This window comes from Vibrio sp. 1159, from assembly GCF_033340395.1.
Classification (GTDB): domain Bacteria; phylum Pseudomonadota; class Gammaproteobacteria; order Enterobacterales; family Vibrionaceae; genus Vibrio; species Vibrio alginolyticus.
Map to the genome: position 1 here is coordinate 1 of NZ_JAWOWL010000042.1, position 46,511 is coordinate 46,511.

Sequence of the window (46,511 nt, forward strand, 5' to 3'; positions counted from 1 at the left end):
TGTTTCCGAAGAAACTATTTGGATTATCATCAACGAGTGCCCACACAGATTGATAGGTCTATATTGTTAAAGAGCTTGCTTCGTAAGCTTTGCTATCGAAGCGGAGGCGTATTCTAAGGAATTAATTTTCAGTGTCAAACACTTTTTTAAATTAATTTTTAGAAGTTTTCTTTCGCCTTCTTGCCAACCGCTTTTGCGTTTCCGCTTTGCCCTGACAACGGAGGCGCATTATAGGGAGATGATTTTTCTTAGCAACCCCTTTTCAGAAAAAATTCAAAAAAAAGCGTCGAATGATTAAATCTCACTCAAACGCTTATTTTTAGCACTCAGTTGTTAACTTCAAGTAGCAAATAGGCAATCAATATGTGTCTATCCAAGACTCTTCAAAGCCTGTGATATCGAGACTCAGTGATTGCGCCGCTTCGATTTGCTCGATAGCCTCTAGTTCTTTATTTACACTGCTCATCGTTAATGTGTTGTTGTCTAGCTCAAACACTTGGCGTTGCGTGGTGTAATAGAACTTAAGCGTAGTGAGCGCTTTTACATCGTCATTGCTCGCGGCTGCTTTAATGCTTTTTAGTTTACGAAAGATTTTGTTGTGCAGTTGCTTGAGTTTCCAAACGTACAGCACTTCTTCCATGTATGGTCGAGTTTTAATTTGATTCAATAAAGAGAGGGAAGTTGCAACTGCGAGAACGACACCAATCAAATTCCAATGGAAATTGCCCGTTGATTGTTCTGGTACGACTTCAGTGTTGCCAAACAAAACAATCAACAAGGTACTAAAGGCAAGAGAGGAGATGGCGAGCAACGCAACAAAACCGCCAATCACAAGGTTTACTTTCTTTTTATAAATGTCTTTATTTATCTGTTTGATTTCCATATACCACTCCTAACAGGGTTGCCTCCTATTCTAGCCAGCACACCCAGCTCCACAATCGAAGCTTTGTAAGTAAGTTCACATTTGCTATTAAACTCGCATCCCTTCCCTGCTTGGGTATATACTTCCGCGCATTCACTCTTCCTATATAGAGGCTAAATTCATGCGCTCTTTTGTTTTACGAGCTCGCGCGGCGCCAACCACCAGCAAAGCACTGTTAGAAGGTGTTGGTAATGAAGCGCATACAGAGATTCTTGCTCATACCATGATGAACACTATGTTCGTTGCTCAATCGCACCGCGAAGATGTGGTTGTGCACTTGGTTTTAGAAAGCACAAAAGATTTCTCACGTACCATTACCATTCGCTCCAACGACATAACCAACATTGGCGGCTTCCATGAGTCAACTTTGATTGCAGCGGTGGCTCGCGCTTTAGACGCTTCGGTTGGTATGGGTAAAGAGCAGCTTCGTGAAGTCGAACCTGGTATCACCGTTCGTACAGTCAGCTTTGAACGCCTAGTGCAAGAACTGGCAGAAGATCACCAACTATATATGTTGGATAAAAAAGGTGAATTTGTTCGTGATGCAGAAATCGGTGGAAACCCATGTTTCTTGCTAACTGACCATATTCCGATGCCGAAGAAGTCTTTTAACAGCTTGAAGCGCCTTGGCACAGAGAAGATCAGCTTAGGTCCTAAGATGCTTTTCGCTTCTCAGTGTGTGGTATTGATCCACAATGAGTTGGACATTCGCGAATTTTAATTCTCGGGAGTTAATCACTCTATAAAAGAAAGAGGACTCCATTGAGTCCTCTTTTTGTTTCTATAGGAATGCTAAGTTTACTTACCACCAATGCTCAAGCGTGCAAACCGAACGTCTGGCGAGAAGAAAGTGCGGCTATCGTTAATTAACTGAGTATCACCCACAGCCTCAACTTCTTGCAGCATCTTGTAGAAGTTACCCGCTACAGTGATACCACGCACTGGTTGAACGCGCTCACCATCACGGCACAAGAAGCCACTCGCACCAAATGAGAAATCACCACTCACTGCATCCGCACCAGAATGGACACCTTGAAGTTCGACTAACTCTAGGTACTCACCCGCTTTTACTTCTGATGCACTGCTGTTACCTGTCGCAATCACTTTGTGATTTGCTGATACATCTAAGCTTGATTTTGCACCGCGAGCCGCACTTGCTGTCGAGACTGCGCCCAAGTAACTTGCAGTCTGGCTGTTGTGTAACAAGGTTTTCAACTCACCATTAGCAATCATCACATTGTCTTGAGTAGCAAAGCCTTCACTATCAAAACTTGCGATTGCCATACCATTTGGCATGTAAGCCGTATCAGTAAAGGTAATCAAATCACTCGCAACACGTTGACCAAGCTTATCACCCAGTGGCGTAATACCTTTCATCGCGCTTACGCCAGAGAAAGCACTGCCGAAAGCACCGAATAAACTTGCTAGCGCATTGATGTGGAAGATAGCAGGGTAGTTACCCGTCGCAACCGGTGCGCCTTCAAGAAGATCGCGAGCAAGGTTGTAGCCACCTTCGATACAGTAAGCTGGATTCAACTCATCAAAACGGCGACCCAGTGACATTCTACCCGCCATTGACTGTTTGCCGTCTTTTTCAAACAAGGTATACGCGTAACAAGTGAACGAGCGCTCGAAGTGTTGACACAATGTGCCTTGAGTATTGGCAATGATCAGTTGTGTTTCGCCATCGCTGTAACCATTGTAAGGTGCGCTAGAGGCGTGAGGCAGAGCTACTACACCTTGCTCAAGTGCGAGAGACAGTTCGATTTTTTCGTCAACAGAAGTTGTATCTTCTTGCGCAATCTCAGCAACATCAGTCGCGATTTGGCTGTTCACGCAGCTAATAGTCTGATGTTCATCTTGCTTGGAAAAACGAGCGCTTTGCAGTGCGTTGGTCAGCATCAAATCTAAGCTTGGTTGCTCTAAAGACTCAGAATAGCTTGTTGCAACGCGCGCATCTTTCACAACACGAACACCCAGAACTTGGCTTGAGCTTACTTTGTACTCATCCAGCTTTCCTTGGTTCGCTTTCAAAGAAAAGCTGCTGTTACGATTTACAATGACGTCCGCTTCTGCACCTTGGCGTTTTGCTTCTGATAGGACGTAATCAACCGCATTAAGAAGTTGTTGTTCTTGGCTCATTAGTTACCGCCTCCTACCAGAATGTTATCGACTTTCAGCGTTGGCTGACCGACTGTTGTTGGCACTGAACCACTCACGGAACCACACATGCCCGGCGCAAGCGCCATGTCTTTGCCGACCATGCTGATTTCTTTCAACACTTTTGGACCCGTGCTGATCAGCGTTGCTGTTTTTAGAGGCTTAGTGATTTTGCCATTTTCAATGAGATAAGCTTCACGAACAGCAAAGTTAAACTCACCCGTACCCGGTTGAACCGAGCCACCGCCCATCTTCTTCGCATAGATACCACGCTCGATGCCTGCCAGCATGTCATCAAGTGAATGCTCGCCTTCTTCGATAAAGGTGTTACGCATACGCGAGGTTGGTGCAAACTTGTAGTTTTGACGACGACCAGAACCCGTAGGTTCGTAACCTGTCTTCATGCCACCCATTTTATCGACCATAAAGCTGGTTAGCTTACCGTCTTTGATCAATTGAGTGCGCTGAGTCTTCATGCCTTCGTCATCAACATGAATCGAGCCCCATTCGTTGGTCATGGTGCCATCATCGACTGCATTCACTGCGGTATGAGCAACCATTTCGCCCATCTTGTCGTGGAATACGGACGCTTTCTTAGCAACCGAAGTGGTTTCGAGTAAGTGACCACAAGCTTCGTGGAAGATTACGCCGCCAAAGCCGTTACCAATCACTACTGGCATTTCACCCGATGGACAAGCATCGGCGCCAAGTTTCACCAACGCTTGCTGCGCGATAGTTTGACCTAGCTCTTTCGCATCAAGCTGTTCACTGAACTCCCAACCAGCAAGAGCGCCAGGACCTTCCATACCAGAAGACTGCTCATTACCTTTTTGAGCGACAGTATTACCAGCAACTCGGATGTAGTGACGAGTATCGTCAACGTGTAGACCTTCTGAATTGAAGATAGACACTTGCTGTTCGCGCTGAAGCACGCTGCCAATAAACTGGCTGATATGCTCACTCTCAGCACGTGCGGCTTGGTCAACTTTCAATAGAAACGCGATTTTTGAATCTAGGTTAGCATCCTTACTTAGTGGCATGCGGCAACCATGTTGGATTGGGTAGCGGTTCAAATTCAAAGAACCCGCTGACGCGATTTGCTCACGCTTGTCTTTTGCAGCAAGCAGCGAGGTTACGCGCTTTAGTTCGGCTTCATCTGTGCTGTTGGTGTAACCGTAAAGCACCTTATGACCGAAAAAAAGACGAATACCGATACCAAAATCGATACCCGAGTTAACCTTATCCACTTCACCAGATGCGATCTGGACAGTGTTGGTTTGGTGATGTTCAACGAATAGTTCAGCGAAATCAGCCCCCAAAAAGAGCGCATGATCGATCACTGACTTCGCTGTTACAGAATTAAGCATGAAGTCTCCTTGCTCGATGATCGTCTTAGCCTTCCTAATTAACTGTGAAAAAGTTCAACAAAGTTAAATTGGCAACACGTTAAATTTTAACAGTTTTTTAACCTTGTTTTGTGCTAATCCTTGCTTAACGAGACCACGATTATTTATTAAATATTCCAGGTTCTGCTCATTCACCAGAGCGTTGCACTAGTAAATTCCACCCAGCAAACCATTTAGGTGCTTACTTTACCACTCACCTCGCATAATTGAATACTCATTATAATTACGCTCAAAAAACGTATCCCTTCCGCAATGGTCCTGCTATCATCCGAACGAAATAGTCGGGGGGCCACACGACAAGTGTTGGCTGAGATCGAAATTCGAGACCCGTTGAACCTGATTCAGTTAGCACTGACGTAGGGAACTATGCACACTTTGCCTTTCGTCGCCCCTCTTAGGTAAGCGATAGCGATCGAAAAATCGATCTATCTGCAACGGTCAAAGTCAGTTCCTATACGTCTTGTAGTAGGAGCGACCATGACGCAGCAATCACAACCTCATTCACATCACACGCCAGCCTTGCCTACCCCTATCGTATTGACCATCGCGGGCTCAGACAGTGGTGGCGGTGCAGGTATTCAAGCCGACATCAAAGCGATGTCCGCAACCGGCAGTTTTGCTTGCTCGGTAATCACGGCGATTACTTCGCAAAATACCCAAGGCGTTTCTGCGATTTTCCCCATTCCTCTCGACCATGTAGAGAGCCAACTTGATGCAGTATTTACCGACCTCAACATCGTTGCAGTCAAAGTGGGCATGCTGGCCGATTCCAACATCATCAAAGTCGTTGCAGACAAAATTAAGCAATACCAGCCAAAACACCTCGTGATTGACCCTGTAATGGTGGCCACTAGCGGTGATCTATTACTGGAACAGTCGGCAATCAGCACTTTAAAAGAAGAATTGATTCCGCTCGCAGACATCATTACCCCTAACCTACCCGAAGGCGCAGCATTGACGGGTAAGCCAATGCCTCAATCAGAATCTGAAATGAACGATATGATTACCGACCTTCGTGCGCTTGGCGCCAAAGCTATTCTGCTCAAAGGCGGTCACCTTGAAGAAAATGAAAACAGCAACGATCTGCTTATCATGCAAGACAGTGCCGAGTTAATCAGCGCTAAACGCTTTCCAACCAAAAACACTCATGGCACAGGCTGCACGCTGTCTTCTGCTATCGCGTCTTATCTTGGCCAAGGCAACAACCTACACAAAGCGGTGCACCTGGGTAAGCAGTACATCAGCCAAGCTATCGCACACGCTGATGAATTGGATGTAGGTAAAGGCCATGGCCCTGTGAACCACTTTTTTGCGGGTCATACTTATGTTCGCTAACGCGATTGGCATTCAGCTTTCCGATGCTAGTCTGCGATACAAAGATAGCCAAACACCGACTTTAGCAGGAATGAACATGACCATTCCCGTCGGTAAATGGACGGTATTACTCGGACGAAGTGGCTGCGGGAAAACCACAATATTGCGTTACTTAGCTGGCCTGCTGGATGACCAAGTTGACTGGCATGGCGAACTCATCACAACGGATGGCGCTGCACTGCATGACCGTATCGCTTACATGGCTCAGCAGGATTTATTGCTACCGTGGTTGAATGTGTTAGACAACGTCTGCCTCAGTTCTCGATTTTCTCAAGAGCAAGCACCAGAGAAAAATAGACAACGTGCACTGATTTTACTAAGCCAAGTGGGACTCGCCGATTACGCGGATGCTAAGCCAGCTCAGCTCTCTGGCGGCATGAGACAACGTGTTGCCCTTGCTCGCACTCTGATGCAAGACAAGCCTCTGGTTCTGATGGATGAGCCTTTCTCTGCGTTGGACGCGGTTACTCGCCATAAGTTGCAGACCTTGTCTGCCGAATTACTGAAAGATAAGACCGTTGTTCTTATTACCCACGACCCACAAGAAGCGGTGCGATTAGCTCACCAACTCTATGTACTGCAAGGTACGCCTGCGCAAGCTCAGCACTTGGTTGTTCCGGATTCCAAGCCACCACGAGTTCTCGATGGAGAGTGCGCCGCGCTTCAACAAGCGATTTTGGATCAATTGGAGAAAGGCTATGAGTGATATGACTCAGTACAACTCCGTTTCGGCACGCGTTAGTAAAAAAGAACGCGTGACCCATCCGGCTCTACGCTTAGTTATCAGCACAACGGTGATCTTGGGATTGTGGCAGATGGTTGTTGTGGTATTCGACATGCCAAGCTTCATCTTACCTTCACCAATTGAAGTGCTGGATAGATTAGTCACTCGTTACGATGTTCTGCTCAAACATACTTGGGTTACCGCGCAAGAGATTTTACTTGGCTTGGCGCTTGGATTATCAATGGGTTTGCTGTTCGCATTGCAAATGCTGATGTTCGAGCCGCTGAAGCGTTGGTTACTGCCAATTCTGATTGCTAGCCAAGCGATCCCTGTATTCGCTATCGCGCCAGTGCTCATGCTTTGGCTGGGTTACGGCATTGCATCGAAAGTAGTCATGGCGGCGATCATCATCTTTTTCCCCGTCACGACATGTTGCTATGACGGCTTGCGCAATACGCCAACAGGTTACCTCGACCTTGCCAAGACCATGGGCGCGTCTAAATGGCAGCTACTTCGTCATATTCAATTGCCAGCCGCCCTACCAACTTTAGCCTCAGGTATTCGTGTTGCCGTCGTTATTGCGCCAATTGGAGCAGTGGTCGGTGAGTGGGTAGGTTCAAGTGAAGGCTTGGGTTATCTGATGCTCCAAGCTAACGCTCGCATGATCATTGATGAGATGTTTGCGGCGCTGTTTATCCTCGCCGTGCTGTCTATCGCACTCTACTTCATCACCGATAAATTATTGAAAAAAGCCATCCCTTGGGAAAGCAAGTAATTGCCGAAAATAACCAAAGGAAATTGGGAAAGAAAAGGAAGAACCCCGTGAATAAAAACAAACTTATGAGCGCTGCTGCTCTTGCTCTACTCGCTTCAGTGGTATCAACCAACGTCCTTGCCGCTGAAAAAGAGATGACACTGATGTTGGATTGGTTCGTCAATCCAAACCATGGTCCTATCGTGATTGCCAAAGAGCGCGGTTACTTCAAAGAACAAGGTTTGAAGGTCAACATTCAAGAGCCAGCAGATCCAAGTACACCACCTAAGTTGGTCGCTGCTGGCAAGGTCGACATGGCGATTTCATACCAACCGAGCCTAACTATCGATGTCGCAGCTGGTTTGCCACTAATCCGCTCTGCGACTTTGATTGCTACGCCACTCAACACTCTGATGGTGTTGGATAACGGTAAGAATGAAAACCTTGGCGACTTGAAAGGCAAGAAGATCGGTATTGCGATCGCAGGCAACGAAGAAGCGACAATCGGCACCATGCTAACTCAAGAGAACGTGAAGTTTTCTGACGTACAAATCATCAACGTAGGTTGGGCGCTGTCTTCGTCTCTTGCGTCTGGAAAGGTGGATGCGATTTGGGGCGGTCTACGTAACTTCGAAACCAACCAACTGGCACTAGAAGGTTATAAAGCTAAGGCCTTCTTCCCTGAAGAACACGGAGTACCAGCGTATGACGAGTTAGTCTTCGTAGCCAATGCAAAAACCTACGACAAAGAAGCCATCAAGGCATTCAACAAAGCACTAGAGCAAGCGACTACTTACATCGTCAACCATCCGAAAGAGTCCTGGAAAGAGTTTGTCGCTTACTCACCAGACACCCTCAACAACGAGCTTAACCAACGCGCTTGGAATGACACGCTAACTCGGTTCGCTCTTCGTCCATCTGCAGTAGATCTGAAACGCTACGATGATTATGCGCGGTTCATGTATTCACAAAAAATCATCGAAACACTGCCAAAAGCGAAAGATTACGTACCGAGCTTTGACTAATTCTACTGACCTTAGGATCTAAGCCTAGGGTCTTTTGATAACGAGATACCCATAATGAAATACCAAGATTTGATCGACGCTTGCCACCAAGATTGGCAAGAATACACTGAGCATGCTTTCGTGCAGCAATTGGCGCAAGGCACTCTGGCTCAGCCTTGTTTTCTACATTACCTAAAGCAGGATTTTCTGTTCCTAAAACAGTACGCACGAGCTTACGCATTAGCGATCTACAAAGCACGTACTTTGGATGACATGCGCCGTGCCCTACCAAGCGTACATGCATTGCTAGATTCTGAAATCGCCCATCACGTGACTTACTGTGAGCAATGGGGACTGACGGAATCCGACTTAGAAAATGAGCCAGAAGACTTCGGCACGGTAGCTTATACCCGTTACGTATTAGATGCTGGCATGACTGGCGATCTTGTTGATCTTTACGCAGCACTTGCTCCTTGCTCTATCGGTTATGCCGTTATCGGTAAGATGCTGATTGAAGATGAAAAGACAGTAATCGAAGGCAACCCATACGCAAGTTGGATCAAACTCTACGGTGGTGAAGAGTTCCAATCTGGTGTCGCAAAAGGTACAGAACACTTTAACCAGTTATTGGCGGAAATCGACATCAATAGCCAGCGTGGCCAAAACCTGATTCAGGTATTCAAAACCGCAACGCGTATGGAAGTGGCATTCTGGCAACAAGGTCTGAACGCTCAGTAAGATTAATCGGAGAGTCTCATGTTAATTGAACAAATCACCCAAGCATTAACCGCAGTACGCCAGCAAAAGCCATTAGTCGTCAACATCACTAACTACGTGGTGATGAATAACTCAGCAAACGCACTATTGGCCATCGGAGCTTCTCCAATCATGGCGCACTCCAAACAAGAGATGGCAGAGATGATGTCGTTCGCTGGCGCACTGGTTATCAACATCGGTACCCTAGACAGCGTTTGGACACCGCGCATGAGCTATGCCGTAGAGCAAGCCAATGCCAACGGTAAAATCGTTGTACTCGACCCTGTCGGTTGCGGAGCAAGCTCACTACGTACCGAGACATCACGTGAGATCGCACGCCTTGCCGACAAGTTGATCATTCGTGGTAACGCCTCAGAAATCATCGGTCTCGCTGGCGAACAAGCACAAAGCAAAGGCGTCGATGCGTTAGACAGCAGCGACGCAGCACTTGGCGCAGCGAACTTCTTAGTCTCAGAGTATGGTGCAAGCGTGGTAATTTCTGGCGAGACTGATTACATCGTCACGAAAGGGCAAACCGTGCAGCTAAACAACGGTCACGAGATGATGCCATACGTAACAGGAATGGGCTGTACGCTCACGGCACTAACGGGCGCTTTTGCTGCCGTTGGTGATGACACTGGTCTCGCAGCAGCAGCGGTACTAGGTGTTGTTGGCGAGATTGCAGCGGAACAAGCTCGTGGTCCAGGCAGTCTGCAAATGAACCTGTTGGATGAGCTTTACCAACTGGATGAAGAAACACTGGCAAAACGCCTAAAACTCCAAGTGAGTTAAGCTTTCTCTAACAAATACCGGCCTCTCACTCCCTGTAGATGAGAGGCCCAAAGGAAACAAAATGAACGCCTATCGTTTATATTTGGTCACCGATGACCAACAAGATTTAGCCACACTAAAGCGTGTTGTGAGAAAAGCCGTGGAAGGTGGCGTGACCATGGTACAAGTCCGCGAAAAACACGGCGATGTGCGTGCGTTTATCGAACGTGCTCAAGCCGTGAAAGACATCCTTAAAGATACCAATGTGCCTTTGATCATCAATGACCGCGTTGATGTTGCACTGGCAGTTGATGCCGATGGGGTTCACCTCGGGCATTCAGACATGCCCGCAACTATCGCTCGTGAGTTGATTGGACCAAACAAAATCCTCGGCTTATCCATCGAAAATGAAGAGCAGCTTGCAGAAGCGGACTCTCTTCCGATTGATTACATCGGCTTGAGCGCAATCTTCGCGACGCCGACCAAAACCAACACCAAGAAGTTCTGGGGTATTGATGGCTTGAAGATGGCGTTAGAGACGACTTCACTGCCGATTGTTGCCATTGGCGGCATTAACGAAAGTAACATTCCGCAACTCAGCGCCACTGGTGTTCATGGCTTAGCTTTGGTTTCAGCGATTTGCCACGCAGAAGATCCAAAAGCCGCATCGGAATATTTATTAGGGTTGATGAGCTAACCTTGCTCACGCCTGAACAAAGCGCTTATGGATGAGCGCGTTTGCCTTTCAGTACTTTCAACAACCTCTCCTTTCACAACGAAGAGCTGCAATGTCACTTTCACGCTCGAATTGACAGAGCGTTGATAAGTTTTTCACGCCAGATAACGTAAGATAAGCCCCTTATTTTCACGTGGTTGAATAACCCTCAATAAAAACAAAACGCTCTCAATGAAAACCAAAAAATATGGATTGATGATGCTCGCCTTGTTTGTTCTTGGCATCATCCCAATGTCGCTGTTTGGCTCTTATCACAATCTCACTTCACAGGTGCCGGAAAGTCTGGGTATTACTTTTACTTTGCTCACAGATTCTGCTGGTAGCAAAAGCTTTTTAATTACGTTAACACTGCTACTGCTTTCTTTATTTCGCTTTAAACCAAGTCGCATTGAGTGGATACAAAAACTCTCAATGTTAGGGTTGTTACTGGTGATTGGTTTTGCCAGCAAAACGGGGCTAAAACTGATGACAGAAAGCCCGCGTCCCTACACGGAATTGCTCGCAGCAGAACAATTGATTGAGCACCCAGACGCGTTTTATCAGTTGGATACAAAGCAGCAAGCCAACGTAATTAACCAGATTTCTGAACACGTCAGTGATTGGCGAACACGCCATTGGCAAGGCGAGAAAGACTATTCTTTCCCATCCGGCCATACGATTTTCGTTTCGATTTGTTTGGCTTTCTTTGGCGGGTTGTTCTTACAGAACAAGTGCTATATCTCTGCACTGTCATTATGGATGTGGGGAATGAGCGTCGCATATAGCCGCTTATGGCTGGGGATGCATCGCCCTGAAGATTTAATAGGCTCAGTCTTGTTTGTCGCGATTGTATTTACTTTACTCCCGACATTTCAAATTAAGAAACAGATGCCATTTGTTTCTCTCGCTTCGCGCTAATGTGAACGATTACTAGATAAAAAAGAAGCCAGCGATTCGCTGGCTTCTTGCTTTAAAACGCTACTTTTTTCTAACCATTTCTTGGTGGTTCAAACGCTGTTAGTTCTAATTCTGGGCCAGTGTATTTTTCAATACGAACCAGCGCCGAGTTCGCCGCACAGCCGTTTGCAAGTCGAGAGGTCGGAATATCCAACGTTAACACGTTACAACCGCCGTTCTTACAAATGCCGGTTTTCGGATCCAGATCCGGCCAGCCGCCTTCATGAATACACACTGAACCTTGCTTGATTCGGTCAGTCACTTCTGCACCAACCAATACTTGGCCACGGTTGTTAAACGCACGAACTAAATCGCCCGTTTTAATACCACGCGCTTTCGCATCTTCAGGGTGAATCCAAATAGGTTCACGGTTTGCAATTGCGTACTCTTCGCGAATCTTCGCGTAGTTAAACTGGCTGTGTAGACGATGCGCTGCGTGCGCGGTCATTAGCTGCAACTCGCCGTCTTTTGCATTGCCAGTGTACTCGGTTGGTGCCATCCACGTTGGGTGTGGAGGACAGTCTTCCAACTGATAACCTTCAATGGTTTTCGAGAAGATTTCGATCTTACCACTTGGTGTACCGAGTGGATTCATGATCGGGTCTTCACGGAAATCTGCGTAACGAACAAACTGTGCGTTCTTCTCGTTCCACTTCATCTCGATCAGTTGGTTATCTTCCCAGAACTTGCTGAAGTTCGGCATTGCTACGCGAGAGCCACGGCCACCTTGTTGCGCCGCCTTGTAGAAGCCGTACAGCCATTCCATTTCAGTTTTGCCTTCGGTGTATACGTCACGGCCACCCGGAGCTAGCATCTCGGCCATGTCCGCGAATACATCGAAGTCATTACGCGCTTCACCTTGCGGCTCAACCACTTGCTTCATTGGCACCAAGTGTTGGTTACTGTAGTCACCCGTCATCGTTAAGTCGTTACGCTCGAACGATGTGGTGATTGGCAGAACAATGTCCGCGTGCTTCGCAGCCGCCGTCCAGTAAGGCTCTGAAATCACGATCAGCTCAGGCTTTTGCCACGCTTTGATCAGACGGTTGGTGTCTTGGTGGTGAGTAAAGTTCGCACCACCTGCCCACCAAATCATCTTGATGTCCGGGAACGTCAGTTCATGACCGTTATGATGGTAGGATTGACCTGGGTTTTCCAACGCCTCGACAATACGCGCCACAGGGAAGCTTTGCACCGCGCCAGACACCGCCCAGTCGTTCCCCGCAGAAGAGCCGCCACCCAGCGATGCCGAAATCGCAGGAAGTACGCCAGCATCACGAGCAGGGTTACCACCGTTTGAGTAGTGGTAAGAGAAACCAAAACCACCGCCCGGTAAACCGATCTGACCCAACATCGTTGCCAGTGTAACCAGCATCCAGTGACGCTGCTCACCGTATTGTTGGCGCTGCATGCCCCAACCCGCCATCAGCATGGTGCGGTTTTTACTGAAGATGTCAGCCAGTAGCTCAAGTTGCTTCGCAGGTACGCCACAGATTTGTGATGCCCATTCTGCTGATTTTTCTACGCCGTCTTCTTCGCCCATCAGGTACGCTTCAAACTTGTCGTAACCTGCGGTGTATTTATCGAGGAAGGCTTTATCGTGCTTACCTTGTTTCACCAAGGTGTGTGCGATACCCATCATCATTGCCACGTCGGTCATTGGGTGAGGAGCAATCCACTCCGCATTCTCGCCAAAGAACTCGATGGTTTCAGAACGAATTGGGTCAATCGCAATAACCGTCTTGCCTGATTTTTTCAATTGATGGAAGAATTCAAGACCAGCACAGTCTGTTGAGCTCCACGCGATTTTTAGAGTGTTGATTGGGTTTAAGCCCCAAAGCACAACCACATCGCTGTGCTCTAATACCACTGGGTACGTGGTTTGTTGCTCGTACACTTCGATAGAGCCCACAACGTGCGGCATGATGATCTGCGCAGCACCCGTTGAGTAGTCACCCAAGTGGCCTGAATAGCCACCCGCCATGCTCATGTAACGTTGCAGCAAGGTTTGTGCTTTGTGCAGCACGCCACTTGAACGCCAGCCGTAAGAGCCTGCAAACACAGAAGCCGGGCCATATTCTTTGCGAATTCGCATGTGCTGTTCGTGGATCAGCTTGTAAGCCTCATCCCAAGACACACGCACAAACTCATCACTACCGCGCACACCTTCTGGCGACGATGGGTTTGCCAAGTAGCCTTTACGTACCACTGGGTACTTCACACGCGCCTTGGTATGCACTTGGTCAGGACCGGTGCTTTGTAGGCTGTTTGGTACCGTTTGTGGCAATGCGTTCGTGGTTGAAACCAGCTTACCGTCTTGCACTTCACACAGCATTGGGCCCATGCGGCCCGCTGTCAAAATGCCCTTGCCACGCTGGTTTGAAGACGCAACAGACATAGGTGCAAATGAAGTGAATGCCATTGCACCAGCCGCCATACCAGTGCCTTTTAGAAATCCGCGACGGGTCATATTAGTCATAATCTTATCCTTCTATTTATCGTTAGTGACCAACCACATCTTTCGCGTGGTGCTGGAAGAACTTGGTTAGAATTTCTAGGTTCTCGGCTGAAATATCAGTTCGATCACCCATACTTTTCGCTACCGGTCCCCATGCATTCACTGTGAAGTGATTTGAAGGAATTTTCGCGTGACAAGTTGCACAGTAAACGTTGTCCAACTCTTCTGCGTATGACCATACGGGTTCAAGCGTGTCTACAACTGGAGAATCAATAGCACCTGTTAGAGAAACCGCGCGCCATTCGTTGCCGTAAACATCTGCCTCAAATTCACCAGTTTCAAGCGCTTGTTGGCCTTGCTCTGTTAGCGTTGCAACGATGGCACGTTGACCTTCTCCCATGTAAAGCACTTGCTCTGCGCCTTTCATTTGGAATGCGTTCAACTTAACAGTGCGGTTGTCGCCTTCAGAGCTGATTACTTCCAACTTCGTCGTTGGGTTAATTTTACCCATCTCACCCATTGTGATTTCAGTCACAGGGTAAACGACTTTGGCACCAGGTGATGTTTTTGTGGTGAAGCTCATCAACGTTTCAAATGCCTTGCTGTCTAGCTCTGCTTCTGGTGCAAAGTGCGCCACACCTTTATGACAATCGATACACGTTTGAGCGTTTGCTTTCGCGTAAGCGTGCATCTTCGCCGCATCACGTGATTGCTCAAACTCTTCCATTGCATCGAAATCATGACACGAACGACACGTCGCTGAATCATTTTCACGGAACTGAGCCCATACCGTTTCAGCCATATCTTTACGATGTGCTTCATATTTCTCTGGCGTGTCGATCTTACCTGTCACAAATTCATGGTAGATGTCTTTCGACGCGCGAATTTTGGTGATCAGGTAATCCATTGGTTCTTGAGGAATATGACAGTCAGAACATTCCGCGCGAATGCCTTTCGCATTACTGAAGTGCACTGAGCCTTGGTACTCTTTGTAAGGGGTTTCCATAGAGTGGCACGAGAGACAAAATTCAGTATCTGAGGTGTAATGCATTACTGCCGCACTCCCCCCCAAAGTTAACCAGCCCACACCAATGCCGGCAGCAACCAGCAGTGCAACATATCGTTTTTTTATTGACATAATTAGCAACACTTCCAAATAAAATGTAATTATAGGTCGCAAATTACTACTTTATGGGTAGTCCTCTCTTGATCCACATCATTTCCGTGTTGCTCTGTATGCCTCAAGTATGAAATTTTGTTATTTGCATCTCAAAGATGAATATATGGCAATAATCCATTACCCAGCCAACCATTCACCACATAAATCACTTTTATGAATGCAACTATTTGATTAAACAGATAAGAGGATGAGAGACTGAATCTCCACATTGATGCAGTAAGGACACGCATGTCAGTTTATATCGAGACGCACAGAAGCCAATTAAGACCCATCAAAGCCAGTGACTGGGAACTCTTTCAACGATTACTCTCCGAACAAGAGGTTATTGCACTCTGTTTCGATCGTCCCAGCGAAACAGAAATAAGAGAAAAATTTGCTTCGCGATTATTACCATGGACCCCAAATTGCCAGCATTGGCTTTGCCTTGTAATACTCGATAAGCAATCTGAGCAACCCATCGGCATCACTGGCTTTGCTATTGAAAACGGTAAGGCAGAGGTAGGTTACTTACTTTTGCCGGAATTTCATGGCCAACAGTTTGGAACAGAAACTCTTCAAGCGCTTCTATACTGGGCAACCTCGACACATAACATCAACCACTTTTCCGCGACGGTCACTGAAGGCAATATTGCATCAGAGCGTGTCCTGATAAAATGTGGTTTCGAACTCATTGAGGTCATTCCAGACGCATACCAAATTGGTGGCAAACCCTACGCCGATAAAATCTACTCACTACATAAATAAGGACGTATTTTGAATAAAGTAGTCATCATTACCGGCGCAAGCCGAGGCATTGGAGCCGCAGCGGCAAAAAAGCTGGCCGAGCAAGGCTATCGCGTTTGCGTTAATTACCGCACTCAGCAAGAGGCCGCCGACCAAGTTGTGGCAGAAATACAAGCAAACGGTGGAAAAGCGATTGCCATCGCCGCAGACGTAGCCGATGAGAAGCAAGTGCTCTCCTTGTTTGATGAAACAGAACGTGAATTTGGTGCAGTGACGCACTTGGTCAACAACGTTGGCATCCTATTTACTCAATCGCCTTTGTCAGAAATCAGCTTGGAACGCTTTCAGAAAGTAATGAACACCAATGTGAATAGCTGTTTTCTCTGCTGTCGAGAAGCGGCGAGGCGATTCAGTGCAGGCGGTGCAATTGTGAATGTCTCCTCTGGAGCGTCGCGCTCAGGCGCGCCATTTGAGTATGTCGATTACGCCACATCAAAAGGCGCGATGGATACCTTAACTAAAGGGCTCTCGCTAGAGTTGGCAGAGCGCAATATTCGCGTCAATGGCGTTCGACCTGGTTTCATTTACACTGATATGCATGCCGACGGCGGAGAACCAAACCGAGTAGATAGACTCAGCCCTCAAATTCCTCTTAAACGCGGTGGCACGGTAGAAGAAGTGGCAAATGCGATCGCTTGGCTATTAAGTGACGAAGCCTCTTATATCACAGGATCATTTATCGATATTGCAGGGGGCAGATAGAATGCAAGTCCATATCCGACAAGCGATTCCCGATGATTTAGACGAAATTTTTCAGCTTAATTTTCAAATTAATTCACTGCATTTTGCGAATGCGCCAGAAGCCTTTGTTGCGCCATCAGAAGCTGACCGTGAATTTCTTGCACAAGCACTAGAGAACAAAGAGCGACTCTTTTTGATTGCCGAACGCGAACAGCAAATTCTCGGCTTCTTAACCGCGATGATCACCCAAAACGACACCGTCAGTTTTCTGATCAAAGACCCAATTTGTCGCGTGGGAACAATTGTTGTCGATGAAGCGCAAAAGCAGCAAGGAATCGGCCGCCAACTGCTCCTAGCCTGTGAGCAATGGGCGCGCGACGCCAATGCCACACAAATTCGATTGGAAGTGATGGAATTCAATCAGCCAGCACAGCGCTTTTACGATAATCAAGGTTTTAAAACTAACTCACGCATTATGCTGAAACATTTGTAACGATAACGACAATTAAGCGCTTTTCACGACTAAACCCACCTAAATCGCATTTATCGATGCAATTTACCCCCCTGATTTTAGAAAAAGACGATATGATGTGCGGATAAGGAGATTCGAACATGATTTATCTTTTCGATTGGGGGAACACCTTGATGGTAGATTTCCCTCACGCACAAGGAAAAATGTGCGATTGGGAACACGTAGAAGCTGTTCCTCAAGCCAGAGAAACACTGGCAATACTTTCCCAAAATCATCCCATCTACATTGCGACCAGTGCATCTGATTCCAACATGGAAGAGGTTCAGCGTGCATTTGTTCGCGTCGACTTAGACCAATACTTAAATGGCTATTTTTGTTTTGCCAACCTCGGTATCGCTAAAAACCTACCTGAGTTTTATCTCGCCATCGCAAAACAGTTAGGGGTTAACGTGAGTGGAATAACCATGGTTGGCGATTTACCTCACAAAGATATTTACCCTGCGATGAAAGCGGGCGTAAACACAATTTGGTTTAACCCAACGGGCGCTGATGCACCAGCCGAAGCCATTCCTAACCAAATTCGTTGTTTATCTGAGCTTATCCCCTAACCGTTACTAACCTGCACTAATCAAGGAAGATGAATGCAAATCAGATCCATCAAGGTGAGCGATATCGCGCGCTTCACCGCGCTGTGGAATCGAGTGTACTCCGAAGGGGAATTTTTGATTTCTCCCGCACCCGATAACGCAACGCTTCGCAGAATCCTGCAACGTGTGGAAAACGAGTCCATCCCTCAGTTTGTCGCGTTTGACCGCCAAAAACTTATCGGTAGTGTTGAAATCTACCCAGCTGAGATGTGCGGTTACGAAAGAGGGCAACGCCTTCGCGTCGGTATTCTTGGTATTCACATCGACAAAAACTACCGAGGCAAAGGATTGGGGCGGAAACTATTGGCAGTCGCGATCGCACGTGGTTGGGAATTTGGTTACGACCAAATCGCACTCTACGTATACACAACCAACACACCAGCGATTGCTTTGTATGAACGGTTTGGATTTGAACATCAGGGGGAACTTGGGGAAGTGACCTTGCCAAATGGTAAAGTCTTGATGAGTCAAAAAATGGTATTGTATAAAGCGCAAAGCCCTTCGAAAAACCCCGATTTGTAGAGTCACGATAACCGTTGTTCGCAACACTTATTCGGGATTAACACCCTTGCGTCACATACCCTCGAACAATTGAATCGTTAGAGGCTTGATTCACATAGTAGAAATAGCATGCCTCTTCTGCCAGTGTGTAACCTTGCGGCCAAATGTACACCACGCGATCAACGCCCGATTTATCTAAGAACTGATAATCAGGAATCGCGACAAAATGAGCGCTGTTTGGGTGCTGCTGACCGATGATGCAAAAATCACTGCCTTTGCACGGCACGTCAATTTTCGAGTAGCCTCTGGCAGGCAGGTCTATTTCTAATAAAGCACGAATACTGTCGGCGCTGGCTTCTGGCATGCCTTTGCGTGTTTTGACTTGTCGGTCAATGTAGTGAACGTGCTCTTGGTCGTAAGCGTTATCAATCACAGATTGAGCATGGAAGAATTTGAGAGCCGTACCTAAAGAAGACTGAGAACTGTGCAGCATCGCAGCGTATGCTTGGCGATGAATATCGAGTAGTACTGGTAAAGCAGCTAATGCGATGAAAGCCAAAGTGGTGAGCACTATGGTGATTTCCATCAGCGTAAATCCCTTTGATTTCACGTTTCCTATCTCAACTAGCCCAAGACAATAGCCCCACATCCATGTGAGACCGAGCCAATATATCGCCAATTTCTTACGATTAAAGGCCCAAGGGGTAAGAAGAGACAAACACCACTCAAACTTGAGAACAGTAGCCAAAGAGCAGTGCAACAAAACGACGCTATGTATCAGATATTAGACGGTTTTCACTCTCTAGCTATTGAGTAAAGGCACATTATTTCGCACCAGACCACGACGAACATTCGTGCACATTTTGCCAAAACGACGAATCTCATCGAATTGCGGAACAATGCCGCGCTCCATAGCCGATTCCCAATAGCTCAGCTCTGAATCCACCATTTCCAGTAACTTCTTCGGACAACCGATGCACTGCCCTTCCGGCCCACACACAAAGGTTTCCGGTTCGTAAATCGGTAGTTCAGCTTTTACTTGGTCGATGATATTACGCATCGCGGTCATTCGGTCTGGCTTTGCCGTCATCACTCTGCTCCACGGATTAAGATGAGGCAGAATTGTACTCACTGGCACGTGAATGTCCCTACCTAATTTAGGTATATTCCGTTTTGATAGCCTTTTTTATCGTCAGATCTGGTTTTTTAACCACCAAATACACCGCCGTAGCTGCTAGGACAAAGCCAGAAATGCCCATCCAATCAAACGACTCTCCAAACGCGAGCCAAGCTTGAATCGCCGTCGTTGGCGGCACTAGGTAAAACACAGACGCCACACTCGAAGACGCCCCATTTCTCACCATGTACAGCAACAATAGAATCGCCACACAAGAGAGCACGACGACCAACCACAACACGGTCAAAATAAACTCCAGTTCCCATTGCACTTGCATGGTTTCAAACTGCATCGCAACAGGCAGAAACATGATGAGCGCGGCTAAATATTGCACTGTCGCACCACCAACCATATCCACTTGTTGGCAATGTTTTTTCTGATACAGCGTCCCTAGCGTGATACCAACCAAAGCCAATAAACACAAACCAATGGCCAACACTTTGTGCTGCTCGGATTGCCACTCCATTTTGCCCATCAACACCATAGCGATACCGACAAAACCAAGAGCCAAACCCAGCCATTGCGAGGGTTTAAATTCCTCACGAACAAACGCCACCAGCAAAGCCGCGGTTAAAATCGGCTGAATGCCCACCAGCAACGAACTCAACCCCGCAGGCATACCCAAAGCGATAGCGAAATAAGTACCGCCCAGATAGAAACCGTGGATTAACGCCCCAACCACGCAGCTGTGCCAAAAATCTTTTCCTGTCGGCAACCTTCTACGCAATACCGCCACAAGAACCAAAAACAGTAAGACATTGAATGCCATACGGATAGAAAGTAGTGTCGCTGGCTCGGCATATTGCAAACCAAAACGCGCACCAACAAATCCAGAAGCCCAAAGGATGACAAATACAAAAGGGATGGCTCGGATTAACATGTTCGCCTCACTCACGCTTGTTTTATGTTTTGAGATGCTGCTAATGTAATTAGGTACAGTGTTTTCAAAAAGTGACAGATGGAAGTGTTTTTATGGGTACAGATTTATTGGGAAGCGGTGAAGGGAATAAGTACCTCGTGGTGGAAAAACACCTCAAACAAGCCATCAATGGTGGCGTTTATCAAGCGGATGATCGACTGCCCTCCATTCGCTCATTGAGCCAAGAGTTAAACGTCAGCAAAAACACCGTGATTCGTGCATATCAAGAGCTGGAAGCGCAAAACTTGGTGTACTCGGTTCCCAAATCGGGTTATCGAGTGAAAATCGCCTTGCCGACCTCTCGCTCAATTCCGGATCCGACTCGTGTGGATTTGCTCTCGATCTGTAAAGAAATCCTCACGTACCCTGAATACCAAGAGCGTTTGCCCGCTGGCTCTGCCCACCCAAACATTGATTCCCCCGCGATCAAAAGCTTGTACGCCGAGATTGGCCGTCACAGCCGCCAGCAAACGCATGTACCGAGCCATTACCAGTTGCCACCCGGTGATCACCTCTTAATTAAACAACTGGCGAAAATCACGCAAGATTTGGGCACGCCAGCCAAATTGGATGAAATCATGGTGACGCACGGCGCGCAACAAGCAATAAGCCTAGCGCTGCGCGCAACGACACAAAAAGGCGATATCGTCGCGGTGGAGTCTCCTTGTTATTTTGGCAACTTATTGATGCTCGAATCACTCGGCCTCAAAGTGGTGGAGATCCCGAGTTGCCCACGAGACGGTATGTGCCCCGAAGCCTTAGCAAAAGCAATGGCGACATGGGACATAAAAGCGATCATCGTAACACCAAACTTCACCAACCCTACTGGTGCTATGATGCCGCTAGAAAAGCGTCAACAATTGCTCTTGGCGTCCGGCAATGTTCCTATTATCGAAGACGATGTGTTTGGCGGGTTAAGTTATGATAAGCCGTTGCCAAGCTTGAGCTTGCTCGATGACAAGCAACGCGTGATTTACGTAAATTCGTTATCCAAAACACTCGATTCGCGTTTGAGAATTGGTTGGATGCTGGCGGGGAGATATCGAGATCAAATTGAGCAATATCTACTGTGTGAGAACATGGGCAGTTTGAACCTGATGCAGTCTGCCGTGGCAACGTTTCTAACGTCAGGCAAGTATCGAACGCATACTGCGCGAATGGGTCGGGTTTATCAAAACAACATGCGCCGATTTATCCAGATGCTTCATCAATACTTGGATGAATACGAATCTCTAAAAAATCGATACCAGATCAACGCCGTGCAAGGCTCGTTCTTGCTTTGGTTGCGCCTGCCCGAAGACACGGACAGTTATGCGTTGTATCAAGCGTGCAATAAGCACAGAATCAGCCTACTTCCCGGCACCGTATTTGGCACTCAAGGGCAATATCGGCATTGCGTACGCCTCAGCGTGGCAAACTTTGGTCATGAAACCGATTGGAGTCACGCGATGCAAACACTGGCAAAATTGATAGCAAAGCATGTCTGTTAACTCGCTCTTAATAAATGAACTTATGCCCACACACGCAAACAGGTAACAACAAAAAACTCCACGCAAAGGTGGAGTTTTCTCGTATCGTTATCGCCCTCAGTGCGACTTAATTTGCCACATTCTCGCGACGTTTTCGGCTAAATTAGCAACGTTGACGTCGGCCTCTTTCATGGCCTCAGGTAAGCTCATCGCCCTTGGTACACAAGCAAACACCGCATCAATGCCGCACTCATAAACCGCCTGATAGTTGTCGCCCACACAGCCTGCTAATGCAATGACTGGTAAATTACACTGCTTAGCCACCTGAGCAACGCCCATCGGCGTTTTGCCATGTGCGGTTTGATGATCGATTCGACCCTCGCCTGTAAATACGATATCCGCATCCTCAACATGCTGAGCAAGTTTGACCGTTTCAAGCACAATCTCAATTCCTGGTTGCAAACGTGCTGGCGTGTACCCGAGCAAGGCCGCGCCCATACCACCAGCAGCACCCGCCCCTTCACGAGTCAGTACATGCTTACCCGTCGCTTGTTCCGTCAACTCGCCAAACTTGCGCAATGCGTTATCGAGCAGAGTGACGTCTGATACCGTCGCTCCCTTTTGAGGGCCAAAGATAGCCGACGCGCCTTTGTCACCACAGAGTGGGTTATCAACATCGCACGCTACCAACACTTCGCAAGTTGCTAAACGAGGGTCAAGACCAGAAATATCGATGGACGCAAGCGCCGCTAACCCGCCTCCATTTGGGGTAATTGCATGACCAGATTCATCAAGAAACGCCACCCCCAACGCGGTCAACATGCCCACGCCACCATCATTGGTAGCGCTGCCGCCCAAACCAATGATTAAACGTTGAATGCCTCTGTCTAGCGCGTGTTTGATCAGCTGTCCGGTACCAATGCTACTGGTCAGTTTTGGGTCGCGAGCGTCACTCGGCACAAGGTGTAGCCCACTGGCCTCCGCCATTTCAATAACCGCAGTTTCGCCGTCGCCGAGGATGCCATAAAACGCTTCAACATCATTCCCTAATGGCGCAGTCACTGTTGTGAAGACTTGTTCGCCTTGAGTTGCATCTATCAAAGATTGAACCGTGCCTTCGCCACCGTCTGCGACCGGAACCGTAACAAACTCGGCATCATGCCATACGCGAGCAAGACCCGTTTTGATCGCCTCGCTCACTTGTTTGGCGGTTAAGCTTTCTTTAAATGAATCAGGTGCAATTACCACTTTCATACGTATTTCCAGAGACTTATAAGAGAACGAGACTCAAAATGTACACCAATGCCATTGCCGTGACACCTTGAACGAGCGTAGCCATGGTTTGCGCGCGGTACGCTAAGCCCACTGACATGCGGCTAAACTGCGAAACTACCCAGAAGAAGCTGTCGTTTGCATGAGAAACCGTCATCGCACCTGCACCGATCGCCATCACCGTTAATACGCGGCCCATTTCTGAATCTAGCCCCAATTGCGTAAGCATAGGCGCAACCAAAGCCGATGTGGTCACTAGTGCAACCGTTGACGAACCTTGCGCCGATTTTAGCGCAGCCGCAACGATAAATGGCATGAAAATACCCACGCCCAGCGCCGATAGCGTCGTACCCAAGTATTCACCTAGCGGCGTTGCTTTTAATACCGCGCCAAATGCACCACCCGCACCGGTAATCAAAAGAATAGGCGCAGCAGCCGTAATACCTTGGCTGATTCGCTCGCCAAATTCTTCAATCTTGTTGTCTGACTTGAGTAGGCAAACAGAAAGGAACAGGCCAATCACCAATGCCGTTAGTGGCTGTCCTAAGAAAGTCAGAACATCAAACACAAAACCTTCGCCCAGCGGTAGGCTTGGGAATTTCGCGATAGAGCCAAAACAGATCAATAAGATAGGAACAAAAATAGGAGCGAATGCTTGGCTCGCCGTTGGCAATTTGCCGTAAGACGCTTTGAGTGCTTGCCAGTCTTGCTGAATTTCTTCTACGGCTTCAATGCCATCTGGTTCAACATGTTGGAATCGGTTCGCCCACAACATACCCGCTAACGCCGCAACCGCTGCAACAAACACACCCACACCAATCACTAAACCAAGGTTAGATTCCAGGCCTAAGTTACCCGCAGCGGCAATCGGGCCAGGAGTTGGCGGCACAAACGTGTGCGTTGCGTATAGGCCAGTTGCCAACGCCACACTCATCGCAACGCTTGAGGTTTTTAAACGCTTAGCGAGTGATTCTTTGAGCGAGTTCAGAATGACAAAGCCTGAATCACAAAATACTGGAACAGAAACGATGTAACCGATGATGCTCATGGTCAATGTTGGGAAACGCTCACCCAACACTTTGATGACCGTATCGGCCATGGTGATCGCCGCACCACTTTTTTCCAAAATAACACCAATGATGGTACCTAAAACGATAACCAAACCAATGTAACCAAGGATGCCGCCAAAGCCAGAAGCAATGGTTTTGGCAATGCTATCTGCCGGTAAGCCGTAAGCAAATGCCGCAAGGAACGCCGCGATGATCAGCGCTAAAAAGGGATGTAATTTGAATTTGGTGGTCGTGAGCACAATAAATGCGATCACCCCGAGCAGGATTAATATAAGGTTCATGATAACTCCATTTATTCTTATTTTGCTGAGCGAGTCCGTGTTGGCTCACTCAACATGTAGGGACGCATGAATTATTAATCGTTTGCTTTCGAATTCCTTTAGGCGGAGTGACAAATGATGTGGTCAAAAAATAACGCGTATTGTGCAAATGCACAACATCACGACATTTTTGAGAGCCGAGTCGCAATATAAAGCTCCGCTAACCCCACAAAATTGGTTGTTGGTAGCCCTGTTATCTCGGTGATTTTCTCTAACCGATAGCGCAGAGTGTTCCGGTGAATAAACAGCATTTTAGAGCATTCTGTTACATTGCCATTGCATTCAAACAGTGCATCTAGGGTTTTCAATAATTGCCCAGATTTGTCTTTCTCTTTCAACCGTTTCACGCCATCAATAATTTGTTCACCTTGCCAAATATCCGCCAACGGCGCTAACAAAACAGGCAAACGAAGTTCATCGAACAGGTACTTACGTTTCTCTGGGTAGAACTGCTTGCCAATGGCTAATACCTGCTTCGCGCTTTGGTATGACAACGCGACATCTTTAGGCTCATTAAACAACTGTCCTAGCGCAATGTGAAACGTATGCGAATCGTGATCGCTTAAACGCGACATCAACTTATCAATGCGCTCACTTTCAACTTGGCTATCCCACTGCTTGGCGGAATGACACGGTTTCAACACCACAATTTCATTCACCGAGACAATCGCAACTAGGTTGTTACGCTCTGGGTATTCAAGCAGCTCAACAATATTGCGCACACTCTTCATGCTTTTCGAGGCGGACGGCGTCGAGACTTCAATCACCGTTGCCACCCGTGGTTGAGTAACATCGATAGAAAGACGCATCGCCCAATCTTTCAGCTCTTCATCGGTCAATTTCCCATTGATCCAAGCCAGAATAAACTCTTCGCGATGACGTCTGTCCCACTGAAATTTTTCCACCAGCGCGGCTTGCTCGATTGTCAGTTCAGCGGTCATTTTAACCAGTTTTGCAAAATCTCGGATTTTCTCCGGCTCGCCTGTGACGCCAACAATACCGACCACGTCGCCATGTAATTTCAACAACATATTGATACCGGGTTTGACACCCTGCAACGTCAAACATTGTTGCTCATTAAGCTCTAGCGAATCGCCATGATTCAGCGCCAGTACCGCGCCATCATGCACTTGCCCAACACGTTTAGGGTCGCCACTGCCAATGATGATGCCTGCCGAGTTCATCACATTCACATTGTGACCAATGATGGACATGGTTCGATCAACAATTTGTTGTGCTAAAGCGTGGTCGAGAATCACCATTTCGAGTTTCCAAATTGACCGTTTAACCACTCAATAAATCACAAATGGCAAACTATCGCGATGCTGCGGTTCTAAATAACGGAAGCAGCTCAAAGCATTATCCAATTACCCATATTTAAAAAGTGGATTAAACCTTCATTTTTAGCAGAGGGTTATATACTTAGAACAAAGGTTACCAATGCATTCTTCACTGTGCATTGATGCCACTCGTCTACCTACAGAGGAGAGATCAACATGGGGTTACGGAATAAATCGGGGGAAGTTGCAAATATTGCTGATAACCTCACTTTGAAGGAAATCACAGAAATGGGCTACACCGTAGATTTATGCGATGAAGCATTTGCTCCTGGAGAGCATTGGAAAGCTGAAGGTAAAACGCAAGGTATGGGCGAGTATCCAGAGGAGTAAACGTCCTGACTAACCAGCGTACAAAAGCGTTCCACAAACAGAAAAGCCGAGCGACTTAACGCTCGGTTTTTTACTTCTGAACTTCTTGAATAAACAAGCTCATCTCTTCAAGATAATTGCCGTTTGAGCATCCCCAGTCGGTGACCTCAATCAACTCAGTAACTAACTGTCCAGACTCATCATCTTGCACGCTCTGCATAAACGCTTCAAAACGTTCCAGTTGTACCTGACTCTTAACGCCATGCACGGCATATTCTACAAGCAAGCCGTTGTACGTCTGCCAGCGCTGATCGCCCGCAACATCATTGCTTAAAATCACAGAACACTTTTGTTGAATGCTTTCAACCGCATCATTTCTTGGTGGCGCGACTGTGGAACATCCAACTAAAATCGTACCTACCGCCAATAACGTAACTTTTGTCTTATTTATCATATCGTTTCCAACTGTATCGCCACGATATGGAAATCTTATTACACCTGATAAGGATCATCGATAGCGCACCGCAGATTAATTACTTAATAAACTGTAAACTCCATACCAGTCTTAACACTGCAAGCTCATAACTCCTATTAACTCACCCAAATGTAAACAAATAGTAAAATCACCTTTACGCGATGCAAAATCGACATATGAGATTAGCGTTCCTTTCTCGCGACCAAGCGTGCAATAATCAACTGTCTACATAACGAAACCATTTGAAGGATCAAAATGACCGCAACGGATTATCTCAACGACCTCAATCAACGTTACCTTGCGATTCACCGCACCAAAGAAGATTTCTTTTGGGAAACTTACATGGGGATCAGCGATGACCATGATGGCTCGACGCAAGCACAAACGGCATGGACAAGCTTTTTAAGCAACGCCGAGCAAATTACCGCCATCAAACAACAGCTTGAAGCCGCGGACTCAATTACCGACCCACAAGAGAAACAACAAACCATTACGGGTCTATCTGGTTGGCTGGCGATGTTTGAATCTCACGCTATCGAGGGCGAAAAAGCACAAGCGTTGAAAAATCAGCTCATTGCCTTTGAAGCTGAGCTCTTCGAGAAAAAACAGAACCACGTACAAACATTTACCGATGAGAACGGCGAGCAAGTAGAAGGTTCACTTCCAGTATTAAGCTCAACCATTCGCACCAGCAATCATGAAGAAGTTCGCCAATCGGCTCATCAAGCGTTGCTGAACCTTGAACAATGGCTACTGCAAAACGGCTTTATTGAACTGATCAAACTGCGCAACCAGTTCGCTCGCTCACTGGGTTATGCGACTTTCTTTGATTACTCCGTGCAAAAAACGGAAAAGATGAGCACTGAGCAGCTATTCGAGATTTTGGAAGATTTCGAACAACGCACGCGAGATGCGCACCTAAACAGCTTAGAAAACTTGGCGAAAGAGAAAGGCGCAAGCGCACTAGCAGGCTACAACTTTGTTTACTCATTCGCGGGTAACGTTATGCGTGACCTTGACCCATACGTGCCGTTCTCAAAATCTCTGAGACGCTGGGTAGAATCATTTGGTCGCCTAAATATTGATTACTCTGGCGCGACGCTAACGCTGGATTTACTAGATCGCAAAGGTAAGTACCCGAACGGGTTCTGCCACGGCCCTATCCCTTCTTTCTATAATCAAGGCGAATGGGTCGCAGCACAGGTGAACTTCACCAGTAATGCCAAACCAGACCAAGTGGGCAGTGGCTACGATGGCATTAACACGCTGTTCCACGAAGGCGGCCACGCAGCACACTTTGCGAACGTAAAAATGAACGCGCCTTGTTTCTCGCAGGAGTTTTCGCCGACGTCAATGGCTTATGCAGAAACTCAGTCGATGTTCTGTGATAGCCTGTTAACCGATGCCGATTGGCTAAAACAGTACGCACTGGATGATGAAGGGAATTCTGTTCCTGATGAGATTATTCAAGCAATGATCAACAGCCGTCAGCCATTCAAAGCTTATGAAGAACGTAGCATCTTGGTTGTGCCATATTTTGAGCGCGCGTTGTATCAACTGAGCGATGACGAGTTAACGCCAGAGCGCATCACTAAGCTAGCTCGCGATTGTGAAAAACAGATCCTTGGTTTGGAATGCAGCCCTCGCCCACTGATGGCGATTCCACATTTGCTATCCGACGAAGCAGCTTGTGCGTATCAAGGTTATCTACTCGCGCACATGGCGGTGTATCAGACCCGTGCATACTTCCTTGAGAAGTTTGGTTACCTGACGGATAACCCAGAAATTGGCCCACTGCTGGCAAAACACTACTGGCACGCAGGCAATCACTTGTCGCACAACGAAACCATTGTCAGCCTGACTGGCGAAGGCTTCAATGCCAAATACCTTGCAGACGTGTGTAACCTGTCACCAGAACAGGCATGGGAAGTGCAGCAGAAGAAAATCGACTCACTTGCGACGCGAGAGCGAGCATCAGTCGCTTCACTGAACGCCGCGATTAAAGTCGTCGACGGCAGTAAAGAGCTGGCAAGCAACACCATCTCTGACGAACAAATGTGTGACGATTTTGAACGTTACATCGTAGAGACTTACGGTCGATAAAACACAGAAAGCCAGGAGCTCGCCTTCTGGCTTTTTATTCTTTAGCTAATGCAATAGGAAGGAAGATCCATGTACCAAGAAGTCATCAAATTTTGGTTCGAGGAGCTATCGCCCCAAAATTGGTTTGAAAACAACCCAGAACTGGACAAGCGTATTACATCGCGATTTGCCTCGATATTAGAACAAGCCGCTCGTTGTGAACTGTTTAATTGGCGTGACAGCGCACAAGGGCGATTGGCCGAAATCATCGTCCTCGACCAGTTTTCACGTAATGTGTATCGCAACACCCCAAAAGCGTTTGCACAAGACCCACTCGCATTAGCATTGGCTCAAGAGGCAATTCGGTTAGGTCACGACAAAGAATTAGCGCCTGAGCAGCTAAGTTTTTTGTACATGCCGTTTATGCACAGCGAATCTCGCCTCATTCATGTCGAAGCTGAAAAATTGTTCCGCGCATCAGGGCTTGAAAATAACTACGATTTTGAGCTAAAACACAAAGCCATCATCGACCAGTTTGGGCGCTATCCTCATCGCAATGCGATACTGGGAAGAAAGAGCACTCCCGAAGAGTTAGCGTTTTTGCAACAACCTGGGTCAAGTTTCTAAATAACAATGAATAATGAGTTAACCATGAGAGACCACGCAGTATGCTGGCCATGCTTGCTAAAACTAGACGGCGACGATGAGCTGATCTACACGCATTCCCAGTCCGACTTAGACTCTGAATGCGAAGCCCTCATTTTTGGGCAAGATGATTACGTTATTGACTCAAATGGCAACACGTTCGAATTGAAAAACAATGGTTCGAACACCACTCTTTTACACCCAAAAGAACGAACGCTGTCCGTAGAAGAGGTTACGTCATTAATCCAATCGCATGAATTCAGCCTCGCGCAACGGTGCATTATCAAGATTCATTTCACCTCGGTGAGGCAAGCTGTTGAGGCCTTAGCTCACTAACTCAATCCCAACACCCACATCATTAAATAAAATTATTATTTTTATAATTTATGATAATTTCATGTAATTAATATCACGCCATATACTGTCCCACATCGAAACAAGACAACGTTCAAACACACATGTTGGGAGCAAACAAATGAAAATGAATCATGTCGGTATTATGGTCGGAGATATGGACAAAGCGGTTGAGTTTTACACGCAAGCGCTAGGTCTAAAAGTCGTTATGGGCAACACGAAAGTAATTGAAGAACGCGAAACGGCAATTGGCAGAATGTGTATTGCGGTCTTTGGGGAAGGCTTTAAAGGCTTCAACATTGCGCACCTTGTGACAAGTGATGGCATCGGCCTTGAGTTATTCGAAATGAAAGAGCGTCAAGAGCGCCATGAAGTGGATTTTTCTCGCATCGGTATCTTCCATTTCTGTTTGCAGACAGACGATTTTGAAGGTGCTATCAAACGCACCGAAGCACTAGGTGGCAAAGTTCGCATGGACATCATGCGTTACCACCCAGAAGACGATAATAAGCCTGCGAAAATGGTTTACCTAGAAGACCCATTCGGCAACCTATTCGAGCTTTACTCACACACTTACGAAGAAACTTACGCTTCTGATTACGAGTAATAGCCCCATCCATATTCCAAAAGGCTAGCAATACGCTAGCCTTTTTTTGTTTGCTTTGAGTTGCAGTGTTTCTGCACTCGCTCTAGCAAAAAAACATCTGGAATTTGATCATTTCTCTCACCACTTTTAAGGTCACTTTATACTTACCTCAACACAATGCAAAAAGGAGTGAAGCATGCCCACCAAAAATCCAATCGCCATCAAAGCGCTTGATCATGTTGTTTTAAGGACCTGTAACCTCGATGCTATGTTGCATTTCTATCGAGACATTTTGGGCTGCCCTGTCGAACGCGAAGTAACGGAACTTGGTTTAACTCAACTTAGGGCAGGTAACGCATTGATTGATGTAGTGACGGTAGACAGCGAATTGGGTCAACTCGGCGGTAAGCCACCAGTTCAAAATGGTCGTAATATTGACCATTTTTGCCTGCAATTGGCGCCTTTTTCCGAGGATGAATTACTGGAATATCTGCGTGCGCGCGGCATTGAAACCGAAGAGTTTGCGAAGCGGTATGGCGCACAAGGGTTCGGTAGATCACTCTATATACATGATCCGGAAGGAAATGTCGTCGAGTTAAAACCTCAAGTGATTGATGAGTAAGCGAGTAAAAAACCTTGTTATATTCTGAAAATAACAAGGTTAACTTCTAAAATAATTATTGAAGTAAGAACATATTATTAAGTCAAAATTATATCTGGCTCACCTATTTCTTTTTCTCGCCACCATTGTTTATTTATATGTTCTTGATGAACGTAAAAACTCTCCCCCGGCATTGGCGTCAGCAGCGTTATATGTTCTTTTTGACAATGGGTAAGCAAATCTAAAATCGGTTCGTCCCAGCGGTGAGTAAATAGCTCGTATGTAGCCCAATGCACGGGCAACAGTTTTTTCGCATTTAAATCGCGAAACGCTTGCACGGTATGATGAGCCTGCATGTGCCCCCAGTTTTCGACCGGATAACCTTGGCCTTTCACATCAGCAGCCACTTCCAAACAGGCAATGTCGATTGGTCCACATCGCAGTGCGATCTCGGAAAAGTGCGAATCGTAAGCTGAATCGCCACTAAAATAGAGCGTCTCTTCTTTGCCTTTGATGACCCAAGAAGCCCACAGGGTCGAGTTTTTATCGAAATAAGTACGACCCGAATTATGGTTAGCAGGCGTACAAATCAGTTCGATTCCGGCATAGTGCACGCTATCCCACCAATCGAATTCCACGATGTTGTCTGCGCAAACGCCCCACTTTATCAGATGCTTGCCAACCCCTAAGGGTACATAAAAAGTCACGGGTTTATCGGCGTAGAAACGTATGGTCGATGCTTCTAAATGGTCGTAATGATCGTGCGAAATCACGATAATTTCAGGAATCGGCAAACAATCTCTGGCATGGGTATTGGGAATATTGCGTTCAAACCACGCTTTTGCGATGAACGGAGAAGCGTAATCAAATACCGGATCAGTCAGAATTCGAATGCCATCGACCTCCACCAGCATGGTGGAATGGCCCAGCCAAGTAACGCGCATCGATTCACTTCTCTGCGCAAACTGCGTAGGTTGAATTGGGAAATGTGGCAGATGTTCGTTAGGACTCAATGGCGTTCTACCACCAAGATAGCTCCAACACACCTGCCAGAATGATTGCGGGCTAGGGATATTTGGCATCTCGTTTTTAACGCGGCCGTTTTCAAATTGAGGCGAGTGGTGAACACGGTGCGCCAACTGCGCATGGTAGGTTTGAGGGGAAATCAGTGAACTTGGCTTTTGTGTCTTTTGTTCACTCGTTAGGTATGTGCGCTTAAGTATCGTTTCAGACATATCGTAGCTTTGTCTCGCTTGCGAACGCTCAACAGTAGGTTTATTAAAACGTGCGTGTATGTCTATTTCGTGACCAAAATGAGGTGTAAGATGAAGATTCAGTTTCAATCAAACGTTTTCTATATTAAGGAAGCGGTTCTCAAACCTTCTGAATACTGCGTCGGTTTGAAAGGAGAAAGCTATGGTGACTTGCAGCCAATACGATTTTATTGAAATCGCCTGTATGTTTAAGCTCCCTATCGAGATCACACTAAAAAATGGTGAAACTCATCAGGGCAACGCGTTCGACACAGGCTACGACATGCAGCGACAAGAGTGCTTGTTTTTAGATATGGATGGTGAGCACACCGCCTTCCCGACTGAACAATTAGTCGCAATGCGCGCGCTCAAAACCAATCCGCATTTTGACGAAGTGACATTAGAGTAAACGTCCTTCTTTCACTGGCACTGTCCAATAAAAAACGCCTCTCAAGCTGACACAACTTGAGAGGCGTTCTCTTACACTATTCACCGGAACTTCATGTTATTCACGCGACCGAATGAAAACCAGCATCGGCATCATGATCACGAACATCACTCCCACAAGCTGGAAGGTGTGCACAAACGCGACCATTTGCGATTGCTGCTGCAACATCTGTTGGTATTGGTCTAACGCAACCGGGTCGGTAATAGAAAGCCCCTGATTGGCCGCCCAGTCATGCAAGTTAGGATTATAAGGATTAATACCCTCTCCCAGCGCATGCCATTGCTGCTGACTATCACGATATTGGAACGTGGTGGCGATAGAAATACCAAACGAGCTACCAATGGTACGGAACAGATTGTAAATACTCGCCGCCGCAACAGATTGCTCTTTCGGAATCGTTAAATACGCCAAGGTGGATAGCGTCGAGAAGGTTAAACCAAGCCCCATCCCCTGAATCATACTCGGCATCACAATCCAAAATGTATCGATCTGCAGTGAGTACTGCGTCATCAAATAGCTACCAATCCCGATGCAGCTCAAGCCAAAGACTATTTTGATTCTGGGATCGAATTGCGGATTGAGCTTAATCACCAAAATCAACATCGCCGCTGACGCCAACCCACGCGGTGCCATTAATAAACCAGTGGTTGAGACCGGATAATCCAGCAAGCTTTCCAACAGCATTGGTTGTTGAGTCGTCAGGCCAAACATCGCCATCGACACCACGGCAATCATCAATGACGAGACCATAAGGTTTCGGTCTTTCAGCAGCCACAATGGCGCTATTGGACTTTTGGTTTTCCAACTGCGATAGATCCACATCACCAATCCCATGACTGCGAGCAATATCGCCGTCTGAATCATGCGTGAGTCGAGCCAGTCTTCTTCATTCCCTTTATCCAACACAAACTGCAACGCGCCCACACCTAACGCCATGTAACCGATGATCCACCAGTCAAAGTTAGGTTTGGATTTGTTGTCGATGTGGATATAGCGATAAATCAAAGAGGTACAGATCAAACCGAATGGCAAGTTGATGTAAAAAATCCAGCGCCAGTTAATGTTGTCGGTGATCACACCACCCACAACTGGGCCCAAAATAGGACCAAGCAAAATGCCGATGGAGAAAATCGCCATCGCTTTGCCTTTTTGCTCATACGGATAAATCTGCACTAACGTCGACTGCGCCAATGGAATCACCGACGCGCCGAAAGCGCCTTGGATAATGCGAAATAGCACCATCTCTTCAAGAGACTGTGCTTGCCCACAAAGCGCACTGGCAATCACAAAACCGATCACAGCAACCAACATGACTTTGCGTTCACCAAAACGCGACACCCAGAAACTGGTCATCGGAATGAAGATCGCTTCCGCCATGCTGTAACCCGTCAACACCCACGTAATTTGGTCTGCCGTTGCGCCCAACGCGCCCATCATGTGCGATAGCGACACGTTCGCAACGGTCATATCGATTAACACCATGATGGCAGAAAGCATCACGGCGACGGTGGCAATCCCCCGTTTGTCTGCCGTAATTTGATGGCTCATTGCACGCTACTTTGCAAATCAATGGTGACTTCTGAGCTCGCACCCACGCGAAGTTGCGGCGCATCGGCCGGTACTTCTAATGCCAAACGTACAGGGAAACGCTGTTTGATTTTAACCCAGTTACCCGTTGCGTTTTCTGGTGGCATCAAGGAGAACGATGTACCACTCGCAGGCGATAGTTGTTCTACCGTTGCTTTCCACACCACGTCTGGGTACATATCAATCACCACATCCGCATGCATGCCAGGTTTAATATGAGTAAGATCGGTTTCTTTAAAGTTCGCGCGTACCCAATAGCTGTCTTTTAAAATCACAGGGAACAACGTTTGACCCACGCTAACGACCGAGCCTACGTGCGTATTGATTTCACCGGCAATGCCATCCACTGGTGACGTAATGTCGGTGTAGCTCAAGTTCAGCTCCGCTTGCGCTAACTGTGCTGCCGCTTGTTGAACGACCGCAGCCTCTACGCCTTCTTCACCACGGTTCGCAATGGCTTTTTCTACCGTTGCGCGCGCTTGCTCCAGGCTCGCTTGGGCATTGGCGAGTTTGTTTTTTGCCGTATCTAAATCTTGGTCCGACGCCAGTTTGCGTTTCACTAGGGAATCCGTACGTTTGTACTCTACTTGCGCTTCTGTCAGGTTAGATCGCGCCGCATCTAAGCCCGCAACAGCTTCAGTTACCTGCTTATCGGCAACGTCATGTTGCTGGACCGCCAATTGGTATGCCGCTTTTGCTTGCTTCACGGCCAACAAATATGGGCGTGAATCTATCTTCAGCAGTAGGTCACCTTTATTAACAGATTGGAAATCTTTAACATCCACAGAAACCACTTGGCCTTTTACCTGAGGCGCTACCGACAAAATTTTTGCCCTAACGTAGGCATCTTCCGTGCTTGGGTGACTGTCTGAATACTGCCAAGACCAATACATCGCACCAAATGCGATAACACAGAGAGTAAAGAAAAGAGTTTTTACCAGCTTAGATCTGGAGGAAGAATGCTTTGCGATGTCGTCGCTCATTTATATTGTCCACTTGTTCAATTATGTGATCAGTGTAGGACTTTTCGATCTTCCGACAATAAAATGATCTGCAAGGTAAAGATCCAATTTTGCATGTTGCTAAGTGGAGTAAATGATGTGCAATCAAAACGAGGATAAAAAAGAGGGGCAGTCCCCGTAACCGCCCCCAAAGTCATGCCAATAATAGTAATGTGCGTGTAACTACTGGTTTTTCTTAGAACTTGTAACCGCCGCTGATCATAAATACCCAAGGGTTAATTTTGACGTCGGTTTTTTGCTTCACTCCACCTGCTTTATAAGTTGCTTCTGTCTCAATGTTTGCGTACCACGCAGCGGCGTTGAGGAACCATTGATCGTTGATCATGTAATCCACACCAATATTCGCTGCTAGACCGAATGAATCATCCAACTTAAGATCTGAAAGACCAGCGCCTTTACCCGTGCTATTGAAGCCCTCATCAAAGAACATGGTGTAGTTGAGACCTGCACCCACGTATGGACGGAACTTACTTTGTGGCTCGCCAAAGTAGTACTGCACCATAAGCGTTGGTGGAAGGTGTTTGGTGTCCGCGATATCACCAAGACCTAACAAGTCTGTTGAAATATCGTGGCTGAATGGTGTTGCTGCTAGAAGCTCTAAACTGATGTTGTCTGTAAACATGTAGCCAAACGTCAAACCAAGCTGCGTATTTGAGTCAACTTCTAACTCTTCTTGAGAACCAAGAATCTTATCACTGCTGTCATTTGGAACGACAGACGCCGCACCAACACGAAGAACGAAGTCACCTTGTTTATGAGCGAAAACACTTGGTGACACGAGTGCAGCAACCACTGCTAGACTGCAGATTGTTTTTTTCATTTTTATTTCCTTTCGTAGGGCTTCGTTATGTCGTACCCAAAGTGGTGCCTGCTAACTGATCTGAGATTTCAAGTAAACTCAGCGCCTTGAAGCACACGGGTATCTATATCTTTTTGAGCTGTGCGCAATCTAGCACATAGAAACCCTACTATTTTGATGGAAATCAATTTGTGAAAAATATAGGTTTTTTGTATGGAGAAACGCCATATTGATCAACAAATTATGCAAATAGGATACAATTCTGTAATGCAAACTGTGCGTGTGAGTTGCCATGCATACCCATAAATGCGAATCCTCTCGTTAAGGCTCGTAGCCAGCAAAAACTTTTTTCGCCCTCTACGTCTTCTATTTTCAAAAAACAACCCACTTAAAAAGCTCGTTTGACCCCTTAAAATCGCGATTTGAGGGGTTTGTAAAACACTGAAATACAAGAAGTTATTTTTCTGGAAAATCAGTCACTTGGAGTGCTAGTCTGCTCGCAACTAAGGAGAAGACATGTTAAAAACCGATCTCATTTTTGAACGAGAAAACTTTTCTCATCACGATTTTCAGAATGCTACCTTTAAAAACTGCCACTTTTATATGTGCTGTTTCGACCATGCCGATCTGCGCGATGCTAAGTTCATCGACTGTCGCTTTATCGAATCCAAAGCGCTAGAAGGGTGTAGTTTTCGCTTCGCGAACTTAAAAGACGCTAGCTTTACGAACTGCATGTTGGCGATGAGCCTGTTTAACGGCGCAAATTGTATGGGCTTGGAGCTACGTAAGTGCGATCTCAAAGGGGCAAACTTCCAAGGTGCGAACTTTGCTAATCGCGTCAGTAACACCATGTTTTTCTGTTCTGCTTTTATTACTGGCTGCAACCTCACCTACTGTAACTTCGAGCGAGTGTTACTAGAAAAATGTGACCTCTTTGAAAACCGTTGGAACGGTGCGAACCTCGCAGGGGCAACTCTCAAAGGCTCGGATTTATCTCGCTGCGAATTCTCGCCAGAACAATGGGGAACCTTTAACGTTGAGCAGTGTGATCTGACTCATGTCGAACTAGACGGGCTGGATGTTCGCCGCGTTTCTCTGTTTGGTGTTAAAATTTGTGATTGGCAACAAGAGCAATTGCTTGCGCCTTTTGGACTGATCATTCTCTAAGGAAAGGCCATGAACCTGTTTAAAGACTTACCGAATAACCTCGACGAGGAAGTGTTCGAAGACCTGCTGACCCACAAAAACCTGCGTATAGAACGCATTCTCTCAACGGGGCAAACCTCGCCCGAAAGTGGCTGGTACGATCAAGAAGAACATGAATGGGTCTTGGTTCTTAAAGGAGCAGGTGAGCTGACTTTTGAATCAGGTGTCGTGCAACGACTTGAGGCAGGCGATCACGTTACGATTCCAGCTCATACCAAACACAAAGTGAGCTGGACTGACCCAACGCAAGAAACCATCTGGTTGGCGGTGTTTTATCAATAAACACAAAACGATCTTAAACCAAAAAATAGGCGCTGAGTTTGCTCGATACTACTAAGCCGTCACTGGCACTGTTTGATTTTGATGGCACCATCACCCGAGAGGATATGTTTAGCCTTTTCCTCCACTATTCTGCTTATGGCCTGCGCAAACGAGTGGGAAAGGTCGCTATCATGCCATTTTATGCGCTGTACAAACTCGGAGTGTTACCCGCTCGTGTTATGCGTCCTCTCAGCAGTTTTATTGCATTTTCAGGGAAAGAAACGCAGAAAATTGAAGCGATTGGCGCTCAGTTTGCCCACGAAGTGATCCCGCTGTACTTACGGCCAGAAGCGATGGAAAGGTTGGCGTGGCATCAGCACAGAGGCGATACCATTGTGGTGGTGTCGGCATCACTCAATGCGTATCTCAAGCCTTGGTGTGAAGCGAACGGTTACCACTTGCTGTGCAGTGAACTGATCTCAGAACAGCCAAAACTGAGTGGCTTTTACCAGCAAGGTGATTGCAGTTTAGAAAAAAAAGTCTCGCGCGTTAGGGCCACGTTTTCGCTCGACGAATTTGCGTCTGTTTATGCCTACGGTGATACGCACGAAGACATTCCGATGCTCAAACTGGCAGACTACGCGATGCTCAACTGGAACGAGTGGAGAGCAAGCGAATAACGATATGTGCTCTGATTTTCAAGACAACCACTCGACCAAAGTGGTCGTTTTAGACTGAAAAAACAAACCCTTCTCACATGAGAAGGGTTTTATTGTTCAGAGCCAGAATAAATGGCTTAACGCCATACACCCCATTGACCCGTTGTGCCAGGTTCCTCACCAGACGTCCACCACTGGGCAGTCCATTCTTTGCCGTTGTGCGTCACCACATCACCTTGGTTGTAAACGGCTGTCTTGTCCCACAAATTGGTTGGTTCAACTGGTGGCGTGACATCCGCTTTGAGCAGTGACAACGCATAACTGAAGTCTGCACTTGGCGCTAATACTTGATTCGCATTCACGTTGTTACTGTCGAACATGTAGTGATTCATCTCTTGATGCCAAATACCCACATACCAATCGCCCGTTTGCTGCGCGTTAAATTGATCAGCAATTTCTGCCGCCCAAGTCGTCGTATTGTTTGCGCTGATTGGCAGTGAAATATCGACAATTTCATTGCCTGTCGCATTAAACGTACGGAAACGAATGGTGTCACCCGCTTCTACTGGTCCGAAACCTTGCTGAACAAAGTAGCCTAGAGATGTCAGGTTATTGCCCGGTTCGGTTGGATCAACGGGGTCAGTCGGCGGCGTCGTACCTGTTCCGTTTAACGTAATGTCACTACAGTTGTAGAAACCTTCACCAGCCACATCAATGCGCTGCCAACGAGTATAAAGCACTGCATCGCCGGAACGATCAGCAGGGAAAGTCACCTGAATACGGTAGCGTTTTTCCGCATCAACATACACGTCACCTGCGGTGTCGATCAGCTCTAAATCACTCCAAGTAAGCGGTTTTGAATCATCATAAGTCGGCTTGGTGAGATAGAATTCCCAGTACGATGGGTTGTGCGGCGCCTTGCCGTAAAACACCAATTCAATCTGGTTGTTTGCATCTGGCGTAACATTGGTACGCTGCCAGTTTGGAGAAGGAATGTTCAAACCTTTCTTAGCGGCATCGCCGGCAGAACACAGTTCGCCGTCACGGACTACGGCTTTAACATGCTCCATATCTCGGTAATTTGGTACGTTTGCTGCAATTTCACTGCGTTGCACAAACGGATACGCGCCAGATTCATCAAAAGCCGCTTTACACGCTTGGTTAGGGATCTCGTTGGTCCAAAAGCCACCGTCTAAATAACACGTATTTTGACGAGCACTTGGAAACTCTACCCAGCCGTGGGCGTTGACGTTAAATGAGCTCAATGCGGCAACAGCGCTTAAGCTCAAAAGAGGAAGTGTTACATGTGATTTCATCGTTCATCCTTAATTTTGCTGACTCGCCGCTCTGAAACACAAGCGGTTTAAGCAAAACTAGCAGGATGGGATTATTTAGAAGGTGAGAATAAATATGGAAATTGTAAGAGTGCCATCTGCTTTCCAGCATTTGTTGTGAACCATTCTCATACTCGACTGACTCTTTCGAGTCACTTCAAATTCATGTGCCACAAAAACTGTCACCCTCGTTTGGCTATCGCTCGTCTTTTGGTGTGTCCATCACCACCATCGTTGTGATCGACTTGACGTGTTCGCACTCACCCAACACATCAGCGTGAAACGCTTTATAAGCGGCGAGATCTTGCGTTTCCACACGCAGCAAGTACTCGTTCGCACCAGTGATGTTGTGACATTCCACCACCTCGTTTACAAAACGCACATGCTCTTCGAAACCCAACTGCGCCTGCTTAGAGTGCGAGGCCAAACCAATCGACACATAAGCGACAAAACCCACGCCAAGTTGCTGATTATCCAGTACCGCTCGGTAGCCTTTGATCACGCCTTTACGCTCTAAATCTTGCACTCGGCGTAAGGTTGCAGACGGAGATAAACCAACGCGTTCCGACAGCTCCACATTGGAGATTCTTCCGTCTCGTTTGAGCACTTGCAATATTCTTTCGTCAAATCTATCCATGATGATGTTTCATTGCTTATTTAGTTTCTAATCATCAAATAAAAGCACAATATTGACCTCAGTTCTACTTATAGTTGTTCTCAACTTATCGAGAACTGATTCAAGGAACAATCTATGGAATATCATCAACTGGGCGCTTTGGCGTTGTTCGCTTTTGTCTCCACTTTTACGCCGGGTCCCAATAACATTATGTTGATGACCTCAGGGGCAAATGTCGGCTTTAAACGCACTATCCCACACATGTTGGGCATTACCTTCGGCTTTGGTGCCATGCTAATTTTGGTGGGTATTGGCTTGATGAGCCTGTTCCATGCCTACCCGCTAACCCACTCGATTTTAAAAGTATTGAGCTTGAGTTATTTGCTGTACTTGACGTACAAAATCGCCACCAGCGACAAAACAGAAGCAAAACACGATTTTCGCCCGATGTCTTTTTTAGGGGCTGTTGCATTCCAATGGGTGAACCCAAAAGGTTGGTCGATGGCGTTGACGGCCATTACGGTATACACCAGTGGCGGTTCTTGGCTCGAACTGACTTTTATCGCCGGTATCTTCTGTTTAGCTAACTTGCCATCGGTGACATTTTGGACGGCGGCAGGTATGCAATTGCAGCGTTGGTTGACCACCGATAAACGCGTTAAGGGGTTCAACTACAGTATGGCTGCGCTGTTGCTTTTGTCTACGATTCCAATGATATAAGTCCATTTATGGTTAAAAAACGACTCACTTTACGTGGTTAGAGAAAGGATAGAGGTAATATTTTTCTTGAGGCTTTGGCGTTAATTCACAGTGTAAATTTGTTTAAAGACGCTACCCTCTTGTTAGGGAACTTGATAATCTTTAAATGAGAAAGAGAATAATTATCGAGTAAAGTAACAATGAAAAAGAAGCCTCAACCTAAAACGCTTGTTGTCACAGACACAGAAACCATCACTCCAAACATGCAGCGCATTACCTTGCAAGGTGAGGCGCTGAGCCACTTTCCTCGTGACTGCGAAGGCAGTTACATCAAATTACTGTTTAACGATATGGGCGGCGCGGATCTGAGCATCCTGTCAGAAGACGACCGACCAATCATGCGCACCTACACTATTCGACGCTTTCATCCAGAAACCAGTTCAATCGAAGTGGATTTCGTCCGACACGTAACGCAAGATCTGCAATGCGGATTTGCAGCGCGTTGGGCAATGGCCGCGCAAAAAGGCGACACGATCAGCATTGTTGGGCCAGGTAGCATCTCCAACTTAAATACTGAGGCGGATTGGTTCTTCATGGCTGCCGATATGACAGCACTTCCAGCACTTTCTGCGAAAATTCGTACGCTGCCAGAAGAGGCCAAAGGCTACGCTGTGATCAGCGTGATGTCTCCAGCCGACATTCAACCCCTAAACACGCCAGCCGATATGGAGTTGATTTGGCTAACCGAACAGCAAACCTTGGCTGATAGCGTTCGCGAACTCGAGTGGTTAGATGGTAACGCTTCGGTATGGTGTGCGTGTGAGTTCGATTCAATGCGTGCGCTGCGCCAATATTTCCGCAACGAAAAAGAAGTCGATCGCGAGAATATCTACATCAGCAGCTATTGGAAGCAAGGCGTGTCTGAAGATGGGCACAAAGTGATTAAACGTGAAGACGCGGAATCCAACCAATAGTGATTCATGTCTTTTCGATTCCAGCTCTCATCCTAATAAAAACGCCCGGCATCACCGGGCGTTTTAGCAACTTCAGTTGTATTAAAGTTCATGAAAACTCTAATCCGCTAGTTCCTGCGCTAAAAAGTCGATCAACAACCTCACTTTGGGCGATAAATTTCGGCTTTGTGGATACAGTGCCCAAATGCCTTCACGGTCGTCTCGGTAATCGGTCAGCACCTCGACTAGCTCACCGTTATCTAGAGCTTCTTGAACGTAATAGTCCGGCAACTGCACTAAACCCAAACCACGTTTGGCGGCGCCCATTAGCGCAAAACCACTATTGCATTTAATTCTCCCCGATACGCGCAAAGACTTATCGCGTTTATTTTCCTTAAAATGCCAATAATCGACCGAACCAACTAGGCACTGATGTCGAGCCAGTTCGGATAATGTGTGAGGCTCGCCAAATCGCTCCAAATACATAGGGCTAGCACACACGTAATTTTGACGCGACGAAAGACGCTTTGCGATCATGCTGGAATCTTGCAGGCGGCCAAGACGAATCGCCACGTCTACCCCTTGCTCTATCAAATCCAGTTTTTGATTGGTCAGAACTAAATCGAGATCCACACGCGGGTACTTCTCCAAAAACTGATGCAAGAGCGGTGCGAGGTTCATTTCCCCATAGGTCACAGGCGCTGTCACACGCAGCAAACCTCGCGGTTCGGTTTGCATTTGCGTTACAGCAAGCTCAGCTAGTTCTAGCCCTTCGACCAAGTGTTTGCACTGCTGATAATAAAGCTGTCCAGCTTCAGACAGAGAAACTTTTCGCGTCGTGCGATGCAGTAACTTAACCGCAAGACGCTCTTCAAGTGCCGATACGCGGCGACTGATTTGTGCCACTGACGTTTTCAGTTTAGCCGCGGCAGCTGTAAAGCTGTTAGTTTCCGCTACGGCAACAAACTCGCTGACTCCTTCCCAATTCGCCATGCTGTATTCCTGTCGACCTCTTCTAGACAAATAGTGATTACATTGTTCTCGTCGCGCTACGCTTTGAAAACTGGAAAACTTTACGCGTCAGGTAACGGACGAAGATCGTCGTATTGCGCATCAAGCTCAATGCCAAAATATTCTTTCAACGCATCCAGGTAGGTTTGACCTGGCTCTAGCTCTATTTCTGTTAGCGCTTCATGATTGGTGCATCTGAGTGTGTAGTTAAGCAGCGTCACCAACCCACTTTCTGTCGCTCTAGCAGCGACTCTTGCGCTAGTAAAACGTGAATTAGGCGAAGTCGAGGTAAAGAAGTTGCTACATGCAATGTCACCAGCAAACACAAACTCTAGGTCAAAGCTGTATAGATTGTTCCACGTGTCCGTTCCATCGGTTGAAAGCACTTGGAGGAAATAACCAAACTGAGCATCTTTGACAAAACGGAAGGTTTGTAAATCCGTCTGAATCACTTGGTCAAGGATAAATGGCAATGGCGCTCGAGGGGTATTGGAGCCAAAACCCACATCGACAATCCATGTTTGTTCCTCTAACGTCACTAACGTGATTTGATGACTACGACCTGTTGGTGTACCAGACACATGTACACGCCCTAGCAAACTTCGCGCTTCAAACCCAAGAGTGTTGAGCACATCAAGCATTAAACCATTTAATTCAAAGCAGTAACCACCGCGAGAGTGGTACACGGTTTTTTGAATAATATCTTCAATCTCAACAGAGACGCCTCGCTGCAATGCGATGTCAAAATTCTCAAACGGCAGGCAACGATGCTGCGCCACGTGAATTCTGTGCAATGACTCCAAATCGGCGGGCAATTCACTAGGCAAGCCTAGCTTGGTTAAATAGGCACTCAGATCCGTCTTATTCATAATCACTCTTACTTAGCTGATGGTTTGACAGTTTTCTACTTTAGCCCCTCTATCTAACTTCAGGTCAATCACCTTTTCCATTTCCCTTCCGCTTTAAGGAGGCATCGCACTCTTTTTACACGCTCACCTTATCATTATTACGCATATGTAAAAATCATTTTCAAAATGGACGGATTATCATTTTTACTGAAACACCTAAAATGAGCACCAACAAAACGACGAAGCGCGGTAAGCAAACCTTAACTACGCTTATTACGTCACTCCATATACTGAAAATATAAAGGAAACATCCAATGTCGCTTGAAATCAAACCTGGTCAAACTCACATAAAATCAAAAGCAATGGTCGCTTGGGCTGCAGGTGAGCCGCTTAAAATGGAAGAAGTTGATGTACAACTTCCAAAAGCCGGCGAAGTGCTAGTACGCATCGTAGCAACTGGTGTTTGTCACACTGACGCATTCACACTATCAGGTGACGATCCAGAAGGTATCTTCCCTTCAATCCTTGGTCACGAAGGTGGCGGTATCGTTGAAATGGTTGGCGAAGGCGTAACAAGCGTTGAAGTTGGCGACCACGTTATCCCACTTTACACTGCTGAATGTGGTGAGTGTAAGTTCTGTAAATCTGGCAAAACGAACCTATGTCAGGCCGTTCGTGAAACGCAAGGTAAAGGCCTAATGCCAGATGGCACAAGCCGATTCTCTATCAACGGCGAAACTATCTTCCACTACATGGGTTGTTCTACTTTCTCTGAGTACACGGTTCTTCCAGAAATCTCACTAGCGAAAGTAAACAAAGAAGCACCACTTGAAGAAGTTTGTCTTCTAGGTTGTGGCGTAACCACTGGTATGGGTGCGGTATTAAACACAGCTAAAGTTGAAAAAGGCGACACAGTGGCAATCTTTGGTCTCGGCGGTATCGGTCTTTCTGCAATCATCGGTGCTCGCATGGCTGGTGCCAGCCGCATCATCGGTGTAGACATCAACGAAAGCAAATTCGACCTAGCGAAACAACTTGGTGCAACTGACGTAATCAACCCACAAAAATTCGACAAGCCAATTCAAGAAGTGATTGTTGAAATGACAGACGGTGGTGTTGACTACTCATTCGAATGTATCGGTAACGTAAACGTGATGCGCCAAGCACTTGAGTGCTGTCACAAAGGTTGGGGTGAGTCAGTCATCATTGGTGTTGCTGGTGCAGGTCAAGAGATCTCAACTCGTCCATTCCAACTGGTAACTGGTCGTGTATGGCGTGGCAGCGCTTTCGGTGGCGTTAAAGGTCGCTCTGAGCTTCCAGAAATCGTAAACCGTTACATGGCTGGTGAATTCGGCTTACAGGAGTTCATTACCCACACAATGGGATTAGCAGACGTCAACAAAGCGTTTGATCTGATGCATGAAGGTAAGAGCATCCGAACAGTTATCCATATGGATCAATAATGCTGCCTCAGGCTCTCCTTTTGGGGAGCCTGAATTCCTTCTGCTAATTAGAGAGTTTATTCATGACCATTGAAAATGTAAGCCAAGCCAAAGTGTTTGGCGGTTGGCACAAGCAATATACACACGAATCCAATGCCCTAAACTGCACCATGCGCTTCGCGATATTCTTGCCACCTAACGCAACGAAATCAAATCCCGTACCCGCGCTATACTGGCTCTCTGGTTTAACGTGTACCGATGAGAACTTTATGCAGAAAGCGGGCGCATTTCGTATGGCGGCCGAGCTTGGCATTGCGATCATTGCACCAGACACAAGTCCGAGAGGCGAAGGTATCGCTGACGACGAAAGCTATGACCTAGGAAAAGGAGCTGGCTTTTACCTTAATGCGACGCAAGCACCTTGGTCACTGCATTACTGTATGTACGACTATGTGACTGAGGAGTTGCCTGCGATCATCGAAAGTAACTTCCCAGTCTCTGACGTGAAGTCAATTTCCGGTCACAGTATGGGCGGCCACGGAGCGCTCACCATTGGTCTGAAAAATTCAGAACAGTACCGTTCTATTTCAGCGTTCAGTCCAATCAGTAACCCAATGCAATGCCCTTGGGGACAAAAAGCCTTTACTGCTTACTTAGGCAAGGAGCTTGAAAGCTGGAAGCAATACGATGCAAGTGAACTTCTAAAACAACAACAATCACCATTACCAATTTTGGTTGATCAAGGTGATGCTGATGGCTTCTTAAATGAGCAGCTTAGACCGGAAGCGCTGATTGCTGCGGCAAAAATACACGATTCAAACCTAACCTTGAGAATGCAACCAGGCTATGACCATAGCTATTACTTCATCTCAAGCTTTATTGAAGAGCACCTCAACTTCCATGCAAAATATTTGTTTGCATAGTTAATTTAAGTAAGCTCATGAAATAAAAAATAAAGTCACCAAAACTAGGTGACTTTATTTTCTTTACGTACTAACAAATACATATCTGAATATCGATGATTTAAATATGTAAAATAATGTAACTTAAGAACAAATTCGACGTCCATTTCTCGCCTTATTAAATTCTCATTTCCGACACAGTATCTTTATTAAAAATGAAACAAAGTTGCACTAAAAACCAATTAAATACCGCGAAATCATTACGAAACTCTACCATCATCCCAATACTCTGAGCTTTTAATTAAGAAGCAACTTAATAACCTTGACGTGACGTAAACCGACAGTTATTTTTGAAACATAACGTATTATAAAATCTCATCCGGTTGGCTCTATAATTATAAATAAATTACCGCTAGCACCTTTGTCCTAGCTAAGAAAAAAGAATAAAACTCAAAAGGGCATATGATGAAAAAGATAGTCGCGCTAGGTCTGTTTTTTGTTGCGCCATTCGGCTTTGTTGCTTAATTCGATGAGAAGACATGGTAGCCCCATGTTGTTCAGTTCTTAAACAATATACTGAGTTTCAG

General features: G+C 46.7%; 48 protein-coding genes, 1 pseudogene and 1 riboswitch. Of the genes and pseudogenes, 29 read left to right on the forward strand and 20 right to left on the reverse strand.

Annotation, left to right across the window (positions count from 1 at the left end; translation table 11 throughout):
- Positions 1–358: 358 nt before the first annotated feature.
- Positions 359–883 (reverse strand): DUF3087 domain-containing protein, encoded by a 525-nt coding sequence (locus R7127_RS22720; protein WP_172563683.1) that lies wholly within the window; start codon positions 881–883, stop codon positions 359–361.
- A 160-nt stretch (positions 884–1,043) separates the two neighbouring features.
- Here R7127_RS22720 and trmY point away from each other — a divergent pair, with 160 nt between their 5' ends.
- Positions 1,044–1,643 (forward strand): tRNA (pseudouridine(54)-N(1))-methyltransferase TrmY, encoded by a 600-nt coding sequence (gene trmY / locus R7127_RS22725; protein ID WP_005374282.1) that lies wholly within the window; start codon positions 1,044–1,046, stop codon positions 1,641–1,643.
- 77 nt (positions 1,644–1,720) lie between these two features.
- Here trmY and R7127_RS22730 read toward each other — a convergent pair whose 3' ends face one another.
- Positions 1,721–3,064 carry a TldD/PmbA family protein gene (locus tag R7127_RS22730; RefSeq protein ID WP_053304013.1) on the reverse strand — a complete coding sequence of 448 codons (1,344 nt, stop codon included), beginning with the start codon at positions 3,062–3,064 and terminating at the stop codon, positions 1,721–1,723.
- Positions 3,064–4,449, reverse strand: a complete 1,386-nt coding sequence (locus R7127_RS22735; protein WP_031780818.1) for a TldD/PmbA family protein — start codon at positions 4,447–4,449, stop codon at positions 3,064–3,066. Before R7127_RS22735 ends, R7127_RS22730 begins: the two co-directional genes overlap by 1 nt.
- A 311-nt stretch (positions 4,450–4,760) precedes the next feature.
- Positions 4,761–4,868, forward strand: a riboswitch (TPP riboswitch).
- A gap of 97 nt (positions 4,869–4,965) precedes the next feature.
- Here R7127_RS22735 and thiD point away from each other — a divergent pair.
- The 8 genes and pseudogenes from thiD (at position 4,966) to R7127_RS22775 (ending at position 11,504) form a co-directional block, all read left to right on the forward strand.
- The gene (gene thiD / locus R7127_RS22740) at positions 4,966–5,823 is read left to right on the forward strand and encodes a bifunctional hydroxymethylpyrimidine kinase/phosphomethylpyrimidine kinase (protein ID WP_005383329.1); all 858 of its coding nucleotides are present in this window, start codon (positions 4,966–4,968) and stop codon (positions 5,821–5,823) included.
- Positions 5,813–6,568 (forward strand): ABC transporter ATP-binding protein, encoded by a 756-nt coding sequence (locus R7127_RS22745; protein WP_262584793.1) that lies wholly within the window; start codon positions 5,813–5,815, stop codon positions 6,566–6,568. Before thiD ends, R7127_RS22745 begins: the two co-directional genes overlap by 11 nt.
- 58 nt (positions 6,569–6,626) lie before the next feature.
- Positions 6,627–7,361: pseudogene (locus tag R7127_RS22750) on the forward strand (ABC transporter permease); the annotation flags it as partial.
- Between the two features lie 47 nt (positions 7,362–7,408).
- Positions 7,409–8,365, forward strand: a complete 957-nt coding sequence (locus R7127_RS22755; RefSeq protein ID WP_155484653.1) for an ABC transporter substrate-binding protein — start codon at positions 7,409–7,411, stop codon at positions 8,363–8,365.
- A gap of 54 nt (positions 8,366–8,419) precedes the next feature.
- Positions 8,420–9,082 (forward strand): thiaminase II, encoded by a 663-nt coding sequence (gene tenA, locus R7127_RS22760; RefSeq protein WP_213873616.1) that lies wholly within the window; start codon positions 8,420–8,422, stop codon positions 9,080–9,082.
- Positions 9,083–9,100: 18 nt separating this feature from the next.
- The gene (gene thiM, locus R7127_RS22765; protein ID WP_213915631.1) at positions 9,101–9,892 is read left to right on the forward strand and encodes a hydroxyethylthiazole kinase; all 792 of its coding nucleotides are present in this window, start codon (positions 9,101–9,103) and stop codon (positions 9,890–9,892) included.
- Between the two features lie 61 nt (positions 9,893–9,953).
- On the forward strand, positions 9,954–10,568 hold the full coding sequence (thiE, locus tag R7127_RS22770; protein WP_053308058.1) for a thiamine phosphate synthase: 615 nt from the start codon (positions 9,954–9,956) through the stop codon (positions 10,566–10,568).
- Positions 10,569–10,778: 210 nt separating this feature from the next.
- Positions 10,779–11,504, forward strand: coding sequence for a phosphatase PAP2 family protein (locus R7127_RS22775; RefSeq protein ID WP_258667052.1), 726 nt, complete (start codon positions 10,779–10,781; stop codon positions 11,502–11,504).
- 70 nt (positions 11,505–11,574) lie between these two features.
- On the opposite strand, the gene R7127_RS22780 is transcribed toward R7127_RS22775, so the two are convergent.
- Together R7127_RS22780 and R7127_RS22785 are read right to left on the reverse strand one after the other, a co-directional pair.
- Complete coding sequence (locus tag R7127_RS22780; protein ID WP_136976749.1) at positions 11,575–14,022, reverse strand: trimethylamine-N-oxide reductase 2; 2,448 nt, start codon at positions 14,020–14,022, stop codon at positions 11,575–11,577.
- 22 nt (positions 14,023–14,044) lie between these two features.
- A complete protein-coding gene (locus tag R7127_RS22785) occupies positions 14,045–15,139 on the reverse strand; it encodes a NapC/NirT family cytochrome c (protein WP_136976750.1) in 1,095 nt (364 codons plus the stop codon).
- A 270-nt stretch (positions 15,140–15,409) separates the two neighbouring features.
- Between R7127_RS22785 and R7127_RS22790 the strand changes: the two genes are divergently transcribed.
- The 5 genes from R7127_RS22790 (at position 15,410) to R7127_RS22810 (ending at position 18,286) form a co-directional block, all read left to right on the forward strand.
- On the forward strand, positions 15,410–15,925 hold the full coding sequence (locus tag R7127_RS22790; RefSeq protein ID WP_005374306.1) for a GNAT family N-acetyltransferase: 516 nt from the start codon (positions 15,410–15,412) through the stop codon (positions 15,923–15,925).
- 9 nt (positions 15,926–15,934) lie between these two features.
- The gene (locus R7127_RS22795) at positions 15,935–16,666 is read left to right on the forward strand and encodes a glucose 1-dehydrogenase (RefSeq protein ID WP_136976751.1); all 732 of its coding nucleotides are present in this window, start codon (positions 15,935–15,937) and stop codon (positions 16,664–16,666) included.
- Position 16,667: 1 nt separating this feature from the next.
- The gene (locus R7127_RS22800) at positions 16,668–17,138 is read left to right on the forward strand and encodes a GNAT family N-acetyltransferase (protein WP_025768770.1); all 471 of its coding nucleotides are present in this window, start codon (positions 16,668–16,670) and stop codon (positions 17,136–17,138) included.
- A gap of 119 nt (positions 17,139–17,257) precedes the next feature.
- A complete protein-coding gene (locus tag R7127_RS22805) occupies positions 17,258–17,725 on the forward strand; it encodes an HAD family hydrolase (protein ID WP_017821009.1) in 468 nt (155 codons plus the stop codon).
- 33 nt (positions 17,726–17,758) lie between these two features.
- Positions 17,759–18,286, forward strand: coding sequence for a GNAT family N-acetyltransferase (locus R7127_RS22810; protein WP_005374314.1), 528 nt, complete (start codon positions 17,759–17,761; stop codon positions 18,284–18,286).
- A 37-nt stretch (positions 18,287–18,323) separates the two neighbouring features.
- Here the strand turns inward: R7127_RS22810 and R7127_RS22815 are convergent, their stop codons facing one another.
- The 3 genes from R7127_RS22815 to R7127_RS22825 all read right to left on the reverse strand — a co-directional run bounded on the left by R7127_RS22815 (position 18,324) and on the right by R7127_RS22825 (position 20,322).
- A complete protein-coding gene (locus R7127_RS22815; protein ID WP_258516053.1) occupies positions 18,324–18,914 on the reverse strand; it encodes a type II secretion system protein in 591 nt (196 codons plus the stop codon).
- A gap of 153 nt (positions 18,915–19,067) precedes the next feature.
- Complete coding sequence (locus tag R7127_RS22820) at positions 19,068–19,355, reverse strand: hypothetical protein (RefSeq protein WP_005459922.1); 288 nt, start codon at positions 19,353–19,355, stop codon at positions 19,068–19,070.
- A 67-nt stretch (positions 19,356–19,422) separates the two neighbouring features.
- Positions 19,423–20,322, reverse strand: a complete 900-nt coding sequence (locus R7127_RS22825) for a DMT family transporter (protein ID WP_025504708.1) — start codon at positions 20,320–20,322, stop codon at positions 19,423–19,425.
- Positions 20,323–20,414: 92 nt separating this feature from the next.
- Between R7127_RS22825 and R7127_RS22830 the strand changes: the two genes are divergently transcribed.
- The gene (locus R7127_RS22830; protein ID WP_172563680.1) at positions 20,415–21,851 is read left to right on the forward strand and encodes a PLP-dependent aminotransferase family protein; all 1,437 of its coding nucleotides are present in this window, start codon (positions 20,415–20,417) and stop codon (positions 21,849–21,851) included.
- 96 nt (positions 21,852–21,947) lie between these two features.
- Here R7127_RS22830 and R7127_RS22835 read toward each other — a convergent pair whose 3' ends face one another.
- From R7127_RS22835 to R7127_RS22845, 3 genes are all read right to left on the reverse strand, one after another.
- Positions 21,948–23,084 carry a glycerate kinase gene (locus R7127_RS22835; RefSeq protein WP_138939346.1) on the reverse strand — a complete coding sequence of 379 codons (1,137 nt, stop codon included), beginning with the start codon at positions 23,082–23,084 and terminating at the stop codon, positions 21,948–21,950.
- Positions 23,085–23,100: 16 nt separating this feature from the next.
- The gene (locus R7127_RS22840) at positions 23,101–24,453 is read right to left on the reverse strand and encodes a GntP family permease (protein WP_005374327.1); all 1,353 of its coding nucleotides are present in this window, start codon (positions 24,451–24,453) and stop codon (positions 23,101–23,103) included.
- 158 nt (positions 24,454–24,611) lie between these two features.
- Entirely contained in the window at positions 24,612–25,754 is a 1,143-nt protein-coding gene (locus tag R7127_RS22845; RefSeq protein ID WP_005374330.1) for a sugar diacid recognition domain-containing protein, read from the reverse strand.
- A gap of 234 nt (positions 25,755–25,988) precedes the next feature.
- On the opposite strand from R7127_RS22845, the gene R7127_RS22850 reads away from it, so the two are divergent.
- Positions 25,989–26,162 (forward strand): hypothetical protein, encoded by a 174-nt coding sequence (locus tag R7127_RS22850; protein WP_318141931.1) that lies wholly within the window; start codon positions 25,989–25,991, stop codon positions 26,160–26,162.
- Between the two features lie 70 nt (positions 26,163–26,232).
- On the opposite strand, the gene R7127_RS22855 is transcribed toward R7127_RS22850, so the two are convergent.
- Positions 26,233–26,595 carry a hypothetical protein gene (locus tag R7127_RS22855; protein ID WP_005374335.1) on the reverse strand — a complete coding sequence of 121 codons (363 nt, stop codon included), beginning with the start codon at positions 26,593–26,595 and terminating at the stop codon, positions 26,233–26,235.
- 276 nt (positions 26,596–26,871) lie between these two features.
- Here R7127_RS22855 and R7127_RS22860 point away from each other — a divergent pair, with 276 nt between their 5' ends.
- The 5 genes from R7127_RS22860 to R7127_RS22880 all read left to right on the forward strand — a co-directional run bounded on the left by R7127_RS22860 (position 26,872) and on the right by R7127_RS22880 (position 30,905).
- Positions 26,872–28,719, forward strand: a complete 1,848-nt coding sequence (locus tag R7127_RS22860; protein ID WP_054576491.1) for a M3 family metallopeptidase — start codon at positions 26,872–26,874, stop codon at positions 28,717–28,719.
- Positions 28,720–28,788: 69 nt separating this feature from the next.
- Positions 28,789–29,325: a DUF924 family protein gene (locus tag R7127_RS22865; RefSeq protein ID WP_054576492.1), complete on the forward strand. Its 537-nt coding sequence runs from the start codon at positions 28,789–28,791 to the stop codon at positions 29,323–29,325.
- A gap of 24 nt (positions 29,326–29,349) precedes the next feature.
- Positions 29,350–29,679, forward strand: coding sequence for a DUF4144 domain-containing protein (locus R7127_RS22870; protein WP_033907198.1), 330 nt, complete (start codon positions 29,350–29,352; stop codon positions 29,677–29,679).
- A 139-nt stretch (positions 29,680–29,818) separates the two neighbouring features.
- On the forward strand, positions 29,819–30,304 hold the full coding sequence (locus tag R7127_RS22875; protein ID WP_005374344.1) for a VOC family protein: 486 nt from the start codon (positions 29,819–29,821) through the stop codon (positions 30,302–30,304).
- 175 nt (positions 30,305–30,479) lie between these two features.
- On the forward strand, positions 30,480–30,905 hold the full coding sequence (locus R7127_RS22880) for a VOC family protein (protein WP_017634369.1): 426 nt from the start codon (positions 30,480–30,482) through the stop codon (positions 30,903–30,905).
- 77 nt (positions 30,906–30,982) lie between these two features.
- Here the strand turns inward: R7127_RS22880 and R7127_RS22885 are convergent, their stop codons facing one another.
- Positions 30,983–32,119, reverse strand: coding sequence for an MBL fold metallo-hydrolase (locus R7127_RS22885; RefSeq protein WP_054576493.1), 1,137 nt, complete (start codon positions 32,117–32,119; stop codon positions 30,983–30,985).
- Between the two features lie 181 nt (positions 32,120–32,300).
- Here R7127_RS22885 and R7127_RS22890 point away from each other — a divergent pair, with 181 nt between their 5' ends.
- Positions 32,301–32,546, forward strand: coding sequence for a Rho-binding antiterminator (locus tag R7127_RS22890; RefSeq protein WP_054576494.1), 246 nt, complete (start codon positions 32,301–32,303; stop codon positions 32,544–32,546).
- Between the two features lie 96 nt (positions 32,547–32,642).
- Here R7127_RS22890 and R7127_RS22895 read toward each other — a convergent pair whose 3' ends face one another.
- The 3 genes from R7127_RS22895 to ompW all read right to left on the reverse strand — a co-directional run bounded on the left by R7127_RS22895 (position 32,643) and on the right by ompW (position 36,014).
- Positions 32,643–34,133 (reverse strand): MDR family MFS transporter, encoded by a 1,491-nt coding sequence (locus tag R7127_RS22895; protein WP_054576495.1) that lies wholly within the window; start codon positions 34,131–34,133, stop codon positions 32,643–32,645.
- Complete coding sequence (locus tag R7127_RS22900) at positions 34,130–35,155, reverse strand: HlyD family secretion protein (RefSeq protein WP_054576496.1); 1,026 nt, start codon at positions 35,153–35,155, stop codon at positions 34,130–34,132. The genes R7127_RS22895 and R7127_RS22900 overlap by 4 nt, the downstream gene beginning before the upstream one ends.
- Before the next feature lie 214 nt (positions 35,156–35,369).
- Positions 35,370–36,014 carry an outer membrane protein OmpW gene (ompW, locus tag R7127_RS22905; RefSeq protein ID WP_054576497.1) on the reverse strand — a complete coding sequence of 215 codons (645 nt, stop codon included), beginning with the start codon at positions 36,012–36,014 and terminating at the stop codon, positions 35,370–35,372.
- 495 nt (positions 36,015–36,509) lie between these two features.
- On the opposite strand from ompW, the gene R7127_RS22910 reads away from it, so the two are divergent.
- The 3 genes from R7127_RS22910 to R7127_RS22920 are packed head-to-tail and all read left to right on the forward strand — an operon-like array spanning position 36,510 to position 38,140.
- On the forward strand, positions 36,510–37,160 hold the full coding sequence (locus R7127_RS22910) for a Qnr family pentapeptide repeat protein (RefSeq protein ID WP_005374358.1): 651 nt from the start codon (positions 36,510–36,512) through the stop codon (positions 37,158–37,160).
- A gap of 9 nt (positions 37,161–37,169) precedes the next feature.
- Positions 37,170–37,481 carry a cupin domain-containing protein gene (locus tag R7127_RS22915; RefSeq protein ID WP_005374359.1) on the forward strand — a complete coding sequence of 104 codons (312 nt, stop codon included), beginning with the start codon at positions 37,170–37,172 and terminating at the stop codon, positions 37,479–37,481.
- A gap of 38 nt (positions 37,482–37,519) precedes the next feature.
- On the forward strand, positions 37,520–38,140 hold the full coding sequence (locus R7127_RS22920) for an HAD-IB family hydrolase (protein ID WP_031778857.1): 621 nt from the start codon (positions 37,520–37,522) through the stop codon (positions 38,138–38,140).
- Positions 38,141–38,256: 116 nt separating this feature from the next.
- Here R7127_RS22920 and R7127_RS22925 read toward each other — a convergent pair whose 3' ends face one another.
- Positions 38,257–39,435 (reverse strand): lytic polysaccharide monooxygenase, encoded by a 1,179-nt coding sequence (locus R7127_RS22925; protein ID WP_054576498.1) that lies wholly within the window; start codon positions 39,433–39,435, stop codon positions 38,257–38,259.
- Positions 39,436–39,649: 214 nt separating this feature from the next.
- On the reverse strand, positions 39,650–40,090 hold the full coding sequence (locus R7127_RS22930; RefSeq protein WP_005482841.1) for an Lrp/AsnC family transcriptional regulator: 441 nt from the start codon (positions 40,088–40,090) through the stop codon (positions 39,650–39,652).
- Between the two features lie 114 nt (positions 40,091–40,204).
- Between R7127_RS22930 and R7127_RS22935 the strand changes: the two genes are divergently transcribed.
- Together R7127_RS22935 and R7127_RS22940 are read left to right on the forward strand one after the other, a co-directional pair.
- The gene (locus R7127_RS22935; protein ID WP_005482872.1) at positions 40,205–40,789 is read left to right on the forward strand and encodes a LysE family translocator; all 585 of its coding nucleotides are present in this window, start codon (positions 40,205–40,207) and stop codon (positions 40,787–40,789) included.
- A gap of 179 nt (positions 40,790–40,968) precedes the next feature.
- Positions 40,969–41,742 carry a siderophore-interacting protein gene (locus R7127_RS22940; protein WP_033907208.1) on the forward strand — a complete coding sequence of 258 codons (774 nt, stop codon included), beginning with the start codon at positions 40,969–40,971 and terminating at the stop codon, positions 41,740–41,742.
- A 99-nt stretch (positions 41,743–41,841) separates the two neighbouring features.
- On the opposite strand, the gene R7127_RS22945 is transcribed toward R7127_RS22940, so the two are convergent.
- Both R7127_RS22945 and R7127_RS22950 read right to left on the reverse strand, forming a co-directional pair.
- Positions 41,842–42,714: a LysR family transcriptional regulator gene (locus R7127_RS22945; protein ID WP_017633836.1), complete on the reverse strand. Its 873-nt coding sequence runs from the start codon at positions 42,712–42,714 to the stop codon at positions 41,842–41,844.
- A gap of 80 nt (positions 42,715–42,794) precedes the next feature.
- Positions 42,795–43,601, reverse strand: a complete 807-nt coding sequence (locus tag R7127_RS22950) for an arylamine N-acetyltransferase family protein (protein WP_054576499.1) — start codon at positions 43,599–43,601, stop codon at positions 42,795–42,797.
- A 293-nt stretch (positions 43,602–43,894) separates the two neighbouring features.
- Between R7127_RS22950 and R7127_RS22955 the strand changes: the two genes are divergently transcribed.
- Both R7127_RS22955 and fghA read left to right on the forward strand, forming a co-directional pair.
- On the forward strand, positions 43,895–45,043 hold the full coding sequence (locus R7127_RS22955) for an S-(hydroxymethyl)glutathione dehydrogenase/class III alcohol dehydrogenase (RefSeq protein ID WP_017633834.1): 1,149 nt from the start codon (positions 43,895–43,897) through the stop codon (positions 45,041–45,043).
- A gap of 62 nt (positions 45,044–45,105) precedes the next feature.
- Positions 45,106–45,945: an S-formylglutathione hydrolase gene (gene fghA, locus R7127_RS22960; protein WP_005374382.1), complete on the forward strand. Its 840-nt coding sequence runs from the start codon at positions 45,106–45,108 to the stop codon at positions 45,943–45,945.
- Positions 45,946–46,511 lie beyond the last annotated feature (566 nt).

What these genes read in the sequence shown, in the direction of transcription:
- R7127_RS22720 (WP_172563683.1), bottom strand. Translation starts at nt 883, where the DNA reads ATGGAAATCAAACAGATAAATAAAGACATTTATAAAAAGAAAGTAAAC.
- trmY (WP_005374282.1), top strand. Translation starts at nt 1,044, where the DNA reads ATGCGCTCTTTTGTTTTACGAGCTCGCGCGGCGCCAACCACCAGCAAA.
- R7127_RS22730 (WP_053304013.1), bottom strand. Translation starts at nt 3,064, where the DNA reads ATGAGCCAAGAACAACAACTTCTTAATGCGGTTGATTACGTCCTATCA.
- R7127_RS22735 (WP_031780818.1), bottom strand. Translation starts at nt 4,449, where the DNA reads ATGCTTAATTCTGTAACAGCGAAGTCAGTGATCGATCATGCGCTCTTT.
- thiD (WP_005383329.1), top strand. Translation starts at nt 4,966, where the DNA reads ATGACGCAGCAATCACAACCTCATTCACATCACACGCCAGCCTTGCCT.
- R7127_RS22745 (WP_262584793.1), top strand. Translation starts at nt 5,813, where the DNA reads ATGTTCGCTAACGCGATTGGCATTCAGCTTTCCGATGCTAGTCTGCGA.
- tenA (WP_213873616.1), top strand. Translation starts at nt 8,420, where the DNA reads ATGAAATACCAAGATTTGATCGACGCTTGCCACCAAGATTGGCAAGAA.
- thiM (WP_213915631.1), top strand. Translation starts at nt 9,101, where the DNA reads ATGTTAATTGAACAAATCACCCAAGCATTAACCGCAGTACGCCAGCAA.
- thiE (WP_053308058.1), top strand. Translation starts at nt 9,954, where the DNA reads ATGAACGCCTATCGTTTATATTTGGTCACCGATGACCAACAAGATTTA.
- R7127_RS22775 (WP_258667052.1), top strand. Translation starts at nt 10,779, where the DNA reads ATGAAAACCAAAAAATATGGATTGATGATGCTCGCCTTGTTTGTTCTT.
- R7127_RS22780 (WP_136976749.1), bottom strand. Translation starts at nt 14,022, where the DNA reads ATGACTAATATGACCCGTCGCGGATTTCTAAAAGGCACTGGTATGGCG.
- R7127_RS22785 (WP_136976750.1), bottom strand. Translation starts at nt 15,139, where the DNA reads ATGTCAATAAAAAAACGATATGTTGCACTGCTGGTTGCTGCCGGCATT.
- R7127_RS22790 (WP_005374306.1), top strand. Translation starts at nt 15,410, where the DNA reads ATGTCAGTTTATATCGAGACGCACAGAAGCCAATTAAGACCCATCAAA.
- R7127_RS22800 (WP_025768770.1), top strand. Translation starts at nt 16,668, where the DNA reads ATGCAAGTCCATATCCGACAAGCGATTCCCGATGATTTAGACGAAATT.
- R7127_RS22805 (WP_017821009.1), top strand. Translation starts at nt 17,258, where the DNA reads ATGATTTATCTTTTCGATTGGGGGAACACCTTGATGGTAGATTTCCCT.
- R7127_RS22810 (WP_005374314.1), top strand. Translation starts at nt 17,759, where the DNA reads ATGCAAATCAGATCCATCAAGGTGAGCGATATCGCGCGCTTCACCGCG.
- R7127_RS22815 (WP_258516053.1), bottom strand. Translation starts at nt 18,914, where the DNA reads ATGTGGGGCTATTGTCTTGGGCTAGTTGAGATAGGAAACGTGAAATCA.
- R7127_RS22820 (WP_005459922.1), bottom strand. Translation starts at nt 19,355, where the DNA reads ATGACGGCAAAGCCAGACCGAATGACCGCGATGCGTAATATCATCGAC.
- R7127_RS22825 (WP_025504708.1), bottom strand. Translation starts at nt 20,322, where the DNA reads ATGTTAATCCGAGCCATCCCTTTTGTATTTGTCATCCTTTGGGCTTCT.
- R7127_RS22830 (WP_172563680.1), top strand. Translation starts at nt 20,415, where the DNA reads ATGGGTACAGATTTATTGGGAAGCGGTGAAGGGAATAAGTACCTCGTG.
- R7127_RS22835 (WP_138939346.1), bottom strand. Translation starts at nt 23,084, where the DNA reads ATGAAAGTGGTAATTGCACCTGATTCATTTAAAGAAAGCTTAACCGCC.
- R7127_RS22840 (WP_005374327.1), bottom strand. Translation starts at nt 24,453, where the DNA reads ATGAACCTTATATTAATCCTGCTCGGGGTGATCGCATTTATTGTGCTC.
- R7127_RS22845 (WP_005374330.1), bottom strand. Translation starts at nt 25,754, where the DNA reads ATGGTGATTCTCGACCACGCTTTAGCACAACAAATTGTTGATCGAACC.
- R7127_RS22850 (WP_318141931.1), top strand. Translation starts at nt 25,989, where the DNA reads ATGGGGTTACGGAATAAATCGGGGGAAGTTGCAAATATTGCTGATAAC.
- R7127_RS22855 (WP_005374335.1), bottom strand. Translation starts at nt 26,595, where the DNA reads ATGATAAATAAGACAAAAGTTACGTTATTGGCGGTAGGTACGATTTTA.
- R7127_RS22860 (WP_054576491.1), top strand. Translation starts at nt 26,872, where the DNA reads ATGACCGCAACGGATTATCTCAACGACCTCAATCAACGTTACCTTGCG.
- R7127_RS22865 (WP_054576492.1), top strand. Translation starts at nt 28,789, where the DNA reads ATGTACCAAGAAGTCATCAAATTTTGGTTCGAGGAGCTATCGCCCCAA.
- R7127_RS22870 (WP_033907198.1), top strand. Translation starts at nt 29,350, where the DNA reads ATGAGAGACCACGCAGTATGCTGGCCATGCTTGCTAAAACTAGACGGC.
- R7127_RS22875 (WP_005374344.1), top strand. Translation starts at nt 29,819, where the DNA reads ATGAAAATGAATCATGTCGGTATTATGGTCGGAGATATGGACAAAGCG.
- R7127_RS22880 (WP_017634369.1), top strand. Translation starts at nt 30,480, where the DNA reads ATGCCCACCAAAAATCCAATCGCCATCAAAGCGCTTGATCATGTTGTT.
- R7127_RS22885 (WP_054576493.1), bottom strand. Translation starts at nt 32,119, where the DNA reads ATGTCTGAAACGATACTTAAGCGCACATACCTAACGAGTGAACAAAAG.
- R7127_RS22890 (WP_054576494.1), top strand. Translation starts at nt 32,301, where the DNA reads ATGGTGACTTGCAGCCAATACGATTTTATTGAAATCGCCTGTATGTTT.
- R7127_RS22895 (WP_054576495.1), bottom strand. Translation starts at nt 34,133, where the DNA reads ATGAGCCATCAAATTACGGCAGACAAACGGGGGATTGCCACCGTCGCC.
- R7127_RS22900 (WP_054576496.1), bottom strand. Translation starts at nt 35,155, where the DNA reads ATGAGCGACGACATCGCAAAGCATTCTTCCTCCAGATCTAAGCTGGTA.
- ompW (WP_054576497.1), bottom strand. Translation starts at nt 36,014, where the DNA reads ATGAAAAAAACAATCTGCAGTCTAGCAGTGGTTGCTGCACTCGTGTCA.
- R7127_RS22910 (WP_005374358.1), top strand. Translation starts at nt 36,510, where the DNA reads ATGTTAAAAACCGATCTCATTTTTGAACGAGAAAACTTTTCTCATCAC.
- R7127_RS22915 (WP_005374359.1), top strand. Translation starts at nt 37,170, where the DNA reads ATGAACCTGTTTAAAGACTTACCGAATAACCTCGACGAGGAAGTGTTC.
- R7127_RS22925 (WP_054576498.1), bottom strand. Translation starts at nt 39,435, where the DNA reads ATGAAATCACATGTAACACTTCCTCTTTTGAGCTTAAGCGCTGTTGCC.
- R7127_RS22930 (WP_005482841.1), bottom strand. Translation starts at nt 40,090, where the DNA reads ATGGATAGATTTGACGAAAGAATATTGCAAGTGCTCAAACGAGACGGA.
- R7127_RS22935 (WP_005482872.1), top strand. Translation starts at nt 40,205, where the DNA reads ATGGAATATCATCAACTGGGCGCTTTGGCGTTGTTCGCTTTTGTCTCC.
- R7127_RS22940 (WP_033907208.1), top strand. Translation starts at nt 40,969, where the DNA reads ATGAAAAAGAAGCCTCAACCTAAAACGCTTGTTGTCACAGACACAGAA.
- R7127_RS22945 (WP_017633836.1), bottom strand. Translation starts at nt 42,714, where the DNA reads ATGGCGAATTGGGAAGGAGTCAGCGAGTTTGTTGCCGTAGCGGAAACT.
- R7127_RS22950 (WP_054576499.1), bottom strand. Translation starts at nt 43,601, where the DNA reads ATGAATAAGACGGATCTGAGTGCCTATTTAACCAAGCTAGGCTTGCCT.
- R7127_RS22955 (WP_017633834.1), top strand. Translation starts at nt 43,895, where the DNA reads ATGTCGCTTGAAATCAAACCTGGTCAAACTCACATAAAATCAAAAGCA.
- fghA (WP_005374382.1), top strand. Translation starts at nt 45,106, where the DNA reads ATGACCATTGAAAATGTAAGCCAAGCCAAAGTGTTTGGCGGTTGGCAC.